The 56,759-nt window shown below is 72.4% G+C and carries 55 protein-coding genes, 1 pseudogene and 1 riboswitch (2 of these 57 running past the window's edge); of the genes and pseudogenes, 22 read left to right on the top strand and 34 right to left on the bottom strand.

Translation table 11 applies throughout. The features are described from left to right. Positions 1 to 64: riboswitch (glycine riboswitch) on the bottom strand (it extends 31 nt beyond the left edge of the window). A gap of 86 nt (positions 65 to 150) precedes the next feature. Further along, positions 151 to 540: a tautomerase family protein gene (locus SJY07_RS16985; protein ID WP_380160688.1), complete on the bottom strand. Its 390-nt coding sequence runs from the start codon at positions 538 to 540 to the stop codon at positions 151 to 153. Between the two features lie 25 nt (positions 541 to 565). After that, a complete protein-coding gene (locus tag SJY07_RS16980; protein ID WP_380160686.1) occupies positions 566 to 1,579 on the bottom strand; it encodes a LacI family DNA-binding transcriptional regulator in 1,014 nt (337 codons plus the stop codon). A 134-nt stretch (positions 1,580 to 1,713) separates the two neighbouring features. On the opposite strand from SJY07_RS16980, the gene SJY07_RS16975 reads away from it, so the two are divergent. Together SJY07_RS16975 and SJY07_RS16970 are read left to right on the top strand one after the other, a co-directional pair. Continuing rightward, a complete protein-coding gene (locus tag SJY07_RS16975; protein WP_328293049.1) occupies positions 1,714 to 2,934 on the top strand; it encodes a Gfo/Idh/MocA family oxidoreductase in 1,221 nt (406 codons plus the stop codon). A gap of 13 nt (positions 2,935 to 2,947) precedes the next feature. Next, positions 2,948 to 3,946, top strand: a complete 999-nt coding sequence (locus tag SJY07_RS16970) for a sugar phosphate isomerase/epimerase family protein (RefSeq protein WP_380160683.1) — start codon at positions 2,948 to 2,950, stop codon at positions 3,944 to 3,946. Between the two features lie 46 nt (positions 3,947 to 3,992). On the opposite strand, the gene SJY07_RS16965 is transcribed toward SJY07_RS16970, so the two are convergent. Next, positions 3,993 to 4,991: a Gfo/Idh/MocA family oxidoreductase gene (locus tag SJY07_RS16965; protein WP_380160681.1), complete on the bottom strand. Its 999-nt coding sequence runs from the start codon at positions 4,989 to 4,991 to the stop codon at positions 3,993 to 3,995. 5 nt (positions 4,992 to 4,996) lie between these two features. Continuing rightward, positions 4,997 to 5,914, bottom strand: a complete 918-nt coding sequence (locus SJY07_RS16960; RefSeq protein ID WP_380160679.1) for a sugar phosphate isomerase/epimerase family protein — start codon at positions 5,912 to 5,914, stop codon at positions 4,997 to 4,999. An 86-nt stretch (positions 5,915 to 6,000) separates the two neighbouring features. On the opposite strand from SJY07_RS16960, the gene SJY07_RS16955 reads away from it, so the two are divergent. Genes SJY07_RS16955 through SJY07_RS16940 form a run of 4 tightly spaced genes read left to right on the top strand, consistent with a single transcriptional unit; the run spans position 6,001 to position 9,705 of the window. Continuing rightward, positions 6,001 to 7,038 carry a LacI family DNA-binding transcriptional regulator gene (locus tag SJY07_RS16955; protein WP_380160677.1) on the top strand — a complete coding sequence of 346 codons (1,038 nt, stop codon included), beginning with the start codon at positions 6,001 to 6,003 and terminating at the stop codon, positions 7,036 to 7,038. Between the two features lie 48 nt (positions 7,039 to 7,086). Continuing rightward, complete coding sequence (locus tag SJY07_RS16950; RefSeq protein WP_380160676.1) at positions 7,087 to 8,295, top strand: FAD-binding domain-containing protein; 1,209 nt, start codon at positions 7,087 to 7,089, stop codon at positions 8,293 to 8,295. Positions 8,296 to 8,338: 43 nt separating this feature from the next. Continuing rightward, on the top strand, positions 8,339 to 8,779 hold the full coding sequence (locus SJY07_RS16945) for a MerR family transcriptional regulator (protein WP_380160674.1): 441 nt from the start codon (positions 8,339 to 8,341) through the stop codon (positions 8,777 to 8,779). A gap of 11 nt (positions 8,780 to 8,790) precedes the next feature. Further along, positions 8,791 to 9,705, top strand: coding sequence for an NAD-dependent epimerase/dehydratase family protein (locus SJY07_RS16940; RefSeq protein WP_380160672.1), 915 nt, complete (start codon positions 8,791 to 8,793; stop codon positions 9,703 to 9,705). Here SJY07_RS16940 and sigJ read toward each other — a convergent pair. Beyond that, positions 9,598 to 10,599 (bottom strand): RNA polymerase sigma factor SigJ, encoded by a 1,002-nt coding sequence (gene sigJ, locus SJY07_RS16935; RefSeq protein WP_380160670.1) that lies wholly within the window; start codon positions 10,597 to 10,599, stop codon positions 9,598 to 9,600. The two genes, SJY07_RS16940 and sigJ, sit on opposite strands and share 108 nt — an antisense overlap. Before the next feature lie 116 nt (positions 10,600 to 10,715). Between sigJ and SJY07_RS16930 the strand changes: the two genes are divergently transcribed. Continuing rightward, positions 10,716 to 11,456: an SDR family oxidoreductase gene (locus SJY07_RS16930; protein ID WP_380160668.1), complete on the top strand. Its 741-nt coding sequence runs from the start codon at positions 10,716 to 10,718 to the stop codon at positions 11,454 to 11,456. An 84-nt stretch (positions 11,457 to 11,540) separates the two neighbouring features. Here the strand turns inward: SJY07_RS16930 and SJY07_RS16925 are convergent, their stop codons facing one another. From SJY07_RS16925 to iolC, 11 genes are all read right to left on the bottom strand, one after another. Continuing rightward, positions 11,541 to 12,452, bottom strand: a complete 912-nt coding sequence (locus SJY07_RS16925) for an NAD-dependent epimerase/dehydratase family protein (RefSeq protein WP_380160666.1) — start codon at positions 12,450 to 12,452, stop codon at positions 11,541 to 11,543. A 118-nt stretch (positions 12,453 to 12,570) separates the two neighbouring features. Continuing rightward, positions 12,571 to 13,572: a substrate-binding domain-containing protein gene (locus SJY07_RS16920; RefSeq protein ID WP_328293060.1), complete on the bottom strand. Its 1,002-nt coding sequence runs from the start codon at positions 13,570 to 13,572 to the stop codon at positions 12,571 to 12,573. A gap of 145 nt (positions 13,573 to 13,717) precedes the next feature. Further along, entirely contained in the window at positions 13,718 to 14,572 is an 855-nt protein-coding gene (locus SJY07_RS16915; protein WP_380162388.1) for a sugar phosphate isomerase/epimerase family protein, read from the bottom strand. Positions 14,573 to 14,619: 47 nt separating this feature from the next. Beyond that, entirely contained in the window at positions 14,620 to 15,678 is a 1,059-nt protein-coding gene (locus tag SJY07_RS16910; RefSeq protein ID WP_328293062.1) for a Gfo/Idh/MocA family oxidoreductase, read from the bottom strand. A gap of 41 nt (positions 15,679 to 15,719) precedes the next feature. Beyond that, the gene (locus SJY07_RS16905) at positions 15,720 to 16,547 is read right to left on the bottom strand and encodes an ATP-binding cassette domain-containing protein (RefSeq protein WP_328293063.1); all 828 of its coding nucleotides are present in this window, start codon (positions 16,545 to 16,547) and stop codon (positions 15,720 to 15,722) included. 5 nt (positions 16,548 to 16,552) lie between these two features. Further along, the gene (locus tag SJY07_RS16900) at positions 16,553 to 17,533 is read right to left on the bottom strand and encodes an ABC transporter permease (RefSeq protein ID WP_380162386.1); all 981 of its coding nucleotides are present in this window, start codon (positions 17,531 to 17,533) and stop codon (positions 16,553 to 16,555) included. A 191-nt stretch (positions 17,534 to 17,724) separates the two neighbouring features. Further along, the gene (locus SJY07_RS16895; RefSeq protein WP_328293065.1) at positions 17,725 to 18,627 is read right to left on the bottom strand and encodes a TIM barrel protein; all 903 of its coding nucleotides are present in this window, start codon (positions 18,625 to 18,627) and stop codon (positions 17,725 to 17,727) included. A 206-nt stretch (positions 18,628 to 18,833) separates the two neighbouring features. After that, on the bottom strand, positions 18,834 to 20,759 hold the full coding sequence (gene iolD / locus SJY07_RS16890) for a 3D-(3,5/4)-trihydroxycyclohexane-1,2-dione acylhydrolase (decyclizing) (RefSeq protein ID WP_328293066.1): 1,926 nt from the start codon (positions 20,757 to 20,759) through the stop codon (positions 18,834 to 18,836). A 16-nt stretch (positions 20,760 to 20,775) separates the two neighbouring features. Further along, positions 20,776 to 21,693 (bottom strand): 5-deoxy-glucuronate isomerase, encoded by a 918-nt coding sequence (gene iolB, locus SJY07_RS16885; protein ID WP_380160663.1) that lies wholly within the window; start codon positions 21,691 to 21,693, stop codon positions 20,776 to 20,778. 10 nt (positions 21,694 to 21,703) lie between these two features. Further along, a complete protein-coding gene (locus tag SJY07_RS16880; RefSeq protein ID WP_328293068.1) occupies positions 21,704 to 22,588 on the bottom strand; it encodes a deoxyribose-phosphate aldolase in 885 nt (294 codons plus the stop codon). Further along, positions 22,581 to 23,522, bottom strand: coding sequence for a 5-dehydro-2-deoxygluconokinase (iolC, locus tag SJY07_RS16875; protein ID WP_380162384.1), 942 nt, complete (start codon positions 23,520 to 23,522; stop codon positions 22,581 to 22,583). The genes SJY07_RS16880 and iolC overlap by 8 nt, the downstream gene beginning before the upstream one ends. A 242-nt stretch (positions 23,523 to 23,764) precedes the next feature. Here iolC and SJY07_RS16870 point away from each other — a divergent pair, with 242 nt between their 5' ends. Next, positions 23,765 to 24,502, top strand: a complete 738-nt coding sequence (locus SJY07_RS16870; RefSeq protein ID WP_380162382.1) for a GntR family transcriptional regulator — start codon at positions 23,765 to 23,767, stop codon at positions 24,500 to 24,502. Positions 24,503 to 24,505: 3 nt separating this feature from the next. On the opposite strand, the gene SJY07_RS16865 is transcribed toward SJY07_RS16870, so the two are convergent. Then, positions 24,506 to 25,534, bottom strand: a complete 1,029-nt coding sequence (locus SJY07_RS16865) for a saccharopine dehydrogenase NADP-binding domain-containing protein (RefSeq protein ID WP_380160660.1) — start codon at positions 25,532 to 25,534, stop codon at positions 24,506 to 24,508. 76 nt (positions 25,535 to 25,610) lie between these two features. Between SJY07_RS16865 and SJY07_RS16860 the strand changes: the two genes are divergently transcribed. After that, positions 25,611 to 26,192: a TetR/AcrR family transcriptional regulator gene (locus SJY07_RS16860; RefSeq protein WP_380160658.1), complete on the top strand. Its 582-nt coding sequence runs from the start codon at positions 25,611 to 25,613 to the stop codon at positions 26,190 to 26,192. On the opposite strand, the gene SJY07_RS16855 is transcribed toward SJY07_RS16860, so the two are convergent. Beyond that, positions 26,159 to 27,631: a sugar porter family MFS transporter gene (locus SJY07_RS16855; RefSeq protein WP_380160657.1), complete on the bottom strand. Its 1,473-nt coding sequence runs from the start codon at positions 27,629 to 27,631 to the stop codon at positions 26,159 to 26,161. The genes SJY07_RS16860 and SJY07_RS16855 overlap by 34 nt on opposite strands. Positions 27,632 to 27,805: 174 nt before the next feature. On the opposite strand from SJY07_RS16855, the gene SJY07_RS16850 reads away from it, so the two are divergent. Continuing rightward, complete coding sequence (locus SJY07_RS16850) at positions 27,806 to 28,282, top strand: heme-degrading domain-containing protein (protein WP_380160655.1); 477 nt, start codon at positions 27,806 to 27,808, stop codon at positions 28,280 to 28,282. Between the two features lie 46 nt (positions 28,283 to 28,328). Further along, positions 28,329 to 28,682, top strand: a complete 354-nt coding sequence (locus tag SJY07_RS16845; RefSeq protein ID WP_380160653.1) for a VOC family protein — start codon at positions 28,329 to 28,331, stop codon at positions 28,680 to 28,682. Positions 28,683 to 28,698: 16 nt separating this feature from the next. Here SJY07_RS16845 and SJY07_RS16840 read toward each other — a convergent pair whose 3' ends face one another. From SJY07_RS16840 to SJY07_RS16825, 4 genes are all read right to left on the bottom strand, one after another. Then, positions 28,699 to 29,067, bottom strand: coding sequence for a hypothetical protein (locus tag SJY07_RS16840; protein WP_380160651.1), 369 nt, complete (start codon positions 29,065 to 29,067; stop codon positions 28,699 to 28,701). Between the two features lie 224 nt (positions 29,068 to 29,291). Beyond that, a complete protein-coding gene (locus SJY07_RS16835; protein WP_380162380.1) occupies positions 29,292 to 30,182 on the bottom strand; it encodes an aminoglycoside phosphotransferase family protein in 891 nt (296 codons plus the stop codon). Between the two features lie 8 nt (positions 30,183 to 30,190). Continuing rightward, a complete protein-coding gene (locus tag SJY07_RS16830; RefSeq protein WP_380160649.1) occupies positions 30,191 to 30,889 on the bottom strand; it encodes a copper homeostasis protein CutC in 699 nt (232 codons plus the stop codon). A gap of 19 nt (positions 30,890 to 30,908) precedes the next feature. After that, a complete protein-coding gene (locus SJY07_RS16825) occupies positions 30,909 to 31,802 on the bottom strand; it encodes an SDR family oxidoreductase (protein WP_380160647.1) in 894 nt (297 codons plus the stop codon). An 84-nt stretch (positions 31,803 to 31,886) separates the two neighbouring features. Here SJY07_RS16825 and SJY07_RS16820 point away from each other — a divergent pair, with 84 nt between their 5' ends. Beyond that, positions 31,887 to 32,450 (top strand): helix-turn-helix domain-containing protein, encoded by a 564-nt coding sequence (locus tag SJY07_RS16820; RefSeq protein ID WP_328293080.1) that lies wholly within the window; start codon positions 31,887 to 31,889, stop codon positions 32,448 to 32,450. Between the two features lie 45 nt (positions 32,451 to 32,495). On the opposite strand, the gene SJY07_RS16815 is transcribed toward SJY07_RS16820, so the two are convergent. The 4 genes and pseudogenes from SJY07_RS16815 to purS all read right to left on the bottom strand — a co-directional run bounded on the left by SJY07_RS16815 (position 32,496) and on the right by purS (position 36,875). After that, positions 32,496 to 33,575: a Gfo/Idh/MocA family oxidoreductase gene (locus SJY07_RS16815; protein WP_328293081.1), complete on the bottom strand. Its 1,080-nt coding sequence runs from the start codon at positions 33,573 to 33,575 to the stop codon at positions 32,496 to 32,498. A 45-nt stretch (positions 33,576 to 33,620) separates the two neighbouring features. Beyond that, positions 33,621 to 35,932: pseudogene (purL, locus tag SJY07_RS16810) on the bottom strand (phosphoribosylformylglycinamidine synthase subunit PurL). Beyond that, the gene (purQ, locus tag SJY07_RS16805; RefSeq protein ID WP_328293083.1) at positions 35,929 to 36,606 is read right to left on the bottom strand and encodes a phosphoribosylformylglycinamidine synthase subunit PurQ; all 678 of its coding nucleotides are present in this window, start codon (positions 36,604 to 36,606) and stop codon (positions 35,929 to 35,931) included. The pseudogene purL and the gene purQ overlap by 4 nt, the downstream one beginning before the upstream one ends. After that, a complete protein-coding gene (purS, locus tag SJY07_RS16800; RefSeq protein WP_328293084.1) occupies positions 36,603 to 36,875 on the bottom strand; it encodes a phosphoribosylformylglycinamidine synthase subunit PurS in 273 nt (90 codons plus the stop codon). The genes purQ and purS overlap by 4 nt, the downstream gene beginning before the upstream one ends. Before the next feature lie 123 nt (positions 36,876 to 36,998). On the opposite strand from purS, the gene SJY07_RS16795 reads away from it, so the two are divergent. Together SJY07_RS16795 and SJY07_RS16790 are read left to right on the top strand one after the other, a co-directional pair. Further along, positions 36,999 to 38,477, top strand: coding sequence for a diguanylate cyclase domain-containing protein (locus SJY07_RS16795; protein ID WP_380160643.1), 1,479 nt, complete (start codon positions 36,999 to 37,001; stop codon positions 38,475 to 38,477). 114 nt (positions 38,478 to 38,591) lie between these two features. Further along, the gene (locus SJY07_RS16790) at positions 38,592 to 39,479 is read left to right on the top strand and encodes an alpha/beta hydrolase (RefSeq protein ID WP_380160641.1); all 888 of its coding nucleotides are present in this window, start codon (positions 38,592 to 38,594) and stop codon (positions 39,477 to 39,479) included. Between the two features lie 34 nt (positions 39,480 to 39,513). Here the strand turns inward: SJY07_RS16790 and SJY07_RS16785 are convergent, their stop codons facing one another. Next, complete coding sequence (locus SJY07_RS16785) at positions 39,514 to 40,947, bottom strand: sugar porter family MFS transporter (RefSeq protein WP_380160639.1); 1,434 nt, start codon at positions 40,945 to 40,947, stop codon at positions 39,514 to 39,516. A gap of 140 nt (positions 40,948 to 41,087) precedes the next feature. On the opposite strand from SJY07_RS16785, the gene SJY07_RS16780 reads away from it, so the two are divergent. Next, a complete protein-coding gene (locus tag SJY07_RS16780) occupies positions 41,088 to 41,858 on the top strand; it encodes an SDR family oxidoreductase (RefSeq protein WP_380160637.1) in 771 nt (256 codons plus the stop codon). A gap of 134 nt (positions 41,859 to 41,992) precedes the next feature. Here SJY07_RS16780 and SJY07_RS16775 read toward each other — a convergent pair whose 3' ends face one another. From SJY07_RS16775 to SJY07_RS16765, 3 genes are read right to left on the bottom strand one after another with little or no spacing between them, the layout of a single operon-like run. After that, on the bottom strand, positions 41,993 to 42,814 hold the full coding sequence (locus SJY07_RS16775; protein WP_380160635.1) for a MurR/RpiR family transcriptional regulator: 822 nt from the start codon (positions 42,812 to 42,814) through the stop codon (positions 41,993 to 41,995). 26 nt (positions 42,815 to 42,840) lie between these two features. After that, on the bottom strand, positions 42,841 to 44,049 hold the full coding sequence (locus SJY07_RS16770) for an allantoate amidohydrolase (protein ID WP_380162378.1): 1,209 nt from the start codon (positions 44,047 to 44,049) through the stop codon (positions 42,841 to 42,843). A 17-nt stretch (positions 44,050 to 44,066) separates the two neighbouring features. Continuing rightward, positions 44,067 to 45,260, bottom strand: coding sequence for a pyridoxal-phosphate-dependent aminotransferase family protein (locus SJY07_RS16765; RefSeq protein WP_380162376.1), 1,194 nt, complete (start codon positions 45,258 to 45,260; stop codon positions 44,067 to 44,069). A gap of 137 nt (positions 45,261 to 45,397) precedes the next feature. Here SJY07_RS16765 and SJY07_RS16760 point away from each other — a divergent pair, with 137 nt between their 5' ends. Continuing rightward, positions 45,398 to 46,450, top strand: coding sequence for an acetamidase/formamidase family protein (locus tag SJY07_RS16760; RefSeq protein ID WP_380160633.1), 1,053 nt, complete (start codon positions 45,398 to 45,400; stop codon positions 46,448 to 46,450). Positions 46,451 to 46,456: 6 nt separating this feature from the next. Here SJY07_RS16760 and SJY07_RS16755 read toward each other — a convergent pair whose 3' ends face one another. After that, positions 46,457 to 47,188 (bottom strand): SDR family oxidoreductase, encoded by a 732-nt coding sequence (locus tag SJY07_RS16755; protein ID WP_380160631.1) that lies wholly within the window; start codon positions 47,186 to 47,188, stop codon positions 46,457 to 46,459. 94 nt (positions 47,189 to 47,282) lie between these two features. Between SJY07_RS16755 and SJY07_RS16750 the strand changes: the two genes are divergently transcribed. Both SJY07_RS16750 and SJY07_RS16745 read left to right on the top strand, forming a co-directional pair. Then, the gene (locus SJY07_RS16750; RefSeq protein WP_380160630.1) at positions 47,283 to 48,122 is read left to right on the top strand and encodes a LysR family transcriptional regulator; all 840 of its coding nucleotides are present in this window, start codon (positions 47,283 to 47,285) and stop codon (positions 48,120 to 48,122) included. 9 nt (positions 48,123 to 48,131) lie between these two features. Then, entirely contained in the window at positions 48,132 to 48,962 is an 831-nt protein-coding gene (locus SJY07_RS16745; RefSeq protein ID WP_380160628.1) for a PhzF family phenazine biosynthesis protein, read from the top strand. A 6-nt stretch (positions 48,963 to 48,968) separates the two neighbouring features. On the opposite strand, the gene SJY07_RS16740 is transcribed toward SJY07_RS16745, so the two are convergent. Next, positions 48,969 to 49,595, bottom strand: coding sequence for a TetR/AcrR family transcriptional regulator (locus SJY07_RS16740; RefSeq protein ID WP_380160626.1), 627 nt, complete (start codon positions 49,593 to 49,595; stop codon positions 48,969 to 48,971). Positions 49,596 to 49,735: 140 nt separating this feature from the next. Here SJY07_RS16740 and SJY07_RS16735 point away from each other — a divergent pair, with 140 nt between their 5' ends. The 4 genes from SJY07_RS16735 to SJY07_RS16720 are packed head-to-tail and all read left to right on the top strand — an operon-like array spanning position 49,736 to position 54,718. Then, the gene (locus SJY07_RS16735; protein WP_380160624.1) at positions 49,736 to 51,094 is read left to right on the top strand and encodes a flavin-containing monooxygenase; all 1,359 of its coding nucleotides are present in this window, start codon (positions 49,736 to 49,738) and stop codon (positions 51,092 to 51,094) included. After that, positions 51,091 to 52,008 carry an SDR family NAD(P)-dependent oxidoreductase gene (locus SJY07_RS16730; RefSeq protein ID WP_380160622.1) on the top strand — a complete coding sequence of 306 codons (918 nt, stop codon included), beginning with the start codon at positions 51,091 to 51,093 and terminating at the stop codon, positions 52,006 to 52,008. Before SJY07_RS16735 ends, SJY07_RS16730 begins: the two co-directional genes overlap by 4 nt. Further along, the gene (locus tag SJY07_RS16725; protein WP_380160620.1) at positions 52,005 to 53,441 is read left to right on the top strand and encodes an aldehyde dehydrogenase family protein; all 1,437 of its coding nucleotides are present in this window, start codon (positions 52,005 to 52,007) and stop codon (positions 53,439 to 53,441) included. Before SJY07_RS16730 ends, SJY07_RS16725 begins: the two co-directional genes overlap by 4 nt. After that, positions 53,438 to 54,718 (top strand): MFS transporter, encoded by a 1,281-nt coding sequence (locus tag SJY07_RS16720; protein WP_380160618.1) that lies wholly within the window; start codon positions 53,438 to 53,440, stop codon positions 54,716 to 54,718. Before SJY07_RS16725 ends, SJY07_RS16720 begins: the two co-directional genes overlap by 4 nt. Here SJY07_RS16720 and SJY07_RS16715 read toward each other — a convergent pair. Beyond that, positions 54,672 to 55,331, bottom strand: coding sequence for a GNAT family N-acetyltransferase (locus tag SJY07_RS16715; protein WP_380160616.1), 660 nt, complete (start codon positions 55,329 to 55,331; stop codon positions 54,672 to 54,674). The genes SJY07_RS16720 and SJY07_RS16715 overlap by 47 nt on opposite strands. A gap of 106 nt (positions 55,332 to 55,437) precedes the next feature. After that, positions 55,438 to 56,759 carry the 3' portion of an aspartate aminotransferase family protein gene (locus tag SJY07_RS16710; protein WP_380160614.1) on the bottom strand. It continues 79 nt past the right edge of the window, so 1,322 of the gene's 1,401 nt are visible here — the last part of the coding sequence; the start codon falls outside the window, past its right edge; its stop codon occupies positions 55,438 to 55,440.

Genomic DNA, 56,759 nt, shown 5'->3' with positions numbered 1-56,759 from the left:
TCCGGGGTGGTTGCTCCTTCGGTGCCCACCGGTGGGACCGGTGGGGCTCTCCCGCCCGGGGGAAGCGGCCGTGTGTTCAGTTGTGCTGGCCGTCAGCGTGGCACACGACCGCCCCCGGGGACCAGCGCCGCCGCGTCCCGCCGCGCCGGGTCAGAGCTCCCCGGTGAGGAACTGGGCGCGGCCGTGACCGAAGGACCAGTCGGCGTCGGAGTTCTCCACGACCGAGACGACGACGTCGGAGGGTGCGGTCCCGCAGCGGGTGCGCAGCTGCTCGACGAGCAGACGGTAGAACGCCTCCTTCTGCGCACGCGGGCGGGGGCGGCTGGTCACCTGCAGCACGACGACGTCGCGGGTGCGCTCGATGCCGAGGCCGGTGTCGTGGACGACGAGCTCGCCCTCGGGGTGCTGGTGGACGACCTGGTACCGGTCGCCGTCGGGGACGCCGAACGCCTCGACCACGGCGGCGTGGGCGGCGTCGAGCAGGGTGGCGACCTCGTCGGGGCGACGGCCGGCGACGAGGTCGAAGCGGGGCAGGGGCACGAGAACCTCCGGATAATTTGTCCTGTCATTCTGACATGACTGGACCGGTCGTGTCCCGCACCACCAGCCGCGGGACGAGGACGACGTCGGCGGGGCCCGGATCGTCCTCGCCGTCCAGGCGCTGCACGGCCGCCCGCACCGCGCACGCCGCCTGCCCGGCCGCGTCCTGGCTCACCGACGTCAGCCGCACGTGCCCCAGCCGGGCCAGGAGGCTGTCGTCGTAGCCGGTCACCGACACCCGCCCGGGGACCGCGATCCCGTCCCGCAGGAGGACGTCGAGGACGCCGAGCGCGATCCGGTCGCTGGCGGCCACCACCGCCGTCCCCGTCCACCCCCCACCCAGCACCCGCCGGGTGGCGGCGGCCCCGCCCTCCTCGTCGAAGGTCCCCTCCACGACCCGCCCGCGCACCCCGGCGGTCGCGACGGCGGCCTCGAACCCGGCGCGGCGGTCGGCGGCGATGTCCCCCGCGCCGCCCGAGACGTGCAGCAGGTCCCGGTGGCCCAGGCCGACCAGGTGCTCGACCAGCAGCCGCGTCCCGACCTCGTCGGAGGCGCGCACGACGTCGGGCCCTGGCGACCCGGGGTCCGCGAGGCGCGGGCGCCGTCCCAGGACCACGACGGGCACGCGTCGCCGCAGCTCCATCAGCTCCGCACCGGGCAGTTCCGGCCCGAGCAGCAGCAGCGCCTCGCAGCGGGAGTCGAGCAGGGTCTCGATCGCCGCCCGCTCCCCCCGCGTGCGGGTCACCGCGGCGAGCACGACGTCGTAGCCGGCCTCCTCCGCGGCGTCCTGCAGCTCCTCGACGAGCTCGGCGTGGAAGGCGTTGCGGACGGCCACGGTGATCCCGAGCAGGCGGGTGCGCCGCAGCGCGAGGCTGCTCGCCGCGCGGTCGGCGCGGTACCCGAGGTCGGCGGCCGCCCGCAGCACGCGGGCGGCCGTCTCGGCGCTGGGCCCCGGCGCCCCCCGCAGGGCGAGGGACACCATGCCCTTCGACACCCCGGCCCGGGCCGCGACGTCCTTGATCGTGGGTCGAGCGGACACCGGACTCCCTCCCTGGCCCGCTTGACAACGGCGGACGGTCGAACCGATTCTAGCGGCAGTCGTTCAAACCGGTTTGAAAATTACGTCGCACCAGTGCCGGTGCCGACCCGCGACCCTCCCGAGAGGCCCGCCCGATGCCCCCCACCTCCCCCACCCGCCCGATCGGCGTCGCCGTGATCGGCGCCGGGATGGCCGGCCGCGCCCACCTCGCCGGCTACCGCGCCGCCTCCACCCTCGCGGGTGGTTCCTACGGCGAGGGCCTGCCGCCGGTCCGCCTGGTCGCCGTCGCCGACGCCCACGAACCGTTCGCCGTGGCCGCGGCGCAGCGCTACGGCTACGAGCGCGCCGAGACGTCCTGGCAGGCCGTGGCCGAGGCCGACGACGTCGACGCCGTCAGCGTCGTCGTCGCCAACCACCTGCACCGCGAGATCGTCGAGGGTCTGCTGGCCGCGGGCAAGCACGTCCTCTGCGAGAAGCCGCTGGCCCCCTCGGTCACCGACGCGGAGGCGATGGTCGCGGCCGCCGCCCAGCACCCGGACCTCGTCGCCGCGGTGGGTTTCACCTTCCGCCGCTCCCCCGCGATCAACGCCCTGCGCGAGCAGGTGCTGAACGGTCACCTCGGGACCGTCCGCCACTTCAACGGCCACTACTGGTGCGACTACGCGGCCAACCCGAACGCCCCCATCAGCTGGCGCTACCAGGGCGGTCTGGGGTCGGGGGCGCTCGCAGACATCGGCAGCCACCTGGTCGACCTCGGTGAGTACTTCTGCGGGCCGCTGGAGTCGGTGCGGGGGACGGTGTTCTCGCAGGTGACGACGCGCCGGCCGAAACCGGTCGGCGCCGTCGTCGGGCACGCCCTGTCCGAGGTGAGCGCCGAGTTCGAGGACGTCGAGAACGAGGACCTGGCGACGTTCACTGCGACCTTCACGAACGGAGCGACCGGGACGTTCTCGGTCTCGCGCATCGCGCACGGCCTGCCCAACGGACTGGGTTTCGAGATCTTCACCGAGCACGGCGCGGGGGCCTTCGACCTCAACCGCACCGGTGAGTTCACCATCGCCGACTCGACCGCGCCCGGCGTGGTCAACGGCTACCGTCAGGTCCTCGTCGGCCCCGAGCACCCCTACGTCGCAGGTGGGCTCCCGATGGACTTCGGCGGCGTCGGGCACGGGCAGAGCGACTTCTTCAGCTTCCAGTGCCGCGCGTTCCTCAACGAGGTCGCCGGCGGCGTCGGCTCGCCGATCGGCGACCTCCCCGTCGTGCCGCCGATGGCCCACGGCCTGCACAACCTGCGCGTGCTCGAGGCGGTCACCCGGGCCGCCGACGGCACGGGCGAACCCGTCCCCCTCGACTGAGAGAGAGCAGACCGTGAAACTCGGCGTCTACAACGCGATCCTGCACGACCGATCCCTGCCCGAGGCGCTGCAGGTCGTCGCCGACCTCGGCCTGCAGGGCATCGAACTGAACTCCGGCGGGTTCCTGCCGCCGGTCCACATCCCCACCTTCGACGACATCCTGGTCAGCGACACCGCGCGTGACGAGTTCCTCGGGACCTTCGAGGGCACCGGGGTCTCGATCGCCGGCCTGAACTGCAACGGCAACCCGCTGCACCCGAACCCGGTCATCGGCGACCAGCACGCCGAGGACGTCCGCCGGTCGATCCGGCTGGCGAACCGCCTGGGCCAGCACCGCGTCGTCACCATGTCGGGGCTCCCCGGCGCCGAACCCGGGGCGACCCGCCCCACCTGGGTCGTCAACGCCTGGAACTCCCGCGACCTCGACGTCATCGAGCACCAGTGGAGCGTGGCCGCCCCGTTCTGGAAGGAGATCGACGCCCTCGCTCGCGAACTCGACGTCAAGGTCGCCCTGGAACTGCACCCGCAGAACGTCGTCTTCAACCCGGCGAACATGCGCGAACTGCTGGAACGCACGGGGGCGACCCACCTCGGCGTCGAACTCGACGCCTCGCACCTGTTCTGGCAGCAGATGGACCCCGTCGCCGTCGTCCGGGACCTCGGTCCACTGGTGTTCCACGCCGCGGCCAAGGACGTGCGGATCAATCCGGCCGCCGCGGTCTACGGCGTGCTGGACAACCGGTTCCGTCGCCTCGACCCCGCCGAGGACCGCACGAACCTCGGGGGCGACGAGTGGGTCAACGAGTGGCCGAAGGAGTCCGCGTGGGACTTCGTCGCCCTCGGCAGGGGCCACGACACCGCGTTCTGGGCCGAGTTCCTGCGCGCCCTGCACGAGGTCGACCCGGACATGGCCGTGAACATCGAGCACGAGGACACCTCCCTCGGGCGGATCGAGGGCCTGGAGGTGGCGGCGGAGGTCCTCAAGGACGCCGCCCGGGCCGCCGGGGTCTGAACGGCGGCCCGGCCGGACGGGACGCCCTGTCGCGCAGGGCGTCCCGTCATGGATAGGCGATGGTCTCCGTCCGCCCGCTGACCAGGGCGCGGGTGGCCGCGTCGGCCACCGCCTGCGCCACGAGACCGTCCTCCAGCGTGACGGGCGGGGCGGTCCCCCGCTCCAGCGCGTCGACGAAGGCGGCCAGCGTCGCGGCGTAGGTCGGCTCGACCCGCTCGAACCAGCCCGGCGGCAACGCGTCGGCGACGACCCCGGTCGCGCCGTAGTGCACGACGTTTCCCCGGTGGTGACGCCGGGACTCCACCAGCCCCGTGGACCCCATGACCTCGATGCGCTCGTCGTAGCCGTACCCGGTGCGCCGGACGCTGTCGATCTGCACGAGCGCCCCCGAGGGCAGGGTCAGCACGGCCACCGAGGTGTCGACGTCGCCGAAGCGCGCGATGCGGGGATCGGCCAGGGCGGAACCGGTGACGGAGACCGAGACCGGATCCTGACCGCTGATCCACCGCGCGAGGTCGAAGAAGTGCACGGTCTGGTCGCGCAACTGGCCCCCGGAGACCTCGAGGTACTCGATGGGCGGGAGAGAAGGGCCGCGCGACGTCAACTGCAGGAGTTCGACCTCCCCGACGCCCCCCTCCGCCACCACGCGACGGAGCGCGGCGTGGTCGCGGTCGAAGCGGCGGTTGAAGTCGAGCATGGCCGGCACCCCGCTGCGGCGGACGTGCGCGACGACGTCGCGCGCCGCGGCGAGGTCGGGGGCCAGGGGTTTCTCGCAGATGACGGCCAGGCCGGCGTCGGCGGCCGCGCGCAGGTGCTGGGCGTGGGTGTCGGTGGAGGAGGCGATGAACACCGCGTCGACGCGGTCGGCGTCGAAGACCTCACCGAGACCGCCGGCGGCCCGCGAGCCGTGACGACGGGCGAGGTCCTGGGCGCGGGCGTCGTCGATGTCGTAGACCACGACGAGGTCGACGTCCGGGTGCGCGGCGAGGTTGCGGGCGTGGACGGAGCCGATGAACCCGGCACCGAGGAGGGCGAAGCGTTGCACGGGGCTCAGCCGACCAGGATGGCGAGCAGGTTGCGCATGGTCGTCGCCACCACCAGCGGATCGTGCTCGTTGGCGCGGTCGGAGAACATCTCCGAGACCCACCAGCCGTCGTAGCCGGTGGACTTGATCGCGTCGACCCACTGCTGCAACGGGATCGCTCCCCCGCCGATGACGACGTTGCGGTGCACGCCCTGGTCGGCGACGTCGTGCTCGCGGTCGAGGTCGAGGCCGTCGGAGAGGTGGACGGCCTTGATGAGTTCCGGTGGCAGGGCGGCGACCTCCTCGAGGGTGTCCCCCGTGGACCAGAAGTGCCAGGTGTCCAGCGCGATCCCGACGTTGGACCGCCCGGCGGTCTCGATGATCCGCAGCGCGTGGCGACACCGGTTGAGCCGGGCCCAGGCGAGGGGTTCGAGGTAGAGCTCGAGACCGTGGTCGGCGGCGATGTCGGCGGCCTCGCGGACGTTGCCCGCGGTGACGGCGACGGCCTCGGCCTCGTCCATCCCCAGGGTCGCGCGGTAGCGGGTGTCGTCGTCAGCCAGGGTGCCCGCGCGGTGGTCCTTGACCACGCCGACGTCCACCGGACCGGTGCACAGCTGGACGATCGGGGCGCCGAGCGTGGCGGCGATCGAGCACATGCGGCGCACCTCGGCCAGGAAGTCCTCCCGCGCGGCGCCCTGGCGCTCGGCGTCGAGGACCGCGCCGAGGCCCGTCACCTCGAGGCCTTCCAGGAGGGGCGGCAGCGTGTGCACCGAGAAACCCGCGTCGAGGTAGCGGTAGAGCTTGGGGCTCTGCAGCTCGATGCCCCCGAACCCGGCCTGCCGGGCGACGGCGATGTCCTGGACGACGTTGCCGAAGAAGGTGGTGGTGACGTTCATCGACAACTTCGGCGCCGCCGGAACCGGGCGGGTCGTGGAGGTGGACACGGTGCTCCTCGCTGAGCGACTGGACAGGTGTGGACCGGTCCAGAATAGCGTCCAGCAATCCCGGCGCCTACCCCTAAGCTGCCCCCGTGGAACACCGCGACGGACGCACGCCGACACCGCGGATGCCCACGATCCGGGACGTGGCCGAGCAGGCCGGGGTGTCGAAGTCGCTGGCCTCGCTGGCGCTGCGCGGGGACCCCGGCGTGAGCGAGGCCCGCCGCGCCTCGGTGCGGCAGGCGGCGGAGGAGCTGGGCTACCACCCGAACCGGCTGGCCCGGGCGCTGGCCCAGCCGCGGTCGGGCACGGTCGGGGTCCTGCTCAACGACCTGCGCAACCCCTGGTTCGTCGAGCTCCTCGCCGGCCTGACCGCCTCCCTCGACGGGGCCGGGCTGGCGCCCGTGCTCGCCGACTCCTTCACCTCCCGGCGGGTCGGCCGCTCGGCGGTGGACCAGCTGCGCTCGCAGCGGGTCGACGCGGTCGTCGTCGTCGGCACCACCGACGACGAGGAGGAGCTGCGCCGGGCCGCGAGCGCCGGTGCGCCGATCGTCCTCGCCGGGACCTACGAACCGGGCGACCTGGACGCCGACGTGGTGGTCAACGACGACGAGGCCGGCGCGACCGGCGCGACCCGGCACCTGCTCGACCTCGGTCACCGCCGGATCGTGCACCTGCGCGGCCCGGGACGGGTGGGTTCGCTGCGCGCCCAGGGGTTCGAGGGGACCCTCGCAGACGCCGGCCTCACGGCGGTGGTCGTGGCCGGCGGCGCGGGTGAGGAGAGCGGGTACGCCGCCGCCCGGCGGGTCCTGGAGAGCCGGGAGCGCCCGACCGCGATCTTCGCCTACAACGACCTGGCGGCCATCGGCACCCTGTCGGCGGCGCACGACCTGGGGCTCAGCGTTCCCGGGGACCTGTCGGTCGTCGGCTACGACAACACCTACCTCGCCGCCATCCGCCACCTGTCCCTGACGTCGGTCGACAACGGGACCTTCGCCATCGGCGTCCAGAGCGGACGTTTCGTCACCGAACGCCTCGCCGGCGCCGGCCAGGGGGGCCGCGTGCACCGGGTCGCCGCCACGCTCGCGGTCCGTCGGACGACGGGGCCCGCACCGGCGACCACCGGCTGAACCGCGGCGCCGGGTGCCGACCCCGCCCGCCGGGGCGACGATGGGCCGGTGCCCCTCCTGCCTCCCCCGCCGACCGAGCGCGACGCCGTGCGCGCCTGGGTCGCCACCCACCTCGGGCACCTGACCTGCGAGGCCCCGGACGAGGCGGTACCGGTGTCCCCGGTGCGCGGCGGGCAGACCGCCGCCGACACCGCCCTCGCCACGCTGGACCTGACCGGCTACGCCGCCCGCCGCAACGAGGTGTTCCCGCGGGAGCGCCGCGGCGCGACGCGGCTCTCCCCCTACATCCGCCACGGGCTGCTGCCCCTGCCCGCCGTGTGGGCGGCGGCCGCCGACGCACCGGCCCGGGACCGCTCGAAGTTCCGCGACGAACTGCTCTGGCAGGAGTACGCCCGCCACCTCTACGCCCGCCTCGGCCACCGCACGGCGGAGGCCCTGCGCTTCGAGGCTCCCGTCCCGGCGCAGGCCTGGCCCCGCGAGCCCTGGCCGCAGGACATGGCCTGCGTCGCGGCGACCACCGCGGAACTGCACGAGGACGGCTGGCTGGTGAACCAGACCCGGATGTGGCTGGCGTCGCAGTGGTCGGTGCGGGCCGGGGCGGACTGGCGCGAGGGCGCGCAGGAGATGTACCGCCACCTGCTCGACGGTTCCCAGGCCGCCAACCGCCTCGGCTGGCAGTGGACGGTCGGGACCGGGACGGGCAAGGTCTACGGCTTCAGCCGCTGGCAGGTCGAGAAGCGCGCCCCCGGTCTGTGCCGCAGCTGTCCCCTGCAGCGGGCCTGCCCCGTCCAGGAGTGGCCGGACACCGAGGCCGGTCCCCGCGCCGAGGCCCCGGACGCGCTGGCGGGCGGTCCCACCGACGCCGGCCCCCGGTCACCGGAGGTCACGGGGGAACCCGACACGGTCTGGTTGACGGCGGAGTCCCTCGGCGACACCGACCCGGCCCTGCTCGCGCACCCGGACCTCCCCGCGGTCTTCGTGTTCGACGAGCCGTTGCTGGCCCACCTGCGGTTGTCCGGCAAGCGACTCGTCTTCCTCGCCGAGACCCTGGCGGAACTCGGCTGCGACGTGCACCTCGGCGACCCCGTGGCGGAACTGGCCGGACGCCGTCTGGCCGTCACCCACGCCCCCGTCCCCGGGTTCGCCGCTCGGTCGGCGCGGGCGGACGTCGTCGCCCGCCACCCGTGGCCCTGGCTGCGCCGGCCCGGTTCGGGGTCCTTGCGCTCGTTCAGCGCGTGGGTGCGTTCGGCGGGCTGAGGACGCTTGACCTCAAGCGCTTGAGGGCGCGCAGGATCTCCCTGTGCGCACACGAGTCGACGACCTGGGCATCGCCGAGATGGCGGCACGGTCGGGTTTCAGCGAACCCACGCTCCGCTACTACGAGAAGATCGGCCTGCTCGGCCCGGTCCCGCGCGACGTCGACAGCGGGCACCGACGCTACGACGAGGCCACGGCCGCCCGGATCGAGGCGCTGGCCTGCCTGCGCTCGGCCGGCGTCGGAGTCGCCGACCTGCGCCGCTACCTCGACCTGCTCGCGCGTGGCGACGCGGAATCCGCTGCCGCGCAATGTGACCTGTTCAGTGCGCAGGCGGCACGCGTCGAGGCCGAGATCGCCCGGCTCCGGGTCCGCGCCGAGTACCTGCACCGCAAGACCGACCTGTGGGACGCCCGGGTGCGCGGGGACGCCGACGCCGAACAGCGCGCCGTCGCCGCCGTGACCGACGTCCTCACCAGATTCTGAAGGAGAACACCGTGGACCGCACCATCGTGGTGACCGGGGCGACCGGTCACGTCGGGAACCACTCGCTCGTCCGCCTGCTCGCCGACGGCGAACGCGTCCGGGCGCTCGTCCGTGGCCCGGAGGGGAGGGACGTCGTGCTCGCGGCGGTGGACCGGGCCGGCGTCGACGCGACGGCGCTGGAGTTCGCGACGGCGACCCTCGACGTCGACGACGGCTGGAACGAGGCGCTGGCCGGCGCGGACGGGGTCCTGCACCACGCCTCACCGTTCCCGTCGCGACAACCCGAGGACCCTGACGACGTCATCCGGCCGGCCCGGGAGGGTGCACTCCGCGTCCTGCGCGCCGCCCGCGAGCAGGGCGTCCGCCGGGTCGTCCTGACGTCGTCGTTCGCGGCGGTCGGCTACTCCCGCAGCAGCGGGGGACCGTTCACCGAAGCGGACTGGACGGACGGTGACGACGTCACCGCCCCGCCCTACGTCCGGTCCAAGGCGCTGGCCGAACGGGCCGCGTGGGCGTTCGTGGCCGACGGCGGACCGGAACTGGCCGTGGTGAACCCGACCGGGATCTTCGGCCCGACGCTGTCCCCGCGCCTCTCGGCCTCGGTCGCGATGGTCGCCGCGGTGCTCGCGGGCCGGTCCGTGCCCGACCCCGGACGGGCGTTCGGGATCGTCGACGTGCGCGACGTCGTCGACCTGCACGTGCGCGCCCTGGACGATCCGGCAGCGCGCGGGCGCAGGTTCCTGGCGAGCGCCGGCCCGGCCGTGACGCTCGAGTGGCTGACCCGCGTCGTGCTCGACCGCGCCGCACCGGGCCTCGACCTACCGGGTTCGCCGGTCGTCTCCACCGAGGCGGCCCGCACGGTGCTCGGCTGGCAGCCGCGGGACGGCGTCGCCACCGTTCTGGACACCGTCGACAGCCTCCGGTAGTCGGCCCGCGTCGGCGGGGACCGCCCAGGTTCCGAGCTTACCGGGGTTCATCTGGATCCAGACGTCGGTGACCAGCCCAACCCGGACCCGGAGGTTCAGCACGGCGCGGACGCCGGGCCCGTCGTCGACGCGGTAGGCGAGCCCGTCTCCGGTGATCTCCTCGGCGAAGGCCATCCCGGGGTTCTTGCGGGCGATGCCGAGTAGGAACCGCGCGACGGCGTCGATGCCGACCACGGGACGTCGGGCCGCGCTGACGACACCGCCGCCGTCGGAGCGCAGCACGACGGACGGGTCGAGCAGGGTCGCGAGCGCGGCGAGGTCGCCGGTCCCCGCCGCCCGCACGAAGGCCCGGACGACGGCGTCGTGCTCACGCCGATCACCCCCGACGGCGTCGTGCTCGCGCACCCGCCGCCGGGCCGACGACGCGAGTTGGCGCACCGCGGCCGGGGTGCGCCCGACGACCAGGGCGATCTCGGGGAAGGGCATCGCGAAGACGTCGTGCAGGACGAAGGCGACCCGCTCGGCCGGGGTCATGGCCTCCATGACGACGAGGAGAGCGGTGCTGACGGACTCGTCGAGGGTGACGCGGTCCAACGGGTCGCCCGTCGCGGGGTTCGGCCCTGGGAAGAGCTGCGCCGGAACGGGTTCCGGCAACCACTCGCCGACGTAGCGCTCGCGCCGGTGACGGGCGGACCCCAGGACGTCCAGGCACACCCGGCTCGCGACCCGCGTCAGCCACCCCTGCGGGTTCCCGATCGCGGCCCGTTCGGCGTCGCCCAGGCGGTACCAGCGGACGTAGGTCTCCTGGACGGCGTCCTCGGCCTCCGCGATCGTGCCGAGCATCCGGTAGGCCAACGACACCAGCCGCCGACGCTCCCCGGGGACCTCGTCCATGCCGGCTCCTCCCGCTCCTCGTGAGCGGACAGCCTGCCCGGTCGCCGGGCCACCTCACACTCCGGCCCGCCGCGTCGTCAGGAGGACGTGAACACACCGTCCCAGGAGGTCAGCCCGTGAAGATCGCCGTCGCCGGAGGAACCGGCACCGTCGGACGCTACGTCGTGGACGTGGCCCGGGAGCACGGGCACGACACCGTCGTCCTGTCGCGGGCCACCGGCGTCGACCTCGTCACCGGATCGGGCCTGCGACCCGCGCTGGAGGGGGCCGACGTCGTCGTCGACGTCTCCTCGGTCGGGACGCGGTCCGCGGACACCTCGCGGCAGTTCTTCGGCGCGGTGACGAGGAACCTGCTGCGTGCGGAGGAGACCGCCGGGGTCGGGCACCACGTGGCGCTGTCCATCGTCGGAGTCGAGCGAGCACCGTTCGGCTACTACGCCGGCAAGGCCCTGCAGGAGGAACTCCTGGCGCAGGCGCGGGTCCCGTGGACCGTCCTGCGGGCCACGCAGTTCCACGAGTTCGTCGGGCAGGTCCTGGGTCAGGCGACGATCGGTCCCCTGAACCTCGTCCCCGTCATGCGGTCACGACCCGTCGCGGCGCGGGAGGTCGGTGAACGGCTCGTCGAACTCGCGGGAAAGGGAGCCGCCGGGCGCGTGCGCGACCTCGGTGGACCGGAGGTCCTGCGGATGGTCGACATGGTCCGCGACTACGCCCGCGCCACCGGCCGCAGGGGGCCGGTGGTCGCGGTACCGCTGCCGGGCGGGTTCGGGAAGGCGTTGCGGGACGGGACGATCCTGCCCGGTCCCGACGCCGACCGGGGGCGGCAGACCTTCACCCAGTGGATCGCCCGCCTCTGACGACTCCTGGGGAACTTTCCACCCTTCCCGCGGCTCAGAAGGGTGGAAATCCTCCCAGGAGTTGGACGGGGACTGACCCCGGCATCACGCCCGCGGGTCGGGCAGCACGTCGCGCCAGGAGTGCTGCGGCTCGTAACCGAGCAGTCGGCGCGCCTTGTCGATGCTGTAGAGGGTCTCGTTCCGCCCCAGTTCTCCGCGGACCTCGACCCCTTCGTAGAAGGTGTCGAGGAGCTCCTGGGTGCTCGCCGCGACGGACGTGTCGGCGTTGGCCACGTTGAACACCTCGAACCCGAGGCCGTCGGTCTCGAGTGCGCGCAGGGTCATCTGCCCCAGGTCGCGGGTGTCGATGTAGGAGAAGATGTTGCGCCGGCGCAACGCCGGGTCCGCCAGGAAGGGCGGGAACTTCTCGGCGTACTCGTGGGGCTCGATGACGTTGTTGATCCGGAAGCCGTAGACGTCCGCGCCGGTCCGGACCTGGAAGGAGCGCGAGACGACCTCCCCCGCCACCTTGGACATCGCGTAGGAGTCCTCGGGGACGACGGGGTGGTCCTCGTCGACGGGCAGGTACAGCGGTTTGCGCTCGCCGCGGGCGAAGCAGATGCCGTAGGTCGTCTCCGAGGAGGCGAAGACCACCTTGCGGATGCCGAGCCGGGTCGCGGCCTCCAGCACGTTGTAGTGCGCCAGGATGTTCGTCGCGAACGTCGTGGCGTCCGGGGCGATGAGGATCGCGGGGATCGCCGCGAAGTGGACGACGGCGTCGTAGGCCGAACCCTCGGCCGCGGCCGGGCCCAGCTCGTCGAGGTCGGCCATCGTCGGCATCCCCGCCATCGCGGAGTAGACCTGGCCGGCGTCGGTCAGGTCGACGCGCAGGTCGGTGACGTCGGGGTGGCGCAGCGGGGTGAGGTCGGCGTTGGTGACCTGGTGGCCCTGGGAGGCCAGGAACGGGGCGACGTGGTGTCCGGCCTTGCCACTGCCGCCGGTGAAGAAGATGCGCATGGGACCAGCCAACCACCCATCTCGCGTTGCGCCAGGCCGAACTCCCGCCGACCCCGGACGCGGGAGGACCCCGGCAGGGAAACCCTGCCGGGGTCCGGGTGGTCCGGTGCGCGTCAGGTCAGCGCGTGCCGGCCTTCGCGTACTTCGACACCGCGTCGATGTTGCTGGAGTCGATGAACGCGGGCCCGGTCAGCGTCGCCTGCCCACCGCCGATGGTGTTGGCGTTGTTCAGGTACAGCCAGAGCGAGTCGATCGCCTCGTACCCCTGCAGGTAGGGCTGCTGGTCGACGGCCCACTCGACCTTCTTGTCCACGATGGCCTGGACGAGCTCGGCGTTGGTGTCGAACGTCGCCAGCTTGGCCGAGCTGCCCGCCTCCGCGATCGACTGGGTGGCGATCAGCGCGATCGGAGCGCCCAGGGTGATGACGTGGTCGATGGACGAGTCCTGCTGGAGCTTGGCGGTCAGGGTCGTCTGCACCGCCGAGGAGTCCGTGCCGTTGACGTAGATGTTCTCCACCGAGCCGGCCCCACCGAGGCCCGCGGCCACGCCCTTGCAGCGGTCCTCGAGCTGGACCTGTCCCTGGGTCTGGATGACGCAGAGGACCTTCTTCGCGCCGTCGGTGCCCAGGCGCGCGCCCGCCGCCTTGCCGGCGATGGACTCGTCCTGACCGAAGTACCCGATGGCCCCGACGGACTGCCAGTCGTTGAACCCCGCGTTGAACGCGACGACGGGGATGCCCGCGGCCTTGGCGTTCGCCAGTGCGGTCGTGAGGGCCGAGGCGTTCGGCATCGAGACCGCGATGGCGTCGACCTTGGAGTCGACGGCGTTCTGGATGAGCGTCGCCTGCTGCGCCGCGTTGTCGTTGTTGGAGTACTGGTAGGTGATGTTGTCCTTGGCCGCGGCGGCGTCGGCCCCCTTGCGGATGATGTCGAAGAAGGTGTCACCCGCCGAAGCGTGCGTGATCAGGGCGACCTTGAACTTCGGCGTGCTGGCGACGGCGCCGCCACTGGCGTCGTCACCGCTCTTCTCGGCTCCACCGGTGCTGCTGCAGGCCGCCAGCCCGAGCGCCGCGACCGCCAGAACTGCTGCGGTGCGGAGTCCTCCACGAGACGTCTTCATGTCGTTCCCATCCTCGTCGACAGGCGTCACCCGCACCGTGCGGGTGACTCAGTCCGGCCTGTTGGTCGTGCTCACCTGCGCCGACGGCCGGGCCGGGCGGTGCATCCGTGGGGTGACCCACCCGGGTGGGTGGGTCACCGGTCGATCACCAGCGGTCGACGAACTCCTGGATCCGCTGGCGCATGGAGCGGCTGGACTCCTCGGCCTTCTCCTCCCAGGCGAAGACGCTGGAGCAGAGGGCTCCGGAGAACCCGACCTCACCCAGAGCGGAGAAGATGCCGTCGAAGTCGACCTCACCCTCGCCGATGTTCAGGTGCTGGTGGATCCGTGCGGTGGAACCCGGCGGGTTGACGATGTAGCGCAACCCGCTGGAGGCCCGGAAGTCGAAGCTGTCCGCCACGTGGACGTGGCGGACCAGGTCACCCGCGTAGCGGATGATCCCCGGGCCGTCGCCGCCCTGGTGGTAGGTGTGCGGGGTGCAGTAGACGAACCCGATCCAGGGCTGGTCCAGACCCCGGACGAGGTCGACGGCCCGGTAGCCGTCCTCGACGAAGTCGTCGGGGTGCGGTTCGAGGCGCAGTTCGACGCCCTTCTCCTCGAAGTGCGGGAGCAGTTCCTCGAGGGAGTCGAAGAACCGCGCCTCGCTGGCCTCGGGGAGTTCCGGGCGACCGTTGAACTCGCTCTGCACCACGGGGACGCCGAGCTCGCTCGTCACCTCGAGGATGCGCTTCACGTTGCGCACGGCCTGCTTGCGCTCGTCCTCACCCGGACCGGACCAGCGCTGGACGAACTGCGTGGAGGCCACCCCGACCCCGGCCGCGTCCAGGGCGGACCGGAACTTCCGGACGGTCGCGAGGTCGACCCGCGGGTGGCGGAAGAAGGGGATGAAGTCCTCGCGTGGCGAGAGCTCGATCCACTCGTAGCCGAGGTCGGCGACCAGTCCGGGGAGGTCCAGCAGCGGCACCTCGCGGAACATGTAGGTGTCGAGCGCGATCTGCAGGTCCGCGTTGCGCGGTACGGCGTCGGCGACGAACCCGGGAGCCAGGCTCACGGTTTCGCCCCCAGGTCGACCTCGACGCGCTCCCCGGTGCGCAGGGACTCCACCCCGGCCGCGCACACCGCGGCCGCCGCGTAGCCGTCCCAGACACCCGGCCCGTCGACGTTCGCCCCGGAGCGGACGGCGTCGATCCAGCGCTGGAACTCCACGTCGTAGGCGGCGCCGAACCGTTCCTTGAAGTCCTTGGGGATGCTGCCACCCCAGCCCTGGCCGGACTGGGTGACCATGCCCTCGGGCAGGCCGATGCGCGCCTGCCCCTTCTCGGCGACGAGTTCGGTGCGCACCTCGTAGCCGAAGGTGGTGTTCACGAAGATCTCGACGTCCACGAGGATCCCGGACTCGGTCTCCATGATGACGAACTGCGGGTCCCGCAGCCCTTCGGGGGCGGCGCTCGTCGACCGCGGCGCGATGACGCGGATGGCCACGATCTCCTCCCCCGTCAGGTAGCGGGCGATGTCGACCTCGTGCACGACGGAGTCGAGGATGAGCATCTCGGAGGAGAAGTTCGGCGGGGTCGTCGCGTTGCGGTGGGCGCAGTGCAGGAACAGCGTCCGGCCGTACTCACCGGACTCGACGAGCCCCCGCAGCTGCTGGTACCCGGCGTCGAAGCGACGCATGAAACCGACCTGCACGAGCGGGCGACCCAGGGCCGCCTCGGCCTCGACGATCCGCCGCGACGTCTCCGGCGAGGTCGTGAGGGGCTTCTCGCAGAGGACGGGCTTGCCGGCCTCGAGGGCCACCAGCACGAGGTCCTCGTGGGTGAAACCCGGGGTGGCGATGACGATGGCGTCGACCTCGGGGTCGAGGATCGCGGCCTTCGGGTCGTGGATGGCCCGGACCCCGAACTCGGCGGCCACGGCGTCGGTCCGCGCCGCGTCGACGTCGCTGACGGCGACCAGTTCCGCGCCCGCGGTCAGCGTCGCCAACCGCCGGGCGTGGTCCTGGCCCATCATGCCGACCCCGAGCACGGCGACCCGCACGGCGCGGTCCCGGTCGTAGCCCGCCCGGGCGCTGTCCGGTTCCAGGGCGGTGGTGGTCGAGGTGCTCATGACGGGTCGTCTCTCCTTCTCGTGCTGCGGGGTGTTCGGGGTCAGAGCTTGTCGGTCGCCGCGGTGACGGCCGACAGTTCGTGGCTGAGGGCTTCGAGCTCGGCGCCCCCGGCCATCTCGTTGGTCAGCTGGTCCAGCGAGATCTCCGCGCGGGAGGAGTCCAGGGACACGTTGCCGCGGTTGAGGATCACGAAGTGGTTGCCGACGAGGTACGCGTGGTGGGGGTTGTGGGTGATGAAGATGACCCCGAGTCCCGCGTCACGGGCCTTCGCGACGTACTTGAGCACCACCCCGGACTGCTTGACGCCCAGCGCGGCCGTCGGCTCGTCCAGGATCAGCACCTTCGCCCCGAAGTAGATCGCCCGGGCGATCGCGATGCACTGGCGCTGCCCCCCGGAGAGCGCCCCCACCGGCCGGTCCAGGTCGGGCACCGAGATGCCCATCTTGGTCAGTTCCTCGCCGGTGATCCGCACCATCGACTTCACGTCCAGGCTGGCGAAGGGACCCCAGCCCTTGCGCATCTCCTGACCGAGGAAGAAGTTTCGCCAGATCGACATCAGCGGCACCAGCGCCAGGTCCTGGTAGACCGTCGCGATGCCCCGTTCCAGCGAGTCGCGCGGGGAGGAGAAGTGCACCTCCTCACCGTTCACGGTGAGGACCCCGTCGGAGTGCGTGTGCAACCCGGCGATGATCTTGATGAGCGTGGACTTCCCGGCGCCGTTGTCCCCCAGCACGCAGGTGATCTCGCCCTGGCGCACGGACAACGTGACGCCCCGGAGCGCGTGCACGTTGCCGTACTTCTTGCCCACGTCGTCCAGGCGCAGGATCTCCTGGTTGGGAGCCTGCTGGCCGCTGTCGGAACCTGTCATCGCGTTCACCTCTTCGCCGCCTGGTTCTTCACCACGAGGTTGACCACGGTCGCGATGACGAGCATCGCGCCCAGGAACAGCTTGTTCCAGTCCGCGTTCCACCCCGCGTAGACGATGCCGTTGGTGACGACCCCGTAGATCAGCGCGCCGATCGCGGCACCGATCGCGGAGCCGTACCCACCGGTCATCAGGCAACCGCCGACGACGGCCGCGATGATGTAGAACAGTTCGTTGCCGACGCCGTTGCCCGACTGGACGTTGGAGTAGGCGAACAGGTTGTGCATCCCCAGCAGCCACGCCGTGAACCCGACGCCCATGAACAGGCCGATCTTCACCGCCTTCACCGGGACACCGACCGCGCGGGCCGCGGCCGGGTCCCCGCCGGCGGCGAAGATCCAGTTCCCGACCCGGGTCCGCAGCAGGATCCACGTCGCCACGACCACGAGGACGACCCAGAAGATGATCGGCACCCGCAGCCCGTTGCCCACCGGCAGGGAGTAGTTGAAGAACGCCCTGGCCGAGGAGTACCCGGCCATGTCGGTGATCGTCGGCGAGGACACCCCGCCGGAGACGACCTTCGTCACGCCCAGGTTCAGACCGGTCAGCATGAAGAACGACCCGAGGGTGATGATGAAGCTCGGCAACCCCGTCCGCACGAAGAGCCAGCCGTTGAAGAGACCGACGGCCAGGGCCACGACGAGCGAGATCAGCACGCCGACCCAGATGTTCAGGTGCAGCTGGTAGGCCGTGGTCGCCGCCGTCAACGACGCCGTCGTCACCGCGACACCGGCGGAGAGGTCGAACTCCCCGCCGATCATCAGCAGCGCCACGCTGACGGCCATGATGCCGATCGTGGAGCTGGAGTAGAGCACGGTGAAGATGCTCGCGCCCGAACGCAGCGTCGGGGCCACGGCGAGGAACAGCACGAGCAGGGCGATCGCTCCGATGAGCGACCCGATCTCGGGACGGGAGACCAGCGAGGCCAGCGCCGATCGGCGCTGGACGCGGTCGTCGGCCGAGGTGGCCTTCCCCCCCGAGTGCGTGGTCGGGGGTTCCTGTCCCGTGGCGCTCTGCACGCTGTGACTCACGGGGTCACGCTCCCCGTCGCAGTGCGAATCTCCATCGATCCGTTCCTCTCTGGTGTGCCGAGCCGATCCGACGTTCGAACGGCGAAGGTCTAGCGGCAGGAGTTGAGGTACGTGCGGGTGCGGGTGGCGATCGGCAGGGGTGCGTCGAAGGCCACCGGGTAGAGGTCCTGCTCGACGATCGCGAAGAGGTCGCGGCCGAGGCCCTCGAGCGCCTCGAGGATCGGCGGCATGGCCGGGATCCCGTGCGGCGGCTCGACCATGGCGCCCAGCTTGACGGCCTCGCCGAACGGGAGGTCCTCGGCCTTCACCCTGGCGACGATCGCCGGGTCCACCTGCTTGAGGTGGACGTAGGCGATCCGGTCGGGGTGGTCGGCGATGATCTTCAGGTTGTCGCCACCGGAGTACGACACATGCCCGGTGTCGAGGCAGAGCTTCACCACGTCGGGGTCGGTCAGTTCGAGGAACCGGTCGACCTCGGCGTGGGTGTCGATGTGGGTGTCGGCGTGGGAGTGGACCGCGATCTGCAGGCCGTACCCGTTGCGCACGTCCCGGCCGAGGCGGTCCATGCCGGCGGCGAGGCGGGCCCAGCCGTCCTCGTCGAGTTCGCGCGGTTCGATCTGCTCGCCGGTCTTGTCGCTGCGCCACTGGCCGGGGATCACCACGAGGTGGGTGCCGCCCATGGCCTGGGTGAGCTTGGCGACCTGCTCGACCTGCGCCCACGCCTCGTCGTAGTGGTCGGGGCGGTGCAGGGCGGCGAAGATCGTGCCGGCGGACACCTTGAGCCGGCGCTTCTCGAGCTCGTCGGAGAGTTCGGCGGGGTCGGTCGGGAGGTAGCCGTACGGCCCCAGCTCGATCCACTCGTAGCCGGCGTCGACGACCTCGTCGAGGAAGCGGGCGGCTGGGGTCTGCAGCGGGTCCTCGGCGAACCAGACGCCCCAGGAGTCCGGAGCGGTGCCGATGGTCACGGCGCCTGTTGTCGGGGTGCGGCCCATGGGGAAGTTCCTCCACGTCGTCGTGCGTCGCCGTCCCGGCGGGGAGGGCGACTGCGGAAACTGTCGCGCGTGAACGCGCGAACTGTCAAGCGATTGTCGTTACATACTTACCTCTCCGCGACCTCAGGAGAAGCGGCACCCGGCCCCACCGGGGCCCGGACGACGAACGTCCCCCCGGGTAAGTGCTTACCCGGGGGGACGTGACGTCAGAGGAGCGGGCGTTGCGCCTCCTTCTTCCCCTCGTACCAGGTGCGCGCGGTGCGGGTGGACTCCAGGCGCGACACCTCAGAGACCGGGACGTCCCACCAGCCGCCCCCGTCGGGGGCCTCGGAGTAGAGGTCGGTCTCGACGTACACGCAGGTCGACTCCGTGGACGCCTTGGCGTCCTGGAGGGCCGCCACGAGCTCCTTGCGGGTCCCGGCGCGCAGCGTCCGGATCCCGAGGCTCTCGACGTTCGCCGCGAGGTCCACGGGGAGCTTCGCGCCCTCGAGACGACCGGACTCCGCACGCCGGCGGTACTTCGTCCCGTAGCGCTGCGAACCGTGCTGCTCGGACAACGCGCCGATCGAGGCGAAACCGTGGTTCTGCAGCAGGACGACGATGAGCTTCACGTCCTCCTGGACCGCTGTCACGAGTTCGGTCGGCATCATCAGGTAGGAACCGTCCCCGACCGTGATGAACACGTCCCGGTCCGGCGCGGCGAGGGCCACCCCGATCCCACCGGGGATCTCGTAGCCCATGCAGGAGAAGCCGTACTCGACGTGGTACTGCTTCGGGTCGCGGCTGCGCCACATGCAGTGCAGGTCACCGGGCAGCGAACCCGCGGCGCACACCACGACGTCGCGGTCCCCGGCCACCTCGTCGACGGCGCCGATGACCTCGGCCTGGGCCAGCAACCCCGTCTCCTCACCTCTCCCGGAGTGGAAGAACTCCTCCACCACGGCGTCCCACTCCCGGTTCAGCCGGGCCGCACGCTCGCGGTAGGCGTCGGGGGTCGAGAAGTCCTCCAGCGCGGCGGTGAGGGCCTCGAGGGCCTCCCGGGCGTCCGCCTGGACAGGGAGGCCGGCGTGCTTGACCGCGTCGAGGGAGGCGACGTTCACGTTCACGAACTTCACGTCGGGGTTCTGGAACACCGTCCGGGAGGCCGTCGTGAAGTCGGAGTAGCGGGTACCGATGCCGATCACGACGTCGGCCTCCGCGGCGATCTCGTTCGCGGCCGTCGTCCCGGTGGACCCGATGGCCCCCAGCGACAACGGGTGGTCGTAGCGGATCGCCCCCTTGCCCGCCTGCGACTGCCCGACGGGGATGCCGGTGGCCTCCACGAACGCCTTGAGCGCCTCGGTGGCCCGCGAGTACACGACCCCACCCCCCGCGACGACCAGCGGCGCCTTCGCGGAGCGGATGAGTTCCGCGGCCTCGGCGATCACGACCTTCTCCGGGACGGGCCGGGCGATGCGCCAGGTCCGTTCCCGGAACAGCTCCACCGGGAAGTCCCAGGCCTCGGCCTGCAGGTCCTCGGGAAGGCAGATCGTCGCCGCCCCCGTCTCCGCCGGGTCGGTCAGCACGCGCATCGCGCCCAGCAGCGCCGAGGGGAGCTGCTCGGGACGCCAGACCCGGTCGAAGAACTTCGACAGCGGTCGGAACGCGTCGTTGACCGACACGTCGTAGCCGTAGGGCTGTTCGAGCTCCTGCAGCACCGGCGAGGCGACCCGGGTCGCGAACACGTCGCTGGGCAGCAGCAGGACGGGGATCCGGTTGACCGTCGCGAGCGCGGCACCGGTCAGCATGTTCGTGGACCCCGGGCCGACCGACGCCGTCACGGCGAGGGTCTGCAGCCGGTCCTGCTGGCGGGCGAAACCCACGGCGGCGTGGACCATGGCCTGCTCGTTACGACCGGTCATGTACCGCAGCTGCGCCGGCGGGTTCCAGTCCGGCGTGCCGACCTCGGCCTCCAGCAGGGCCTGCCCGATCCCGGCCACGTTGCCGTGACCGAAGATGCCGAAGACGCCGCCGAAGAACTGCTGACGGACGCCGTCGCGTTCGCTGAACTGGGCCTGCAGGAACCGCACGACGGCCTGCGAGACCGTCAACCGCACCGTCTGCACCGTCGGGTTGGGGGGAACCGCACTCATCTCGATCTCTCAGTTCTCAGCGGGGTACGGGACTGGCGCCCGTCGGGGTGGAGTAGAAGGGCAGCCGGGGGTCGACCGGCTGCTGTTCCCAGGTCGATCGCACCCAACCGTGGGCGGGATCGTCGCAGATCTTCCAGGCCCGTTCCGTCTCCGGTCCGGCCATGACGTTCAGGTAGTACATGTCGTAGGCGGGGTTGGCCACCGAGGGCCCGTGCCAGCCGTGCGGGATCAGCACGACGTCTCCGGACCGGACCTCCTCCAGCACCTCGATCGGTCGCGCGGGGTCGTCGACGTCGCCGTAGACCTGCTGGAACCCCACGCCGCCGGGAACGGTCGGCACACCGGCCGGGGCCAGCGCGCGGAACTCGTAGTAGTAGATCTCCTCGAGGTCGCTCTCCACGTCGCTGGTCCGGTCGTGGCGGTGCGGCGGGTAGGACGACCAGTTGCCGCCGGGGGTGATGACCTCGCAGGCGATGAGCTTGTCGGTCTCGAACGCCGCCGGGGTGGCGAAGTTGTTGACCTGACGGCTGCACTGCCCGGCCCCGCGCAGTTCGACGGGAACCCCCGAGGCCGGGCCGTAGCGGAAGGGCAGGCGGCGTGACGCCCGTGCGCCCGGGAACGAGAACACGCCGCCTGCGGCGCTGTGGACGCTCAGCTCGCTGTCGCGGCCGACGTAGGCGAAGTCGCTGACCCCGTCGAAGACCCCGGTGCGGCCGTGGAGTTCGAGCGTCTCCCCCTCGACCGTCACCGAGCAGGAACCCGACAGCGGCAGGACGAGCAGTTCGTCCGCACCGGTGGCGAAGGTGTGCCGGGCGCCGGGCGTCAGGGTCAGGGTGCGCAGGCCGGAGAACCCCCAGCCCGCCGACTCCGGCGTCACGACCAGGTCGAAGCCGTCGGCCCCCGCGCTACCGGCGGGAACGTGGAGATCGGTCACGGGAGACTCCTCAACGGACGAGCGAGACGGCGGTCTTGACGGCGGTGGCGACGTCACCGTCCGGCGGGTAGAGCAACGTCCGGCCCACCGTGAGGCCGCGCACCGACGGCAGCGCGAGCGCCTTGCGCCACGTCGCGAAGGTCTCCTCCGGGGAGGTCGCCGGGTCCCCGCCGAGCAGCAGGGTCGGCAGGGTGGTGGACTCCATGACGCGTTCCATGTCGTCGACGACGGGGATCTTGAGCCAGGTGTACGCCGTCGTGCGCCCCAGGGCCTGGGCCACGTTGACGGACTTGATGACCCCCTCGGCGCTGAGGTCGTGGACGACCTTGCCGCCCTCGTTGCGCGACCAGAAGGGTTCGATCATCGCGATGAGCCTGCGGGCGGCGAGTTCGCTGATGGCGTCGGCCGAGGCCGTCAGCGTCGGCAGGGTGCCGGCGTCGTCGAGGGCGATGCGGGTGAGGAACTTGCCGCCGTCGAGGTTCATGTCCTCGATGGCCTGCGCGTCGTAGCCGGTGAAGCGGTCGTCGAGTTCGAACGCGGCCCCCTGCAGGCCACCGCGGTTCATCGACCCGAAGACGACCTTGTCCTCCAGCGCCCCGAGGAGGGTGAGGTCCTCGATGATGTCGGCGGACCCGAGGAGGCCGTCGACGCCGGGGACGGCGAGCGCCACCTGCAACCGGTCGAGGAGTTCGGTCCGGTCGGCCATCGCCATGGCGTTGCCGCCGACGCCGTTGGCCCCGCGGGCGGGGTGGTCGGCGGCGATGACCATGAGGCGACCGTCGGACCCCAGCACCGGACGTCGCCGCCGCGCCCGGGAGAGCTCGAGGATGCGTTCGGGGTGGCGCGCGCGGATCTCCGAGACCTCGGCGTAGTCCTTCGCGAACTGGTCAGGCACGGGCAGCGACCTCCTCGAGCAGGGCCTCCACCTCGGAGGTGAACGGCATGGCGGTGGAGCACTCGCGCCGGGTGGCGACGATGGCGCCGGCGGCGTTGGCGAAGCGCAGGACCTTCTCGAGGTCCCAGCCGGAGAGCAGGCCGTGGCAGAGCGCACCGCCGAACCCGTCGCCGGCGCCGAGCCCGTTGACGACCTCGACCGGGGTCGGCGGGACCTCGACGAACTCGGTCCCGTTGGGGCCGCGGGTCGCGCCGAGCACGCCCTTGGGTCCCTGCTTGACGATGGCGATCTCGACCCCGGCGGCCAGCAGCGCCTCGGCGGCCCTGCGGGGTTCCGTCTCGCCCACGGCGACCTCGCACTCCTCCTTGTTGCCGACGGCGACGGTCACGTGCTGCAGCGCACGCTGGACCTGTTCGGTCGCCTCGGCCGGGGAGGACCAGAACATCGGGCGGTAGTCGAGGTCGAGCACGGTGAGCGGGGCGCGTCCGCGGGCCTGCCAGGCGGCGAAGTGCGCCCCGCGGCTGGGTTCCTCGGAGAGTCCCGTGACCGTGGCCCAGAAGATGCCGGCCGCGCGGACGGCGTCGAGGTCGAGTTCCTCGGCGCGGATCTGCAGGTCCGGCGCGGTGGGCTGACGGTAGAAGAGCAGCGGGAAGTGGTCGGGCGGGTACATCTCGCAGAACGCCAGGGGCGTGTTGAGCCCGTCGACCCCTGAGACGAACCGGTCGGAGACCCCGAAGTCCGCGAGCGCCTTGTGGATGAACGTCCCGAAGGCGTCGTGACCCGTGCGGGTGATGACGGCCGCGGCGCGACCGTGCCGGGCGGCGGCGACGGCGACGTTGGTCGCACTGCCTCCCAGGTACTTCCCGAAGGTCTCGACGTCCTCGAGGCCCGTGTTGTCCTGCAACGGGTAGAGGTCGACGCCGACCCTGCCCATGGTCACGACGTCCAGCGCGGCCGTGTTGCTCACGCGAGGTCCCCTCCCAGTCCGGATGATCTGTGCCGTTCCGGGCCGCAGCGGCGCGGTGGCAGGGACGAGCGTGCTCCGCAGGAGGCCTCCGTGTCAAGCTTTGTCAGGACAAACGAACCTCCTGACGTGCACACCTCCGGACGGCTACGATGACGGCTCGGCGGCACGGCGATGTAGCTGCGCCGCCCATCGCGACGTTCGGAGCTGTGGTGAACGATCTGTTCTACGACCTGGACCGCTCGAGCCCGGTCCCCCTGTACTTCCAGGTCGCCCGCCAGATCGAGCAGGCCATCGAGGGTGGCAAGCTCCCCCCGGGTTCCCGGCTCGACAACGAGATCCACCTGGCCGACCAGCTCGGGCTGTCCCGCCCGACGATGCGTCGCGCGATCCAGCAACTGGTCGACAAGGGCCTGCTGGTCCGCAAGCGCGGCGTCGGCACCCAGGTCGTGCACGGTCAGGTGACCCGCCCCGTCGAGCTGACCAGCCTGCACGACGACCTGGTGCAGTCGGGACAGCACCCGGCGACGCAGGTCCTGCTGCACGAGATGGACGGCGCCGCCGACGACGTGGCCGGCAGTCTCGCGATCGCCCCCGGGACCCCCGTCCTGCACCTGCGCCGGCTGCGGACCTCCGGCGGTGAACCCCTCGCGGTGCTGGAGAACTGGCTGCCCGCCCCCTACACCGACCTGACGCTGGAGGCCCTCACCGAACGCGGCATGTACCAGTTGCTGCGCAGCCGCGGGGTGGGGATGCGCGTTGCGCGGCAACGGATCGGGGCCCGCCGGGGCAACGCCGAGGAGTGTTCGCTGCTCGACGAGCGCCGGGGTGCGCCGCTGCTGACGATGGAACGCACGACCCACGACGACTCGGGCCGCGTCGTCGAGTACGGCCGCCACGTCTACCGGGCCAGCCGCTACGCGTTCGAGGTCACCCTCGTCGACCGCTGACGCTCAGCCGTCGATCAGCACCGCGCCGGCGGCCTCCGCGAGTCCGGTCCCGAAGAGTTCGACCGGGGTGAAGGCCCCCGGTCGTCCTTCCCCGGCCGCGAGCCGCAGCGCGACCTCGGTCGCGGCGGCGACCGTGAAGTCCATGGCCTCCTCGGCCCGCAGCCACGCCGTGCGGGTCGTGCCGTCGGGCCACCCGACGCGGGCCCGGGCCCAGGTGTGGGCGCGCGGGCGCGGAGTGGCCTTCATCCGGATCCGGGCCAGCGCACGGGCCGCCACCCGGGAGACGGGCCGCGTCGCCAGCACCGGCGCGAGGGCGCGCAGCACCCCGGCCGGGACCCCGGTGGGGACGAGCGCCGAGGCCGCGGTGACGTCGTCGGTACGGCTCAGCCGTCGGGCGGCGAGCAGTTCCCCCGACGGCAGGGTCCCGGTGACGACGGAGTCGCCGTCGGGGGTGGCGACGCGTTCGGGCTCGCGTCCGAGGGTGCCGGCCTCGGAGAACCCGCGGACGATCGTGCGGGCCAGCGCCTCGCCCAGCCGCCCCTCCTCACCCGCGACGGAGGCGATCGCGTCGATCCGCACCCGGCTCGGGACCCCGCGCCCCTCCTGTCCGGCGAGGGCCGCCCCGAGGGCGGCCTGGGTGCCGAGCACCCCGAACCCGGCACAGCCCACCGCGGTCCGCCCGGTGGCCACGAGGGCGTCGTGACGGTCCAGGACCTCCTGCAGCGCATCGGGTTCGTTGCCGACGTCGACGTAGTGCGTGCCGGGCGGGCAGGCGTCCAGCACCGGGCCCGCGGTCTCCAGGAACGGGCCGACGGTGTTCACCACGACGGCCGGCCCCGCCTGGGCGATCGCCGCCAGCGCACGGGGCGTGTCGGCCTCGAGGACCCGGACGTCACCGCTGATCCCGAGCGCCTCCAACCGACCGCGGTCGCGGCCGACCAGGACGACGGGACGCCCCGTCGCCGCGACGTGCTGCGCGACCCGTCGACCGACCCGGCCGGTGGCCCCGAGGACCCACACCTCTGCACTCACGTGTTCCTCCTGATGACATGGCGTGTCATGACCATAGCCGTGATGACATGCCGTGTCATCCCCGTACGATGACGGGGTGGGCCGATGGGAACCGGGGACGCGGGAACGTCTGGAGCGCGCTGCCCTCGAGCTCTTCGTCGAGCAGGGTTTCGCGGAGACGACGGTGCCGCAGATCACCGCGCGGGCCGGCCTCACCACGCGGACGTTCTTCCGGCACTACGCCGACAAGCGCGAGGTGTTCTTCGCCGGCGAGGACGAGGTCCTCGCCTCCGTCGCGGGCCACCTGGCCACGGCCGACCTCTCCGACGGGGCCCTGCCCCGCCTGCTGGCCGACCTGCCCGGCGTGGCGCTGGCGATGTTCGGCGACCGCCGCGAGGAACTCCGGCTGCGCCGCGGCCTGGTGGCCTCCGACGAGGGGCTCGTCGAACGGGAACTGCGCAAACGCGCCGCCCTCACCGCGACCGTCCAGCGCGGCCTCCTGGACCACGGGGTGGCCCGGGAGGAAGCCGCGCTGGCCGCGGGGATCAGCACGGCCCTCATGCACACCGCCGTCCAGGCCTGGCTCGACGGGGCGGAGGGCACGATCGACGTCGTGGTGCGTCGCACGACCTCGCAGCTCGTCGATCAGCTGGCGAAGTCGCGCACCTCCTTGTCGTAGATCCGGCCCGAGGTGACCGCGTCCTCGAGTTCCTCCAGCGTCCGGCCGCGGGTCTCCGGGACCTGGGTGTGCACGAACACCAGGGCCAGCAGGTTGATGACGGCGAAACCGAAGAAGCACCCGGTGATGCCGACGGACGCGACCAGCGTCGGGAAGTACAACCCCAGGAACGCGTTGGTCAGCCACAGGACGAACACCGACGTCCCCATGCCGAGCGCCCGCATCTTCTGCGGGAAGATCTCGGACAGGGTGACCCAGGTGGCCACGTTGAGGAACGTCTGCATCGACCCGACGAAGGCCACCACGAGGAACAGGATCACCCACGGACGCAGGGCGTTGCCCACCGGCAGGGCCAGCGACGCCGCACCGATCAACAGGTGGCAGACGGTCGTCAGGGTGTAGCCGATGACGAACGTCTTCCGGCGGGAGAAGCTGTCCATCATCCGCAGCGCGATGAGCGCGCCGACGACGGCGATGATCCCGGGCGCGATGTTCACGATGAGCGCCGTGCTGTCGTCGAACCCGGCCTCCTTCAGGATGGCCTGGCCGTAGTACATGATCGAGTTGATCCCCGTGAGCTGCTGCGCCACACCGAGTCCGATGCCGATCAGCAGGATCCGCCGCAACCACCGGTTGGACAGGATCTGGCGCCAGTCCAGGGCGACGCGCTTGGAGTCCTCCCACGTGGCGTCGACGATCTGGCGCGCCTCGGCCTCCGCCCGGCCGGCGGGACGGAGTTCGCGCAGGACCTCGACGGCCTCGTCGAACTTGCCGTGGTCGATCAGCCAGCGCGGGGACTCCGGCACCCGCAGCATCCCGACGAAGAGCGCGATCGCGGGCAGGGTGACGAAGGCCAGCATGATGCGCCAGACCCCGCCGTACTCGCCCCACACGTTGCCGACGATCGCGTTGACGACGAACGCGGCCAGCTGGCCGATGACGATCATCATCTCGTTGCGTCCCGACAGGGACCCGCGGATCTCGTAGGGCGCGAGTTCGGCCAGGAACACCGGCACCACCGTCGAGGCGGCCCCGACCGCCAGGCCGAGGAGGACGCGGCCGACGACCATGACCGCGAAGGTCGGCGCGAACACGCAGACCAGGGCGCCGACGAAGAAGAACGCCGACATCAGCAGGATGGCCTTGCGCCGGCCCCACGCGTCGGAGAGCCGTCCACCGGTGATCGCACCGACGGCGGCGCCGAAGAGGAGCGAACTGGTGACGACCCCCTCGGTGAACGCGGTGAGCCCGAGCTCCTCGACCATCGGGTCGAGGGCCCCGTTGATGACGCTCGTGTCGTAGCCGAAGAGCAGGCCGCCGAACGTCGCGACGAGGGCCACCACCCCGAGCCTGCGGCGGTACGGACCTGCGCTCAGGGGCGGCAGCGCCGTCCCCGCTCCTCGTCCGGACGGGGCCGACTGGCCCTGGGTGGTCGACACGGGAGAACTCCTTCGTTCCGGATGCACCTCGGCCGGAACCGTAAGCGGCTGCTCGTCAAGATGTCAAGACAAAGTAACCTCACGCGACCCTCCACCCCTCCGACGAGGCGGCCGGCGCGGCCGCGCGAGAGGATCACCGGGTACCCGCAGCCACCGCGATCCCTGGGGAGTCCCGTGAACGACGCCGACCTGCTCGCCCGCCTCACCGCCGACGAGGAGGAACTGGTCCTGGACCGGTTCGACGAGGACGACGCGTGGCGCCTCGGTTCGCTGCTCGTGCAGCGCGGGCGGGCCGAGGGACTGCCGCTGGCGCTCGCGATCCGCCGCAACGGTCAACGCCTCTTCCACGCCGCGTTGCCCGGTTCCGCCGCGGACAACGACCGCTGGCTGCAGCGCAAGATGAACGTCGTGGACGCCTTCGGCCACTCGTCCTTCCTGGTGGGGACGCGGTGGCGCCTCAGCGGGGCCGACTTCGACGTGGACGCGCGGCTGGACCCCCGCGAGTTCGCCGCGCACGGTGGGGCGTTCCCGCTGCGGGTGCGCGGGGTGGGCGTCGTCGGGTCCGTCGCGGCCTCGGGGCTGCCCCAGGCCGAGGACCACGCGTTCGTGGTCCGCGTGCTGGCGGAGTTCCTCGCCCCCACCCGGCCCTGACGACCGGGGGCGATGAGTTCCGGGCCGGCGGGAGGTCGTGACCGGCATGAGGATCGACCACGTCCTGGCCGTCGCACCCGTCACCGACCTGGCGGCGGCGACCGACTGGTACACGCGCCTGTTCGGCCGCGTCCCCGACAACCGCCCCATGGAGACCCTGGTCGAGTGGCGGCTCACCAACACGGGGTGGCTGCAGGTCTTCCGCACCGGCGGCTCCCCCGGGACGACGACCGTCAACCTGGCCGTCGCCGACCTCGACGAAGCGCTCAGCGAACTCCGGGGGCGGGGACTGCAGCCCGGCGAGGTGCTCGAGGCGAGCAAGGGGGTCCGGTTGTCCGCGCTGAGGGACCCGGCCGGGAACACGGTGACGCTGATCAGCGGGTTCCGCGTGGAGTACTGACCCGTCGTCGCCCGCCTCAGAGCTCGATGCCGCGCTCCAGGACGGCCAGCAGGCGACGGGCCATGGCGAGGTTGGCGCGGGAGCGGTCGAGCACGAGGTAGAGGAACAGGCCCTGGCCGTTCGTGCTCTGCAGCAGGCGGAGCAGGTGGAACTGGGTCCCGAGGGTGACGAGGATGTCCTCGGGGGCGTCGTCCAGGCCCAGGCGGGCCAGGGTGCGCAGTTCGGCGCGCACGACGTCGGTGTTCCCCGCGGCGGCGACCTCGAGGTCGAGGGTGCCGCCCCCGGCGGAGCCCAGGGTCATGCCGGACTCGTGGTCGACCAGCAGGGCCGCGATGGCACCCTCGATCTCGAGGGCGTTCTTCAGGGTTTCGTTGACGTTGCTCACGGCGGTGCTCCTGGGTTCGAGGGGGCGAGGCGTTCCGGGAAGTGGTGGGCGGGGCTGCTCGCCCCGACACCTCAACCATGGCGCGGTGACCGTGAGTGTTCAACCAGCGACTCTGTGGTTACCCCCAGTGGCAGAGCGACCCGCTTCTGGGCGGGTGAGACCCCACTGGGCCGGACGGGTGAGAAGGGTCCCCTCACCGCCCCGGAACCGGGCCCGGCGCGGGCTCAGACCAGCGGATCGGCCACGATCCGGGCCAGCGTCGAGCGCCCCAGCGCGCTCATCCGCGGGTTCGTGACCTCGTAGTACCAGACGAGACCCATCGCCTGCTGGAACGCCCACGCCTGCGACCGGACCCAGGCGAGCCCGTCGCTCCCGACCGCGGTCCGGAACTCCTCCCGCTCCGGGTCGTCGAAGAGGTGCCACCCGACGACCAGGTCGAGCGCGGGGTCCGCCGGCGCGAGGCCCCCGACGTCGAGGACACCGGCGAGGCGCCCCGCGGCGACGAGCACGTTGCCCGGGACGAGGTCCCCGTGCACGACGACGTCAGCCGACACGTGCGGCAGCCGCCGGAACCCCGACCACAGCGCCCGCAACCGCGCGACGTCGAGGAGGTCGCGGAGGTCCTCGCTCCGCTCGAAGCACTCGGCCATCCACGCGTCGTGCGCGTGCAGGTCACCCCCGCGACCCGGACCGGTGAAGCGCCTGCCGTGCAACGGGAGGGAGCGCACGTCGCGGACGAACCCGGCGAGGTCGCGGGCCAGTTCCGCGCCGTGGGCCACATCGACCTCGTCCGCGGTGGTGCCCGGCAGCCAGGTGAAGACCGACCACTCGAAGGGGTACCCCTCCCCCGGCGCTCCGAGTGCCACCGGTTCCGGGGTGGGGAACCGGGTGACCCCGAGGAGCTCGCGGGCGGCCTCGACCTCGCGGCGCACGAGCCCGGCCGCGCCGGGGTGCAGCGGCAACCGCACCACCCACCGCTCCCCCAGCCGGAACACGGCGTTCACCGTCCCCGGTCCATCGAGGGCGCGGACCGGTTCGTCCCGCCAGCGCGGGAACTGCCCGGCCACGAGCCGCCTCACCAGCTCGGCACTCACGTAGACCTGGTCCTCGTGCATCGGCAGCGTCACGACATCGCCCCCACGGCCGCGGTGACGAGGTCCGGATCGGTCCGGTACCGGGTCCCGAACCCCGCGTCGGCGGCCAGCAGCGACCGGGCCGAGAGGTGGACGGCACCCACGCCGGTGGCGGCCACCAGGTCCGGGACCCGCCCGGGACGCACCCCGCCGCCCGCCATCACCGTGAGCCGGCCGGCCGCCGCCACGACGGCGCGGGCGATCCGGTCGGTCCCGTCGTGGGCGGAAGACGCACCCCCGGACGTGAGGACGCGGTCCGCACCGACGGCCAGGAGGTCCTCGACGCCGGACTCGACGTCGGGGTTCACGTCGAAACCCCGGTGGGCGGTGAGTTCCGCACCCGCGGCGACGTCACGGAGGCGACGCAGGGCGTCGAGGTCGAGACGTCCGTCGGACCGCAGCGGCCCCACGACGATCCCCGCGGCGCCCGCCCCGAGCACCGTCCCGGCGTCGCGCAGGACGATCGCGAGGTCGTCCGCGTCGTGGACGAAGTCGCCCGGCCGGGGCCGGAGCAGGACGTGCACCCCGACCGGTCCGGCAGCCTCGACCGCCCGTTCGACGAGGCCGAGCGACGGGGTCAGACCGCCGACCTCCAGGGCCACGCACAACTCCACCCGGTGCGCGCCGGCGGCGCGGGCGACCCGCACCCCGTCGACCTCGGTCACGGCCACTTCGACGACGGTGCTCACGCCCCCACCCTGTCGGGCCTCAGGCGAAGTAGCCACCCCCGGCGAGGTCCTCGCCCAGCGTCGGACCGGCCGGTTCCCAGCCGAGCAGGGCCCGGGTCCTGAGGCTGGAAGCCTGCAGGTCGAGCGCGAAGAACGTCCCGATCCAGCCGAAGTGGTCGGTGGCCGCTTCCGGGGCGACGGGGACCACGGGGAGGTCGAGCCCCGCGCCGATCGCGGTGGCGATCTCCTTCGTGGTGATCCCCTCCTCGGCGACGGAGTGCAGGACGCTGGCGGCGGGGGCACCCTCGACGGCGAGACGGACCATGCGGGCCGCGTCGGTGACGTGGACCGCCGACCAGTGGTTCGAGCCGTCACCGACGTACCCGGAGGAACCCGCCGCCCGTGCGGCGGCGACGAGGGCGGCGATGAAACCGTGGTCCCCGGCGCCGTGGACGGTCGGGGCGAACCGGGCGGCCAGGACCCGCACCCCCTTCTGCGCGTACTCGAGGGCGAGGTTCTCCGCCCCGCCCCGGAAGGAGTCGAGGCCGTACGAGGGGTTGACGTCGTCCTCGGTGCCGGCCCGGCCCCGGGCGATGCCACCGAGGCCGCTGGCCATCAGGAACGGTCGGTCGGAACCCACGAGGGTGTCCGCGATCGTCTGCACCGCAGCACGTTCGGCGGCGTTGGAGACGGCCGGGTTCGCGAAGTCGTGCTTGTTGGCGAGGTGGACGGTGCCCTCGGTGGACTCCGCGCCGCGGCGCAGGGCGTCGAGGTCGTCGAGGTCGCCGCGCAGGACCTCGGCCCCCTTGGCCTGCAGCGCGGCGGCGGAGGCGTCGGAGCGCGCCAGGCCGAGGACCTGGTGCCCGTGGGCGAGGAACTCGTCGACGGTGTGCGAACCGATCCAGCCCGATGCTCCGGTGATGAAGACGCGCACGTGGTTCTCCTCAAGTAGTGATGTCAGCTTGCGACATCACCGTAGCGCTCGATGTCAGGTTCTGTCATCACCTAGGATGGGGACATGGCACGGTGGGAACCCGGTTCGTCGCAGCGGTTGCAGCAGGCGGCCCTCGACCTCTTCGACGAGCAGGGCTACGAGCGGACCACCGTGGCCGAGATCGCGGCCCGCGCCGGGGTGACCGAGCGGACGTTCTTCCGCTGCTTCAGCGACAAGCGCGAAGTGCTGTTCGCGGGCAGCGAGCGACTGCTGGAGGAGTTCACCCTCGCCGTGGCGAACTCCGCCGCCACCGCCCCCGCCGAGATGGCCGCGGACGCGCTGGCCGGTTCGAGCGAGTTCTTCGGCGAGGAACGCCGGCCGTGGGCCCGGCGCCGCGCGGCGGTCGTCTTCGGCCACCCCGCGCTCGCCGAACGCGAACAGCTGAAGATGAGCGCCCTGGCGACGGCCGTGGCCGCTGCCCTGCGCGAGCGCGGGGTCGACGAACCCGCGGCGACCCTGCTGGCGCACTCCACGATCACGGTGTTCCGGGTCGCGTTCGAGACCTGGATCGCGGACGACACGGGCCGGACGATGACGCAGATCCAGCAGGAGTTGTTCGCGGCCCTGCGCCTCAGCCTGGCCGGCTGAACCGGCTGAACCAGAACCCGCCGGCCCGGCGCGGCGCGGGCGGTCTCAGCTCCAGGGTTCGCCGCCGACCCGGACGTCGGCGTGCGCGCGGGCCGACTCGGCCATGGCCAGGCTGATCGCGTGGTCCTGGCAGGCCTGCGCCAACGGGTACGGCTCATCCCCCTCGCCGCGCGCCCAGGCCCCCGTCCGGGCCAGGAGTTCGGCCACGGCCACGTCGTCGTCGCTCATCCGCGTCCCGGCCCAGGCGTTGCGGTGCACGACCCGGCCGTCGAGGGCGATCGTGTCGAGGTCCACGCCCTCGAGGTTCAGGTCGATCCCGCGCCGCCGGTAGGAGAGGAGCGAGGTGACCGGGGTGACCGGGTCGACGAGCCGCGTCACGGCGTCGTCCGCGATCTCACCGCGGGTTCCCCGCACCAGGAGGCGACGGCCCCGCAGCGGGTTCCACCACTGGTTGTCGGTGAAGTCGTAGAGCCCCGTGCGGCCGCCGAAGTCGAGAGTCGCGAGGGTCGTCGTCGCGTCCCGGGGTCGCGCCGACGGGTCCCACCCGGCACCCGAGAGCGGGTCCAGGAGCGGGGCGGTGAACTCGCGGGCGTTCACGACGACGTCCTCCGTCCCGACGCCGAGGAGGCCTCGGACCAGCGACACCGCGTGGTACATGTGCGTCGAGGAGATCTGCACCGACGTCGGTTCCCCGATGGTCCCGTCGCGGACGACGGCCAGCCGGGCCGCGTGACCGGGCATCAGCAGGTACTGCTCCGCCACCTGGACGCGTCCGGAACCGCCGACGTCGTGCCACAACGACCGCAGACCCTCGACGTCCGGGGCGGGCGGCGTCTCGGCCAGGACCGGCACGCCCGCCGCGACGAGTTCGCGGACGAGGTCCGGCATCGCGGCCCAGGGCACCGACGCGATGACGAAGTCGGGCCGCTCGCGCAACGCCTCCTCCAGGGTCAGCACCGCGGGAACCCCCCACCCGGCGCTGATCTCCTCGGCACGACCGGCGGTGCGGGTGACCACCGAGGTCACCCGCAGCCGGTCGGGCGCCATCCGGGCGAGGCGCACGAAGAACTGCGACCTCCACCCGCTCCCGACGACGGCGAAACGGGTCGGGGCGGGTGGGGTCACAGTTCCTCCTGCGTTCGTCCCACCGGGCGGTGGGTGGGTGGGGACTCAGCCGAAGTGCCGGGGCAGCGTCCCCGTGTGCGCCTCGCGGAGTTCCGCGACGGGAACCTGGAACCGGCCCTGCACGTCGAGCAGGCCGGGCACGCTCCCGTCGCCGTCGTCGGTCACCCCGATGCGCACGTGCGCGAGACCGCGCGCGGTGCACATGTCGGTGAACCGGATCTCCTCCTCGCGCGGCACGGACACGATCGCCCGGCCGGCCGACTCGGAGAACAACGCGGTGAACGCGTCGATCCCGTCGCGGTCGAGGAGTTCGTCGAGCCACACCCGTGCGCCGACCCCGTACCGCAGGACGGACTCGACGAGGGCCTGCGCGAGGCCACCGTCGGACAGGTCGTGGGCGGCGTCGATCAGACCGTCGCGCGAGCACTGCACGAGGATGTCCCCGAGGAGCTTCTCGTGGGCGAGGTCGAGCACCGGCGGCAGGCCGCCGAGGTGACCGTGTTCGGCCCAGGCCCACTCGGAACCACCGAGTTCGTCGCGGGTGGTGCCGAGCAGGTAGACGTTCTGCCCGGACTCCTTCCACCCCGACGGGGTGCGACGACGGACGTCGTCGAGGACGCCCAGGACCCCAATGACCGGGGTGGGGAGGATCGCGGAGTTCAGACCGTCGTCACCGGTCTGGTTGTAGAGCGACACGTTGCCACCGGTGACGGGAACCCCGAGTTCCTCGCACGCGAGCGCCAGACCCTGCACGGCCTCGGCGAACTGCCACATGACCCCGGAGTCCTCGGGCGAACCGAAGTTCAGGCAGTCGGTGACCGCGAGGGGTTTCGCCCCGGCCGCGGCCACGTTCCGGTACGCCTCGGCCAGCGCGAGCTGGGCCCCGGTGCGCGGGTCGAGCCGCGCGAACCGGCCGTTCCCGTCGAGGCTCAGCGCGACCCCGAGGTTCGTCTCCTCGTCGACGCGCACGACACCCGCGTCGTCGGGGGTCGCGAGCGCCGTCCCCCCATGACGTAGCGGTCGTACTGGTCGGTGACCCACGCCCGCGAGCAGAGGTTCGGCGAGGCGACCATGCGCAGCAGGGTGTCACGAAGTTCCACGTCGGTGCCGGGACGGGGCAGGGAGTCGGGGGTGTTCGCCTGCAGCGCGTCCTGCGACGCGGGACGTTGGTAGGGGCGTTCGTAGACCGGGCCGTCGTGGGCGACGGTGCGCGGCGGGACGTCGACGACGGTCTCGCCGTGCCACTGCACGACGAGGTGGGTGCCGTCGGTGACCTCGCCGAGCACGGCGGCCTCGACGTCCCACTTCGCGGTGACCGCGAGGAACTCCTCGACGTTCGCCGGCGTGACGATCGCCATCATGCGTTCCTGGGACTCGCTCATGAGGATCTCCTCGGGCGAGAGCGAGGGGTCGCGCAGCGGGACGCGGTCGAGGTGGATGACCATCCCGCCGTCACCGGCCGAGGCCAGTTCGCTCGTGGCGCAGGACAACCCGGCCCCGCCGAGGTCCTGGATGCCCTCGACCAGACCGGCGTGGAACAGGTCCAGGCAGCACTCGATGAGCACCTTCTCCTGGAACGGGTCCCCGACCTGGACGGCCGGCCGCTTCGAGGGGCCGGTCGCGTCGAACGTCTCGCTAGCCAGCACCGAGACGCCGCCGATGCCGTCGCCGCCGGTGCGGGCGCCGAAGAGCACGACGAGGTTGCCGACGCCACGGGCGTTGGCCAGGTGCAGGTCCTCGTGGCGCAGCGAACCGATGCAGAGGGCGTTGACGAGGGGGTTGCCCTGGTAGGTCGGGTCGAAGACGACCTCGCCACCGATGTTCGGCAGCCCGATGCAGTTGCCGTACCCGCCGACCCCGGACACGACGCCCGGGACGACGCGGGCGGTGTCGGGGTGGTCGATCGCCCCGAACCGCAGCGAGTCCATGACGGCGATCGGGCGGGCACCCATGGCCATGATGTCGCGGATGATCCCGCCGACGCCGGTGGCCGCACCCTGGTAGGGCTCGATGTAGCTGGGGTGGTTGTGGGACTCGACCTTGAAGGTCACGGCCCAGCCCTGACCGATGTCGACGACCCCGGCGTTCTCGCCGATCCCGACCATGAGGGACGTCTTCATGTCCTCGGTGAGGTGGTCGCCGAAGGTCTTGAGGTGGACCTTGGAGCTCTTGTAGGAGCAGTGCTCGCTCCACATGACCGAGTACATCGCGAGCTCGGCGCCGGTGGGGCGGCGCTGCAGGATCTCGCGGATCCGCTCGTACTCGTCGGCCTTGAGGCCGAGTTCCTTCCACGGCTGCGGGTGGTCCGGCGTCTGCTCCGCACGACCCACGGTGTCCAGGGCGGTGAGCGTGCTCACGCGAGTGCCTCCAGTCCGGCGCTCAGCACCGAGGTGAACAGGCCGAGGCCGTCCAGTCCCGGACCGAACAGTTCCTCGACGGCGTGCTCGGGGTGCGGCATGAGCCCCACGACGTTGCCGCGTTCGTTGCTGATCCCGGCGATGTCGCGCATCGACCCGTTGGGGTTGCCGTCGAGGTAGCGGAAGACCACGCGGCCCTCCCCCTCGAGGCGGTCCAGCGTCGCGGTGTCGGCGACGAAACCGCCTTCGCCGTTCTTCAGCGGGATCGTGATCTCCTGTCCCGCCGCGTACGTGGACGTCCACGCGGTGGCGGTCGACTCGACCCGCAGCCGCTGGTCGCGGCACAGGAACTTCTGGTGGTCGTTGCGGACCAGCGCACCCGGCAGCAGGTGCGACTCGCACAGCACCTGGAAGCCGTTGCAGATGCCCAGGACGGGCATCCCGCCCCCGGCCGCGCGGACGACCTCGGCCATCACGGGCGCGAAGCGGGCGATCGCGCCGCAGCGCAGGTAGTCGCCGTAGGAGAACCCGCCCGGCAGGACGACCGCGTCGACCCCGTGCAGGTCGGCGTCGGCGTGCCAGAGCACGACGGCCTCGCCGCCGGCGAGACGCACCGCGCGACGGGCGTCGCCGTCGTCGAGCGACCCGGGGAAGGTCACGACGCCGATCTTCACGCGGTGACCTCGGCCGGGGTGCCGGAGGCGTCCCGGACGCTGACGACGTCCTCGATCACGGGGTTCGAGAGCAGCGTCTCGGCGGCCTTCCGGGCCTGCTCGAGCACCTCGGGGGTGACCTCGCCGGCCACCTCCAGCTCGAAGCGCTTGCCCTGACGGACGCTGGTGAAGAGATCGAACCCGAGGCGCGGAAGGGCGCCGACGACGGCCTTCCCCTGCGGGTCGAGGATCTCGGGTTTCGGCATGACGTCGATGACGACGCGGCCCATGCGCGGCGCTCCTTCGAGGAGGGGGGAGATCGGCGTGCTCAGGCTACCGCCGCCGCGGAGGCTCAAGGACCGCCGCGCTCCTGCCGACCAGAGGACGTGGACACCGCTCGCGCCCGACGCCGTGTGAGCACGTCCGTGCTCTTCGACGTCGGTGTCTTCGCGGCGGGACTGCTCGTGCTGGTGGGCGCCGCCCTGTGGTGGCACGCGACCGGGGCCAACCGGGACGTCTTCACGGCGCTGGCCCTCTGCATCCCCGTCGGCTGGGTCCTCACCCGCTTCCCGCTGATGGTGACGAGCGTGGCCACCGGCATCCAGGTGCCCTTCGCCCCCGTGCTGCTGTTCTACCTGCAGACCTTCTACGACACCCCCGTCGCGCTGCTGGCCTGGCCGCTCACCGCGCTGCCCGCGTACCTGGTCGACCGGCGGGCCTGGACGAGCCGGCTCTTCAACGCCGGTTCCTCGATCGTCTCCAGCCTGCTCGCGACCCTGGTCGTCGCCGCGCTGCAGCCGCTCGACCCGGTCCGTCCGGCGCAGCTGTTCGCGGTGCTGGCCGGGGCGGCGACCTACTTCGCCGCCGACACCCTGCTCTCGGCCGTGTCCATCGCGATCGAGTACCGCCGGACGCTGTTCGAGGAACTGGCCGACCCGGGCGCGCTCATCGGTGGGGCGCTGTTCCTGCTCGTCTCCGTCCTCGGCTACCTCGCGGCGGCCGTCAACATCGCGATGCCCACGTGGATCGCCTCGCTGATCCTCGTGCCCGGGATGGCCGTCGTTGTCGCGGCGTGGGCGTGGCGACGCGCCCACCAGAGCCGTGCGCAGCAGCGTCAGCTGTTCGAGGCCGCCGTCCGCATCCACGCGGTGACCACCGCGGACGACCTCGTGACCGTGCTCGAAGCACAGCCCGCGACGCTGGTCTCCGGCGGGCGCCTCGCGGTCCGGACCCAGCCCCCCGGTCCTGGCGAGGTCGGGTACGAGCTCGGCGACGAGGACCCGCTGCGCTGGATCGTCGCCCCCCGGGCGAGCAACCGGGAGGGTCAGCAGTTCGACGAGGTCGCCCTGGCCTCGCTGGGCTCGCTGGCCTCGGCCGCGCTGGTCCGGCTGCGACTGGCCGCGGAGGCGGAACGGCTGGCCCTCGTCGACCCGCTGACCGGGCTGCCGAACCGGCGGGCCTTCACCAGCCGGCTGGAGCAGGCCGTGGGCGCGGAGTCGGCCATCGCGGTCCTCTTCGTCGACCTCGACGGGTTCAAGGCCGTGAACGACACGCTCGGGCACGCGGCGGGTGACGAGCTGCTCTGCGAGGTCGCGGACCGGCTGCGCAGCGCGGCCGGGGCCGGCGGTTTCGCCGCCCGGCTCGGGGGCGACGAGTTCGCCCTGGTCCTGCCCGACCTCTTCCCCGGGGTCGCCGACGACACGGCCGAGGCCGTCGTCGTGGCGCTGCGCACGCCGTTCCTGCTCTCCGCCGGGCCGGCCACGATCAGCGCCAGCGTGGGGCTGACCGCCTTCGAGGACGGCGACGACGCCGACTCGCTGCTCTCCCGGGCCGACGCCGCGATGTACGCGGCCAAGCGCTCCGGCGGCGGGCGGTGCGTCCTCGCCGAGTGACGACGGGCTGCGGGACGGGAGGCGGGACGGGCGGCGGGACGAGGTCCTGGGGAGTCCTCGCGGAGATCCGGTGACCGGCACCCCTCGACGGGGGTGCCGGGCCACCATCGGAGAGTGACGACCTCGACGCGGCGGGCAGTGCTCGCGACCGGTGCCGGTGTGCTCGTCGTGGGCGGGGCCGCGGTGGCCCTGGAGGTCCGGCCCGTCCGGAGCCGGATCCGGACGACCCTGGGCATCGGGCAGGTCGCGGACCCCGTGCCGTCGGCCGGGGCCGGGGAACCCGTCTTCGCGACCTTCGACTCCGCGGCCCGCGCTCGCCCGGTGACCTGGGGCTGGGCGACTCCCCCGGGCGTGGCCCCGGCCGGTCTGCCGGTGCTCCTCGTCCTGCACGGCCGCGGTGACGACGCGCGCGCCGCGTTCACCCAGCTGGGCGTCCACCAGTTCCTCGCCGCGCACGTCGGGGGCGGTGGGTCCCCGTTGGCGGTGGTCTCCGTCGACGGCGGGTCGAGCTACTGGCACCCCCGCGCGAACGGTGACGACCCGCTCGCGATGCTGCGCGAGGAACTGTTCCCCCGGCTCCACGACACGGGGTTCGACCTGTCCCGCTGGGCGGTCGCGGGGTGGTCGATGGGTGGCTTCGGCGCCCTCCTGCTGGCCCGGGAGGTCACCGCGGGACGGTTCCCCACGTCGGGGGAACTCGTCGCCGCGGCCGCGGGGAGCCCGGCGTTGTTCGCCTCCGCCGGGGCGACGTCGGCGGGGTCCTTCGACGACGCCGCCGACTGGCGGGAGTTCGGCGACCTGGTCCCCGGCCCGGCGACGGGGTCGGTCGCGCTCTCGGTGTCCTGCGGGGTCGACGACCCCTTCCGGGAGCAGACCGAGGCGTACCGGGCGGCCTGCGATCCCGCCCCGGCGGGCGGGATCGGCGACGGCGCCCACACCATGGGCTACTGGCGCAGCCTGGTCCCCGGGTGGTTGCGGTTCGTCGACGCGCGGCTCGCGTGAACCGTCACCGGGCGGACGATCACGGGGCGGACGATCACCGTGCGGACGTCTTCTCGCGAGCCTGCGCGAAGTCGCGCGGACGGAACCGGCCCTCGTGCAGCCGGCTCTCGATCTCCTCCAGGCTGTGCCCCGTGAGCTCGGGCATCTTCCGGTACAGGAAGACGAACGAGACGACGTTGAACGCGGCGTAGAGCCAGAACGTCTGGCCCGTGCCGATCGTGTCGATGATGCTCAGCAACGACAACGTGATGAGCAGGTTCGTCCCCCACAACGACGCCGACTGGGCGGCGGCGCCGGCGGACCGGGTGGCGAGCGGGTAGATCTCGGAACCCGTGAGCCAGCCCATGAGCTGGATCCCCCCGGCGGTGAAGGCCATGAACGCGACGAGGGTGGCCACGATCCACGGGACCTGCGCCTTGCCGTCGTGGCCGGTGACGAAGAACGTGCCCAGCACGATCAGCGACAGGGCCGCCCCCGGGAGCGTGATGAGCGTGAGCCGACGCCGGCCGACCCGGTCGATGATGGCGAGGCCGATGAGCTGGGTGAGCAGGTAGGTGGCGCCGAGGGCGACCGAGACCTGCAGCGCGGCGCTGTCGGAGAACCCGTTGTCGGTGAGGATCGTCGGGGAGTAGTAGACGATCATCTCGATCCCGGACAGCTGGGTGAAGATCGCCAGCCCGCAGCCGACGATCAGCGCCGGCCGCACCCACGCCTCGCGCAGTCCCCGCCAGCCCTTGGTGCTGGCCTCGCTCTCGGCGTGCACGAGCCCGCTGATCTCGCGCAGTTCCCCGTCCACGTCGGCGCGGTCGGGACGGACGCGCTCGAGCGCCTCACGGGCCCGGTCCTCCTGGTCCGACTTCAGCAGCCAGCGCGGGCTCTCCGGCAGGCGGAGCATCAGCAGGAACATGATCGCCGCCGGGACGGAGGCCGCGCCGATCGAGATCCGCCAGTCCACCTTCTCGCTGGCTCCGACGATCGTGGCGATGAGGATGCCGACCCCGATGGCGATCTGGAAGCACAGGACGAGGCGACCGCGGTACTTCGTCGGCGACAGCTCGGCGACGAAGGTGGGGGCGGTCTGGGTCGCGCCACCGACGGCGAACCCGAGCACGAGCCGCGCGAGGGAGAGGGTCACGGGATCGGGGGCCAGCGAGGCACCGAGCGTGCCGATCACGAAGATCACGGCCACGACGAGCAGGGTTCCCCGACGGCCCCGGCGTTCGCTGAGCCGACTGCACGTGAGGGCCCCGACCACCGCGCCGGCCAGGATCGAGGCGGCGATGACCTGTTCCCAGCCGTTGCCGGTCTCGAAGTCGTCACTGATCTGCAGCAGGGCACCGGAGATGATGCCGGTGTCGTAGCCGTAGAGCAGACCCGAGATGGCCGACACCAGGGCGACCACCACCACCGCACCGGTCAGGCCACCACCGCCGTCCGCGGCACGATCCGACCCGTGGTGCTCGGTCATGGGGTTCCTCCGACGTCGTCGTGGGCGGTTTCCTGTTCTCAGGTGCGAAACGTCCAATACAAGCACTCCGCCCGGCGTCCCGCCCGTCGAGGGATCTGAGACGATCCACTCCCCGGACCGTCCGACCTGCGAGGAACCCCGTGACCGCCAGCTCCCTCTTCGACGTCTCCGGCCGCCTCGCCCTGGTGACCGGTTCCACCCGCGGCATCGGGCGCGCCCTGGCCGAAGGTCTGGTCCGGGCCGGGTGCGACGTCGCCGTCAACGGACGGAGCGCGGAGGCCGCGGAGCGGGTCGCCGCCGAACTCAGCGCGCTCGGTCCGGGCACCGCCCACGCCTGCGCGTTCGACGTCACCGACTCCGCCGCGGTGGACGCCGCGGTCGCCGCGCTGGAAGAGGTCGCGCCGATCGACGTGCTGGTGAACAACACCGGGATGCAGCAGCGGAAGCCCTTCACCGAGTTCACCGACGACGAGTGGCGGCGGCTGCTCGACGTGAACCTCACCAGCGCGTTCACCGTGGCCCGGGCCGTGGCCCGGCGGATGGTCCCGCGCGGGCGGGGGAAGATCGTCAACGTCCTGTCCGTGCAGAGCGAGGTCGTCCGCCCGGGGATCGCGCCCTACGCCGCCACCAAGGGCGGGCTGAAGATGCTGACCAAGGGCATGTGCGCCGACCTCGGCGGGTACGGGATCCAGGTGAACGGCCTGGGTCCCGGGTACTTCGCGACCGAACTCACCGCGGCCCTGGTGGCCGACGAGGAGTTCACCGCCTGGGTCTCCGGGCGGACCCCCGCCGGCCGCTGGGGCGACGTCGCGGAACTCGTGGGCCCGCTGCTGTTCCTGTGCTCCGACGCCTCGGGTTTCGTCAACGGGCAGACGCTGCACGTCGACGGCGGGATGCTCGCGGTCCTCTAGCCCCCACTCCGTCGCGATCGAGCACAGTCCTCGTCGCTCAGGTTCCGTCACGCCGGAGTGGAACGAAGAGCTTCTCGCAGAGCGGATCGAGCCGACTTCCGCTCCAGTCGATCCGGCGAGGGTGGGGCGCGGGGTCAGCTCTCGAGCTCGGCCAGCGCGTCGTGGGCCTTCGCGACCTCACCGACGCGGTGTCGACCTGCACTGCCACGTCGGGCGAGGACACCTTCGGCCAGCACGGCGACCGTCGTCATGACCGCTGCGTAGCTGTCGAAGGCTCCCGGACCGTCGACCGGGACCACGAGCCGGTGCGCGACGGGGGCCGCGGGTGGCCCGGCGGCGGGATCGGTGAGCAGGACGCACGGGACCCCGAGCTCCGCGGCCAGTTCCAGCACCGCCGGGACCGCCGGTGTCCGACGCCGGAAACCCACGACGACGAGGAGGTCCCGCGCGTCGAGTCCCGCGACCTCCTCGGCAACGGTCTGTCCCGGCAACGGCGCGACGGAGACGTCAGGCCGGGCCTGGAGGAGCTGTTCACGGAGGTGCAACGCCACCGGGTAGCTGTTGCGCCAGCCGAGGACGAGAACCCGCCGGGCCGCCGCCAACGTCGTGACGACGCCGTCCAGGTCGGTGGCAGAGAGGTTCTCCGCGGTCCGGGTGAGGTTCTTGACGTCGTGCGCGACGTGCGTCGCGACCGGCCCTGGGCTGCCGTCGGGGAGACCGCCCGTCGGTACCCCCCGGGCCCGCAACGACCGCGCGTCCACCCTGGCCTCGGCGTAGGAAGTGAAACCGAGCCGCCGGAAGAACCGGCTGACCGTCGCCTTCGAAGCACCGGAGAATTCCGCCAGTTCCGCGCCGCTGAACCCGGCCAGGTCGTCGGCCCGTTCCAGGACCACCTCGGCGACCTGACGTTCGGAGGGGGTGAGGTCGGACCACACCGCGTCGATGCGGCCCCTCACACCCGGCTCGTTCACGCCCGGTTCGCTCATGCTCGTCGGCGGGCCACGTCGAGCACGGTGGCCTCGAACGCGTCGATACCGATCGCCACGTCCTCGAGGGTCACCTTCTCCCCCGGGGCGTGGCTGATGCCGTCCTCGCAGCGCACGAAGATCATGGCGACGGGGGTGACGGCGGCGATGGCCATGGCGTCGTGCCCGGCCCGGCTCCAGATCGTCAGGGGTTCGGGGTCACCGGTCGCGGCGATGCCGGCGGTGACGGACTCCACGAGGTCGGCGTCGCAGTACACCCCCGCCGCGGCGTGGACCTCGATGAGTTCGAAACCCAGTCCGCGCAGGCCGCAGAACTCCTGCGCGTAGGCGGTGATCGCGTCGACCAGGACGTCGCGCTGCTCGTCGTGCTCGGCCCGGACGTCGAGGGTGAACTCGACCAGACCGGGGACGACGTTCACCCCACCGGGGAAGGCCTGCAGCCGACCGACGGTGGCGATGCCGCCGAGTTCCACGGCGAGGCGCTCGACGGCGAGCACCACCTGGGACGCACCGACGAGGGCGTCCTTCCGCTTGCCGTAGGGAGTTCCCCCGGCGTGGCGGGCCTCACCGACGACGCGGCCGGCGAAGCGCCGGGCTCCCGCGATCGAGGAGACGACCCCCAGGGGGCGCCCGGCGGCCTCGAGGTGCGGACCCTGTTCGATGTGCAGTTCCAGGTACCCGACGAGTTCCTCCGGCCTCCGGGCCGCCTCGCCGATCCGGGCGGGGTCGAGGCCGAACCGTTCCGCCGCCGACCGGACGCTGACGCCGTCGCGGTCGGTCCGCTCCCACCAGTCCTCGTGCCAGTTCCCGGCGACCGCGAAGCTGCCCGTGAGCGCGGTGGAGAACCGGGTGCCCTCCTCGTCGGAGAACGCGACCACCTCGAGCGCGAACGGCAGTTCCGCGGCGCGCGGGACGAGTCGGGCCGCGACCTCGATCGCGCTCACGACGCCGAGCATCCCGTCGTAGCGTCCCGCGTCGGTCACGGTGTCCAGGTGCGAACCGAGCACGAGCGCGGGCAGCCCGGGTTCGCGGCCCTCCAGGCGTCCCCACTGGTTGCCCGCCTGGTCGCGCCAGGTCCGCATCCCGACCCCGGCCATCCACCCGGCGGCCATCTCGTTGACCCGGGCGTGCTCGGGCGAGAGGTGGACGCGTTCGATCCCGTGCCCGATCGCGGAGACCGCGGCGAGTTCTTCGCAGCGGTCCATCGCGCGCTGTGCCGCACTCACCGGGCGTAGACCTCCTGCGCCGCCACGGTTCCGCCGCCGGGCGCCACGTCCGCACCGTGCGCACGGAGCACCTGTTCGAGGGACGCGAGCGTCACGAGGACGGTGTCCTTGCGGGCGTTGTAACCCATCGTCCCGATGCGCCAGACCTTGCCGGCGAGCGGGCCGAAACTCGTGCCGATCTCGATGCCGTAGTCGTTCAGCATCTCCGCGCGGACGGCGTCGCCGTCGACCCCGGCGGGGATCAGGACGGCCACGACGTTGTGCATCTTGTGCTCGACGTCGCCGTAGACCTCCAGCCCGAGACCCCGGACGCCGGCGAGCATGGCGTCGCCGTGCAGCCGGTGCCGGGCGATCCCGTTCTCGAGCCCCTCCTCGAGCACCAGCCGGGCGCACTCCCGTGCGCCGTAGAGCATCGTGGTGGCCTCGGTGTGGTGGTTCAGCCGCTTCTCGCTCCAGTAGTCGAGGATCATCCCGAGGTCGAAGTAGTTCGAGCGGATGCGGGCCGGGCTCGGCAGGGTGTCCTCGTCGGACTCCGGGTCGGCGCGCAGCCCGGCCTCCACGCTGTGCCGGGCCCGGATCACCTCGACGGCGCGCGGGGACAGCGAGACCGGGGAACTGCCCGAGGGACCACCGAGGCACTTCTGCAGACCGGCGGTGGCGGCGTCGACCTCCCACGCGTCCATCTCGAAGGGGTTCCCGGCGATCGAGGCCGTGCAGTCGACGTAGAGCAGGGCGTCGTAGCGGTGGCACATCGCGCCGACCCCTTCGAGGGGCTGGTTCATGGTGGTCGAGGTGTCGCCCTGGACCATCGCGACGAGCTTCGGCCGCACCTCGCGAACGGCGGCCTCGAGGGCCTCGAGGGTGAACACCTCACCCCAGGGGACCTCGATGGTGTGGACCTCCGCGCCGCAGCGTTCGGCGACCTCGCGCAGCAGGTGGCCGAAGCGGCCGAAGACGGGCACGAGGACCACGTCGCCGGGCGAGAGGAGGGACACCAGCGCCGCCTCGATGCCGGCGCGCGAGGTGCCGTCGACGAGGACGGTCGCCTCGTTGGTGGTGCGGAACACCTCGCGGTAGAGGGCCTGCGTCTCGTTCATGTACGCCGTCATCGCCGGGTCGTACTGCCCGACGAGCTGGGCGGACATGGCGCTCAGGATGCGCGGGTCCACGGTGATCGGCCCCGGGCCCATGAGCAGTCGCGGCGGCGGCGCGACGGGCGCCCCGACCGAGGAGCGGAGCAGGCCGGGGTTCAGGAGCGGGATCGACTGTTCCACGACATCGACCTTATGCAACGATCGTTCCAAAGACCAGCCCTGAGGAGCCTCCCGTGACGGTCCACCTGCTTCCCTCCACGCCGAGCACCGTCCGGTGGGGCGACCTGCCCTGCGCCGGGGACCGCCCCGTGCTCGAGGTCGACCCCGGCGACGTCGTGGTCGTCGACACCGTGAGCCACGAGGGGATCCTCGAGGACCAGGGCCGCGACCCGCTCGCCTTCTTCACCGCCCGCGGGATCGACGCGGCGGCCGTCCTGGCCGACGCCGTCGAGATCGCCCGTTCCGTCGCGCACGACCCCCTCGTCCAGGGCCCGCACGTCGTGACCGGCCCCGTCCGCGTCCGGGGCGCGCGACCCGGCGACGTGCTGTCGGTGACCGTCGAGGCTCTGGAACTGCGCGCGGACTACGGCGTGGTCAGCAACCGGCACGGCCGGGGTGCCCTGCCCGGGGAGTTCCCGCTCGGTGATGTCGACGTCGTCTCCGTGCTGGCCCGGGTCGAGACCGACCCCGACACCGGTCTGCGCCGCGGCAGCCTCCCCGCCGGCCCGGACACCGACGTCCGGGTGCGGTTCCCGCTGAGACCCTTCCTCGGTCTCATGGGGGTGGGGACTCCCGGCCCGGACCACCTGCACTCCGTCCCGCCGGGGATGCACGGCGGGAACGTCGACGTCTCGGCGCTCGGGGTCGGCTCCACGCTGCACCTGCCCGTCCAGGTCGACGGCGCGTTGTTCTACACCGGCGACCCGCACTACTCCCAGGGCGACGGGGAGGTCGCGCTGACCGCCTTCGAGGCACCGCTGCGCGCCACCCTCCGCCTCGACCTCGTCCCCGCGGACGCCGTCCGGGTCCGCGACGCGCTGTGGGGGGAGACCCCGGAACTCCTGGTGCCCATCGGCATCGACCTGGACCTCGGCGAGGCCATGCGGAAGTCGGTCCGCACCGCGATCGCCCTGCTGGTCGACCTCGGGATGGATCCCGCCCACGCGCTGGCCTACCTCTCCGCCGCCGGCGACTTCGCGGTCTCCCAGGTCGTGGACCGGGTGAGCGGCGTGCACGGGACGATCCGCAAGGCCGACCTGGTGGAACTCAGCCGGCTCCGCGACTGACGTCGTTCACCACGGGATGACCCCGTCGTCCTCGAAGAACCCACCCGTCGGTCCGCCGTCGGGCAGGGTCGCCAACCGGATCGCCGTCGCCGCCCCCTGTTCCGGGGTGCGGATCCCGCGGTGACCGTTGAGGTCGGTGGCGACGAAACCCGGGCACGCCGCGTTGACGAGGACGCCCGTCCCGGCGAGTTCCTGGACGTACTGCAGCATGACGGCGTTGAGGAACGTCTTCGACGGCGCGTAGGCCACCGCGACGGGGCCGGTGGTCGTCGCGCTCCCCGCACCGGCCTGGCGGGTCAGCGAACCGACGCTGCTGGAGAGGTTCACGATGCGCGGGGAGGGGGACCGGAGCAACAACGGCAGCATCGCGTTGGTGACCCGGATGACCCCCAGGACGTTGGTCTCGACGACCGAACGGACGATGTCCAGGTCCACCCCGGTCGGGTTCTGCGGCATCCCACCGGTGATGCCGGCGTTGTTGACCAGCGAGTCCAGTCGACCGCAGCGTTCCTCGACCGCTGCGGCCGCGGCCGCGACGCTGCTGTCGTCGGTGACGTCCAGCGCGACGCCGAACGCGTCGACCCCTCGCTCCCGCAGCCTCGACACCGCCTCCTCCCGTCGGACGCTGTCGCGGGCTCCGACCCCGACGCTGAAACCCGACGCCCCCAACCCGGCGGCGATCTCGAACCCGATGCCCTTGTTGGCCCCGGTGACCAGGGCGACCTTCTGCTCACTCATGCCGACGATCGTGCGGGCGCAACGGTTCCCGGGTCCAACACCGTCCCGGTCACGACCGATACCCGTGGAGTATCGATGGGGGTAGCCTTCCCGGATGGAGACCCGGGAGCTGCGCTACTTCGTCGCCGTCGCCGAGGAGCTGCACTTCGGTCGCGCGGCGGAGCGGCTCGGCATCGCGCAACCACCCCTCTCCCGGGCCATCAGCCGGCTGGAACGCCGGTTGGGGACCCCCCTCCTCCTGCGGACCAGTCGCTCGGTGACGCTGACCGAGGCGGGTGGCGTCCTGCTGCACGAGGGACGGGCCGCGCTCGACGCCGTCGAAACGGCGGAGGTGCGCACCCGCCGCGCGGCGACGGCCGAACCCTCCGTCGTCCTCGCGACCAAGGCCGCGGCCTCGAGCGAACTCCTCGCGAAGCTCCTGCACGCCTACGCCGCCGAACCCGGGGCCGCGCACGTCGAGGTCCTGCTCTGCGGTCCCGCCGAGCAGGAGCGTCTGCTGCGCACCGGCCGCGCCGACGTCGCGATCCTGCACCGCCCGTTCGACGACACCCGGGGTTTCGACACCGAGGAACTGCTGACCGAGGGGCAGGTCGCGATCCTCCCCGCGGGCCACCCGCTCACGACCCGCCGCACCGTCCGGCTCGCGGAACTCGACGGGCAGGCGGGACTGCCGATGCCCCGCTGGCCCCGGCCCGACGGGAGCTACCCCGACGGGCCCGGGCCCGAGGTCCGCGACCACGCGCAACTGCTGCAGCTCGTCGCCCTCGGTCGCACCCTCACCGTCGCCCCGGAATCGGCCCGGTCGCAGTTGCGCGACGACGTCGTCGCCGTCCCGGTCCTCGACGCACCGGAGGTCACGACGGTCATCGCGTGGCCGCCGAGCAGCCGGTCCCGCGCCGTGGCCGACCTCGTCCGCACCGCGACCCGCCTCTAGGGTCGACAGGTGCCCGCGCTGCCGTTCACCCAGGTCGACGTCTTCTCCGAAGAACCCCTCGGCGGGAACCCGGTCGCCGTCGTCCACGACGCCGACGACCTGACGAGCGGGCAGATGCAGCGGTTCGCGAACTGGACGAACCTGTCCGAGACGACGTTCCTGCTGCGCCCGAGCACGTCCCGCGCCGACTACCGGGTCCGCATCTTCACCACGGAGCAGGAACTCCCGTTCGCCGGGCACCCCACGCTGGGTTCGGTGCGGGCGTGGCTGACCGCGGGAGGGAACCCGCAGATCCCCGGCGTCATCGTCCAGGAGTGCGGGGCCGGCCTGGTCGAGGTGCGCGTCGGGGAACCGCACCTCGCCTTCGCCGCACCGCCGCTGTTCCGGAAGGGTCCGCTCGAGGCGGAACTGCTGGAACGGCTCGTGGCGGGCCTCGGGATCTCCCCCGCGGACGTCGTGTCGGGTTCTCACCTGCACAACGGGCCGCAGTGGGTGGTGCTGCAGGTGAGCGACGCCGCAACGGTTCTGGGGCTGGTCCCGGTTCCGGGTCCGCTGGCCGGCCTCGACGTGGGCGTGGTGGGGCGGCACCCCGCCGGGCACGAGACGCAGATCGAGGTCCGGGCCTTCGTCAGCGACGGCCGGACCGTCGTGGAGGACCCCGTCACGGGCAGCCTGAACGCCGGCGTCGGGCAGTGGCTCACCGACCTCCCGCCCCGCTACGTCGCGGCGCAGGGAACGGCGGTGGGCCGGAGCGGACGGGTGCACGTCGAGCGGGACGGTTCCCGGGTGTGGGTCGGCGGCGCCACGGCCGTCGTGGTGTCCGGGGTCGTTCGACCCTGAGGTCGGTCAGCCTTCCTGGTCCCGGATCCAGAGGCCCATCAGCCGGCTGAAGAACTGCAGGAGTTCTTCGGCCGGCGTGCCCTCCGGGTCGGCGAGCTCGGCCAGGGCCAGTCCGTCGACGAAGACCCCGACGAACCCGGCGAGCACCTCCGGGTCGACGTCGCCGCTGCCGTCCGGCACGTGCGCCCGCACCCAGGGATCGGTGACCGAGCGCGCCGCCTCCCGCATCGCGCTGTACTGCTGTCGGGCGATCTCCGCGCGTCCCTCGGACCGCAGCGACCAGGTGGTCAACTCGTAGAGGGACAGGCGGCGGCCCCGGTCGAAGGACTCCTCCGCGGCGAGGGCGGCCTGCAGCCGCCGCAGCGCGTCCTCCGCGGGGCCCCCGGCGACTCCGGGGACCACGTCGCGTCCGGCGCCCTGCACCTCGCGCAGGTGGGCGAGGGCGACCTCCTGCACCAGTTCGTCCTTGCTGGCGAACCAGTAGTGGACGGTGCCCAGCGGAACCCCCGCCTCCTCGGCGATGCGGCGGGTGGTCGTCGCGGCGACCCCGTCACGGCCGACCACCCGGGCGGCGGCGGCGATGAGCTCGTCCCGTTTCGCGGCCGGGTCTCGACGGGTCCTCGGTGGCGCCATACCCGGGATGGTCGCACACCCGTCGGGGCTCCGGACAAGTTTTCGGTCATTTGACCTGGACGCTTGACCAGAAGACGACCGTGCGCGCATCGTGTTCCTGCACAGCCCGACGCCCCTCCCCCCGCCTCCTGGAGGTCCTGATGCCCATCCCCTCGCCGACCCTCGGCCCGCTCGAGGACCGGGGTGACGCCGTGCTCGTCGTCGGCGCCGGACCGGCCGGACTCGCCGCGGCCCGGGCCCTGCGGGCCCGCGGTCTGAGCTACGACCACGTCGACCGTCACGGCGTCGGCGGCATCTGGGACATCGAAGCCCCCGGTTCGCCGATGTACGAGGCCGCCCACTTCATCTCCAGCCGCACGTTGTCGGGTTTCGAAGGTTTTCCGATGCCCGCGGACTACCCGGACTACCCCCACCACCGCCAGGTCCTCGCCTACCTGCGCTCCTTCGCCGACGCCTACGACCTCACCGACCGCGTCGAGACCGGGGTCGAGGTCCGTGACGTCGACCGGTCCGGCGACCGCTGGCAGGTCACGCTCACCGACGGCCGTCGACGGGAGTACGCGGGGATCGTCTGCTGCAGCGGCGCCCAGTGGTTCCCCGTGCTGCCCGACCTGCCGGGCGAGTTCGCCGGTGAACTGCGGCACAGCAACACCTACCGCAGCGCCGACGAGGTCCGCGGCCGGCGGGTCCTCGTCGTCGGTGGCGGCAACAGCGGGTGCGACATCGCCGTCGACGCGGCCCGGACCGCCGACCGCGTGCTGCTGAGCATGCGGCGCGGGTACTGGTTCATCCCCAAGCACGTCTTCGGACGACCCTCCGACGTCTTCGCCGCGGGCGGCCCGCACCTGCCGGTCCGGTTGCAGCAGAAGGTCTTCGGGTGGGTCCTGAACCTGCTGAACGGTCGTCCGGAACGGTGGGGCCTGCAGAAACCCGACCACCGGCTCTTCGAGACCCACCCCGTCCTGAACAGCAACCTGTTCCTCGCCCTGCAGCACGGGGACGTCGAACCACGTCCCGCGATCCGTTCTGTGGACGGTCACCGGGTGGTGTTCACCGACGGTCAGGAGGCCGAGGTCGACACCATCATCGCCGCGACCGGCTACCGCCACGCGGTTCCCTACGCCCAGCGCTTCCTGGGCAGCGACCAGCACCCCGACCTCTACCTCACGAGCTTCTCCCGGCAGTACGAGGGCCTGTTCGGCATCGGTTTCACCGAGACGAACTCCGGGGCGTTCAAGCACTTCGACGCCCTGGCGCAGATGATCGCGAGCCACCTGGACGACCGCCGGAACCGGCCGGAGCAGTACCGGGGCTTCCGGCAGTTCATCGCCGACGACACCCCTGACCTCACCGGCGGGCTCTCCTTCGACTCCTCCGCACGCCACCAGGGCTACGTCGACGCCGATGCCCTGACCCGGTACCGCGCTGCGGTCGGACGCCGGTTCGGGTGGCGCCTGCAGACGGGTACCCGCCGCGACCTCGCCGGGGTGCGGTCGTGATCCGGCAGGCGGCACGGGCGCTCACCGGACTGCTGCGGGCCCCGGGCTTCGACCCCCGGGGCAAGGTGGTCGTCATCACCGGCGGCGCCGGCGGCATCGGCAGCGCCCTCGGACGCCGACTGGCCCGCGACGGGGCGAGCATCGCCGTGCTCGACCGCGACGCCGAGCGCTGCCGGCAGGTCGTGGCGGACCTCCCGCGGGTGGGGACCGCGCACCACGAGGGTTTCGTGGGTGACCTCACCGACCCGGCGCAGGTGAGTGAACTCCTCGACGACGTGGGCGGCGTCTACGGGTACGTCGACGTGCTCGTCAACAACACCGGGATGACCAGTGCCGAACGGTTCGCGGACCGGTCCCTGGAGTCGATCGACCACGAGCTCCTGGTGAACCTGACCTCCCCCCTCTACGTCACCCGCGCGGCGATCCCGTTGCTGCGCAGAGCGAGCGACCCGCGCATCATCTCCACGGTCTCGCTCGCCGGGATGATGCCGCAGGCGGAGACGCCGATCTACTGCGCCTCCAAGTTCGGCCTCCGCGGAGCCATGCTCTCCATCGCCCTGGACCTGGAGCCGCACATCCGCGTCTCCTCGGTCCTGCCCTCGGCCACCGACACCCGGATGCTGCGCCAGGAGGCCGTCGACGGGGGCAACGCCCTGCAGTTCCAGTCACCCCCGCAGAGCGCGGAGGACGTCGTGGACGCCGTGGTGCGGTTGCTGCACAGACCGAGGTTGGAGGGGTACCCGAAACCGCGGGAGGCGCGCCTCGTCCGCGCCGCGATGGCGTTCCCGAACCTGCTCCCCGTGGCGCTGTCCTTCTTCGAGGGCAAGGGCGAGGCGGGTCGCCACCGCTACCTGACGGAACTGCAGCGGCGGGGTGACGTCGTCGAGGTCGACGGCCGGCTGGTCCTCCGGTGAGCGTGATCGTCCTCGTCGACCCGGCCACCGGTGAAACCGTCGGCACCTCCCCCGTCCAGGGTCCGGCAGAGGTGGACGAGGCCGTCCGCGTCGCCCGCGAGCGGGTCCGGGAGGGGATCTGGTCGGCGCGTCCGGTCCGGGAACGGGGCGCGGTCCTGCACCGCCTCGCGGACCTGGTGGAACGCGACGCGGACCACCTGGCGGGCCTGGACTCCCGCCAGTCGGGTCGGCCGATCACCGAGGTGCGGGAGAACGACCTGCCGGGTGCGGTGGAGTCGCTGCACTGGTTCGCCGGTGCCGTCGACAAGCTCACCTCCCCCGTCACCGGCGGGCCGAACGGGGGCACCGGGCACGCACTGTCGTTGACCCTGCTCGAACCCGTCGGGGTAGGCGCGGCGATCCTGCCGTGGAACTACCCGCTGGCCATGGCGGCCTGGAAGGTCGGGCCCGCGCTGGCCGCGGGCAACGGCCTGCTGCTCAAACCCGCCGAGGCGACCCCGGGATCCGCCCTGCACCTGGCGGAACTCGCCCGCGAGGCCGGGCTCCCCGACGGCGCGCTGACCGTCCTCACCGGAACGGGCGCCGACACCGGCGCGGCCCTGGCGGGTCACCCCGACGTCGACGCGATCTCCTTCACGGGTTCCACCACCGCCGGTGCGGCGATCCTGCGGGCGGCCGCGGACAGCGGGTTCAAGCGGGTGACGCTGGAGATGGGCGGCAAGAACCCCCAGGTGGTGTTCCCCGACGCGGTCCGGGGAGCCGGCCCCGGGGAGTTCGACCGCCTCCTGGACCACGTGGTCGAGTCGGCGTTCCTCTCCAGCGGCCAGAACTGCACCGCGGGCTCGCGGATCCTGGTCCACGAGGACGTCGCCGAGGAACTCCTGTCCGCTCTGCTGGAACGAGTGGCCACGCTGACCGTCGGCGACCCCGCGGACCCGGCCACCCGGCTCGGGCCGCTGATCAGCGCCGGGGCCCGCGACCGCGTCCACGGTCTCGTGCTGCGGGCCGTGGCCGCGGGGGCCCGTGTCCTCACCGGCGGGACCCCCTGCCCCGGTTCGGGTTTCGGCTACCCGGCCACGGTGCTCGTCGACGTGGCCGCCGGGGCCGAGATCGAACGCGAGGAGGTCTTCGGACCCGTCGTCACCGTCTCCACGTTCCGGACCGAGAGCGGGGTGGTGGCCCGGGCCAACGACACCCGCTACGGCCTCGCGGCCTCGGTGTGGACGCGCGACGTGGACCGCGCGCTGCGCCTCGCCCGGTCCCTCGACGCCGGGATCGTCTCGATCAACGCCTACAGCGAGGGGGACGTCGCGACCCCGTTCGGCGGTTTCGGGTCCTCCGGGTTCGGCGCCCCGGAGAAGTCGCTGGAGGCCTTCGCCCAGTGGACCCGGCGCAAGGCCGTGTGGCTGCACGCCGGTGGGTCACCGGCGTGAGCGGGGACACCGCCGCCGACCCGCCACCGACGCGGTGGGTGCTCACCCTCACGCTGGCCTGGCTGGGGTTGTGGATCGCCCAGTTCGCGCCGCTGCAGGTCCTGCTGCCGGGGCTGACCTCCCGGCTGGTGACGTCGACGTCCTGGATCCGGGTGGTCCTGGTGTTCGGCGTGGTCGCGGGCGTCGCCGGCGGGGTGGCCGCAGTGGTCGTCCCGCGAGTGGGTCGCTCCCTGGACCGCGCCGGCGGGAGCGGGAGCGGACACCGGGCGTGGTTCGCCACGGCGGTGGGCGTCTGCGTGGTGGGGCTGGTCGCGCTCGGCCTGCAGACGACGGTGGTGGGGGCGACGCTGGCGTGGTCGGTGGCCCTGCTGGGGCAGTGCTCGGCCGGCGTGGTCCTCACCACCGCACTCGCCCGCCACGTGCCGCCGCGCTACCAGGCCACCGTCTCCACGGCCGTCGCGGTGGCCAACGCCGCCGGTGTCGTGCTGGGAACGGCGCTCGCCGGGGCGAGCGGGGACGACTTCGCGCGGGGAGGAGCGCTGCTGGCCCTGGCGGTGCTGGTGACCTGCCTGCCCTTCGCCCTGACCCGGCCACCACCGCGGGTCGACACCGTCACGACCGCAGCGGCGCCGGACGGGAGCGGACCGGGGCCGGCGACGCGCTCGCGACGACCGCTGCGGGTCGCGTTCACGGCTCGGAGCCTGCTGACCCTGGGGAACGCGCTCGGGACGACCCTGCTGCTGTTCTTCTTCACCTACGACCTGCACCTGCCCGACGCCGAGACGTTCCTCGTCGAGGTGGTCGTCGTCTACGTGGTGGCGACGGTGCTCACCGCCGCCGTCTGCGGTCCGCTGTCGGACCTGCTGCAGGCGCGGCGGGTCTTCCTCGTGGCCGCCGGCGTGCTGCAGGCCGGGGCGGCCCTCGTGCTGGCCCTCTCCCCCACCCGGACGGACGTCGTGACCGCCGCCGTCGTGATCGGGGTCGGGTGGGGCGCCTTCATGGCGGTCGACCAGGCCGTCGTGGCCACGGTCACCGACGGGGTCGAGGGACGGGGACGTGACGTCGCCGTCCTCGGGGTCGCGTCCTCGTTGCCCCAGAACCTCGGCCCGCTGCTGGCCTCGCTCGTGGTCGCGGCGGCCGGTGGGTTCGCACCGCTGTTCCTCGTCGCCGCGGTGGTGGTCCTGACCGGCGGGGCAGCCGCCGTGGCCCTGCCCCGCGGTCCCGGCCGGGTCAGGCGAGCGGGCGCGCCGGTCGCCACATCGAGGCCGGGCCGGTGACGGTCCCGAGCGCCTCGACGGTGGCCAGGAAGCGGAACCCGAAGGACTCGTAGAGCGTCCGGCTGCGGGGGGTCGACGCCTCCAGGTAGGCGGCCGCCCCGGCGGCGTCCACCTGACGCAGCCGGGAGGCCAGCAGCGTCGACCCCACCCCGAGACCCCGGGCGCCGTCGCCCACCCCGATCGCGGTGAGGTACCAGTGCTCCGGGACCGGGCGGTGCCGCGCCAGCACGGCCTGGTTGGCCAGGGCACGACGGATCCCCCTCCAGCCCAGCGCCTTCCAGAAGGTCGGGAGCTGAGCGACCTGCGCCGGGAGGTGACCCGCGCTCCCGGGGGCCTCCCAGGCCGCCGCACCCAGCACGCGCCCGTCGGGACCCACGGCGACGTCCACCGCACCGTGGCGCAGGGCCCCCGACGCCAGCACGGCCCCGAAGAAGCCGCGGGTGCGCCGGTGACGCTCGGGTCCGGTCCCGGTGAACGTCGCCATCACCGGGTCCGCGGCGAAGGCGGTGGCCAGGACGTCGGTGACGACCTCGAGCTCACCGGGCACGGCGGGGCGCACCTCGACGACCGGCGGGGCGGCAGCGTCCTGGGGGGTGAGCGGGGTCGGGAGCACGGGTCCTCCTGGTCGTGGCGGGTCCCTGGTCCGGGACGCCTCCACTGTAGGCAGATATCTGGTCACTTGACCAGTTCACCTGACCAGATGGCCCCGTGCCCCGCAGTCAGACCAGCTCCATCGCCTCGATCAGGGTCGTCCGCAGGATCTGCTCCATCTCGTCGAACTCCGCCTGACCGGTGGTCAGCGCCGGCGCCACCTGGATGACCGGTTCGCCGCGGTCGTCCGGACGGGCGTAGAGACCGTTCCGGAACAGGGCCGACGGCAGGAACTGCTTGATGAGCGTCTCGCGCTCCCCGAGGTCGAACGTCTCCTTCGTCGTCTTGTCCTTGACGAGTTCGACGGCCCAGAAGTACCCGTCGCCCCGGACGTCGCCCACGATGTCCAGGTCCAGCAGCTTCTTCAGGGTGTCGCCGAGGGCCTGCTCGTGGTCGAGGACGTTCTGGTTCAACCCCTCGCGCTCGAAGATGTCGAGGTTCGCCAACGACACCGCCGCCGACACCGGGTGCCCGCCGAAGGTGTACCCGTGGGGGAAGAAGTTCTTGCCCTCGAGGAAGGGCGCCATGATGCGGTCCGAGGCGATCATCGCGCCGATCGGGCCGTAGCCGGAACTCATGCCCTTCGCGCAGGTGATGATGTCGGGCTGGTAGCCGAACTTCTCGCAGGCGAACATCGTGCCGTGGCGGCCGAAACCGCAGATGACCTCGTCCGAGACGAGCAGCACGTCGTACTTGTCGCAGATCTCCCGCACCAGCTGGAAGTAGCCGGGCGGCGGGGTGAGGCACCCACCGGAGTTCTGCACGGGTTCGAGGACGACGGCCGCGACCGTGTCGGGACCCTCGAAGAGGATCGCCTCCTCGATGCGGGCCGCGGACCACCGGCCGAACTCGACCGGGTCGGTCGGGGCACCCATCCGCTCGGCACGGTAGATGTTCGTGTTCGGCACCCGGAAACCACCCGGGGTCAGCGGTTCGAAGGCCTGCTTCATCGCCGGCAGGCCGGTGATCGCCAGCGCCCCCTGCGGAGTCCCGTGGTAGGCGGTCGCCCGCGAGATGACCTTGTGCTTCAGCGGTTTCCCGGTGAGCTTGAAGTACTGCTTGGCGACCTTCCAGGCGCTCTCGACGGCCTCGCCACCCCCGGTGGTGAAGAACACCCGGTTCAGGTCACCCGGGGCGTAGGACGCGACGCGTTCCGCGAGCTGGATCGCGGGTTCGGTGGCGTAGCCCCAGACGGGGAAGAACGCGAGGGTCTCGGCCTGCTTGGCCATGACCTCGGCGAGTTCCGCGCGACCGTGCCCGGCCTGGACGACGAACAGGCCGGAGAGGCCGTCGAGGACCTTGTGACCCTGGTCGTCCCAGACGTAGGCACCCTCGCCCTTGACGATGACGGGAGCCGGCCTGTCCTGGTAGGCACCCATGCGCGCGAAGT

Source organism: Kineococcus sp. R86509 (genome assembly GCF_042466365.1).
GTDB lineage: Bacteria > Actinomycetota > Actinomycetes > Actinomycetales > Kineococcaceae > Kineococcus.
Note: the sequence above shows the minus strand (reverse complement) of the source record. Positions and strands in the feature narration are given on the sequence as shown.

Excerpts from the sequence above, each read along its gene's own strand:
- SJY07_RS16975 (WP_328293049.1), top strand. The coding sequence starts at position 1,714 with ATGCCCCCCACCTCCCCCACCCGCCCGATCGGCGTCGCCGTGATCGGC.
- sigJ (WP_380160670.1), bottom strand. The coding sequence starts at position 10,599 with ATGGACGAGGTCCCCGGGGAGCGTCGGCGGCTGGTGTCGTTGGCCTAC.
- SJY07_RS16925 (WP_380160666.1), bottom strand. The coding sequence starts at position 12,452 with ATGCGCATCTTCTTCACCGGCGGCAGTGGCAAGGCCGGACACCACGTC.
- SJY07_RS16920 (WP_328293060.1), bottom strand. The coding sequence starts at position 13,572 with ATGAAGACGTCTCGTGGAGGACTCCGCACCGCAGCAGTTCTGGCGGTC.
- SJY07_RS16910 (WP_328293062.1), bottom strand. The coding sequence starts at position 15,678 with ATGAGCACCTCGACCACCACCGCCCTGGAACCGGACAGCGCCCGGGCG.
- SJY07_RS16905 (WP_328293063.1), bottom strand. The coding sequence starts at position 16,547 with ATGACAGGTTCCGACAGCGGCCAGCAGGCTCCCAACCAGGAGATCCTG.
- SJY07_RS16895 (WP_328293065.1), bottom strand. The coding sequence starts at position 18,627 with ATGGGCCGCACCCCGACAACAGGCGCCGTGACCATCGGCACCGCTCCG.
- iolD (WP_328293066.1), bottom strand. The coding sequence starts at position 20,759 with ATGAGTGCGGTTCCCCCCAACCCGACGGTGCAGACGGTGCGGTTGACG.
- iolC (WP_380162384.1), bottom strand. The coding sequence starts at position 23,522 with ATGGGCAGGGTCGGCGTCGACCTCTACCCGTTGCAGGACAACACGGGC.
- SJY07_RS16845 (WP_380160653.1), top strand. The coding sequence starts at position 28,329 with ATGAGGATCGACCACGTCCTGGCCGTCGCACCCGTCACCGACCTGGCG.
- SJY07_RS16835 (WP_380162380.1), bottom strand. The coding sequence starts at position 30,182 with ATGCACGAGGACCAGGTCTACGTGAGTGCCGAGCTGGTGAGGCGGCTC.
- SJY07_RS16820 (WP_328293080.1), top strand. The coding sequence starts at position 31,887 with ATGGCACGGTGGGAACCCGGTTCGTCGCAGCGGTTGCAGCAGGCGGCC.
- purS (WP_328293084.1), bottom strand. The coding sequence starts at position 36,875 with ATGGGCCGCGTCGTCATCGACGTCATGCCGAAACCCGAGATCCTCGAC.
- SJY07_RS16785 (WP_380160639.1), bottom strand. The coding sequence starts at position 40,947 with ATGACCGAGCACCACGGGTCGGATCGTGCCGCGGACGGCGGTGGTGGC.
- SJY07_RS16770 (WP_380162378.1), bottom strand. The coding sequence starts at position 44,049 with ATGGACCGCTGCGAAGAACTCGCCGCGGTCTCCGCGATCGGGCACGGG.
- SJY07_RS16765 (WP_380162376.1), bottom strand. The coding sequence starts at position 45,260 with ATGGGCCCGGGGCCGATCACCGTGGACCCGCGCATCCTGAGCGCCATG.
- SJY07_RS16755 (WP_380160631.1), bottom strand. The coding sequence starts at position 47,188 with ATGAGTGAGCAGAAGGTCGCCCTGGTCACCGGGGCCAACAAGGGCATC.
- SJY07_RS16750 (WP_380160630.1), top strand. The coding sequence starts at position 47,283 with ATGGAGACCCGGGAGCTGCGCTACTTCGTCGCCGTCGCCGAGGAGCTG.
- SJY07_RS16740 (WP_380160626.1), bottom strand. The coding sequence starts at position 49,595 with ATGGCGCCACCGAGGACCCGTCGAGACCCGGCCGCGAAACGGGACGAG.
- SJY07_RS16735 (WP_380160624.1), top strand. The coding sequence starts at position 49,736 with ATGCCCATCCCCTCGCCGACCCTCGGCCCGCTCGAGGACCGGGGTGAC.